The 57,671-nt window shown below is 37.2% G+C and carries 71 protein-coding genes and 2 other annotated features; of the genes, 2 read left to right on the forward strand and 69 right to left on the reverse strand.

Annotation, left to right across the window (positions count from 1 at the left end; translation table 11 throughout):
- Positions 1-312 precede the first annotated feature (312 nt).
- A complete protein-coding gene (locus BUB12_RS08285; RefSeq protein WP_072889939.1) occupies positions 313-534 on the reverse strand; it encodes a hypothetical protein in 222 nt (73 codons plus the stop codon).
- A 224-nt stretch (positions 535-758) separates the two neighbouring features.
- On the opposite strand from BUB12_RS08285, the gene pdaB reads away from it, so the two are divergent.
- Positions 759-1,517: a polysaccharide deacetylase family sporulation protein PdaB gene (pdaB, locus tag BUB12_RS08290; protein ID WP_072889941.1), complete on the forward strand. Its 759-nt coding sequence runs from the start codon at positions 759-761 to the stop codon at positions 1,515-1,517.
- Positions 1,518-1,633: 116 nt separating this feature from the next.
- Here pdaB and BUB12_RS08295 read toward each other — a convergent pair whose 3' ends face one another.
- Positions 1,634-2,221, reverse strand: a complete 588-nt coding sequence (locus tag BUB12_RS08295; RefSeq protein WP_072889943.1) for a KinB-signaling pathway activation protein — start codon at positions 2,219-2,221, stop codon at positions 1,634-1,636.
- 166 nt (positions 2,222-2,387) lie between these two features.
- Between BUB12_RS08295 and gerD the strand changes: the two genes are divergently transcribed.
- Positions 2,388-3,044 (forward strand): spore germination lipoprotein GerD, encoded by a 657-nt coding sequence (gene gerD / locus BUB12_RS08300; protein ID WP_072889945.1) that lies wholly within the window; start codon positions 2,388-2,390, stop codon positions 3,042-3,044.
- Positions 3,045-3,120: 76 nt separating this feature from the next.
- On the opposite strand, the gene BUB12_RS08305 is transcribed toward gerD, so the two are convergent.
- The 67 genes from BUB12_RS08305 to BUB12_RS08635 form a co-directional block, all read right to left on the reverse strand.
- On the reverse strand, positions 3,121-4,179 hold the full coding sequence (locus BUB12_RS08305) for an Mrp/NBP35 family ATP-binding protein (protein WP_072889947.1): 1,059 nt from the start codon (positions 4,177-4,179) through the stop codon (positions 3,121-3,123).
- Between the two features lie 129 nt (positions 4,180-4,308).
- Positions 4,309-5,031 (reverse strand): N-acetylmuramoyl-L-alanine amidase CwlD, encoded by a 723-nt coding sequence (gene cwlD, locus BUB12_RS08310; RefSeq protein ID WP_072889949.1) that lies wholly within the window; start codon positions 5,029-5,031, stop codon positions 4,309-4,311.
- A gap of 78 nt (positions 5,032-5,109) precedes the next feature.
- Positions 5,110-6,258, reverse strand: coding sequence for a GNAT family N-acetyltransferase (locus BUB12_RS08315; protein ID WP_072889951.1), 1,149 nt, complete (start codon positions 6,256-6,258; stop codon positions 5,110-5,112).
- Between the two features lie 104 nt (positions 6,259-6,362).
- Entirely contained in the window at positions 6,363-6,755 is a 393-nt protein-coding gene (rpsI, locus tag BUB12_RS08320) for a 30S ribosomal protein S9 (protein ID WP_072889953.1), read from the reverse strand.
- 19 nt (positions 6,756-6,774) lie between these two features.
- On the reverse strand, positions 6,775-7,212 hold the full coding sequence (gene rplM / locus BUB12_RS08325; protein WP_072889955.1) for a 50S ribosomal protein L13: 438 nt from the start codon (positions 7,210-7,212) through the stop codon (positions 6,775-6,777).
- Between the two features lie 248 nt (positions 7,213-7,460).
- Positions 7,461-8,210 (reverse strand): tRNA pseudouridine(38-40) synthase TruA, encoded by a 750-nt coding sequence (gene truA / locus BUB12_RS08330; RefSeq protein WP_072889957.1) that lies wholly within the window; start codon positions 8,208-8,210, stop codon positions 7,461-7,463.
- A 16-nt stretch (positions 8,211-8,226) separates the two neighbouring features.
- Complete coding sequence (locus BUB12_RS08335; protein WP_072889959.1) at positions 8,227-9,027, reverse strand: energy-coupling factor transporter transmembrane component T family protein; 801 nt, start codon at positions 9,025-9,027, stop codon at positions 8,227-8,229.
- The gene (locus tag BUB12_RS08340; RefSeq protein WP_072889961.1) at positions 9,027-9,893 is read right to left on the reverse strand and encodes an energy-coupling factor ABC transporter ATP-binding protein; all 867 of its coding nucleotides are present in this window, start codon (positions 9,891-9,893) and stop codon (positions 9,027-9,029) included. The genes BUB12_RS08335 and BUB12_RS08340 overlap by 1 nt, the downstream gene beginning before the upstream one ends.
- The gene (locus tag BUB12_RS08345) at positions 9,869-10,708 is read right to left on the reverse strand and encodes an energy-coupling factor ABC transporter ATP-binding protein (protein ID WP_072889963.1); all 840 of its coding nucleotides are present in this window, start codon (positions 10,706-10,708) and stop codon (positions 9,869-9,871) included. Before BUB12_RS08345 ends, BUB12_RS08340 begins: the two co-directional genes overlap by 25 nt.
- Before the next feature lie 539 nt (positions 10,709-11,247).
- A complete protein-coding gene (gene rplQ, locus BUB12_RS08350) occupies positions 11,248-11,598 on the reverse strand; it encodes a 50S ribosomal protein L17 (RefSeq protein WP_072889965.1) in 351 nt (116 codons plus the stop codon).
- Between the two features lie 46 nt (positions 11,599-11,644).
- A complete protein-coding gene (locus BUB12_RS08355; protein ID WP_072889967.1) occupies positions 11,645-12,589 on the reverse strand; it encodes a DNA-directed RNA polymerase subunit alpha in 945 nt (314 codons plus the stop codon).
- A gap of 382 nt (positions 12,590-12,971) precedes the next feature.
- The gene (rpsK, locus tag BUB12_RS08360) at positions 12,972-13,361 is read right to left on the reverse strand and encodes a 30S ribosomal protein S11 (protein WP_072889969.1); all 390 of its coding nucleotides are present in this window, start codon (positions 13,359-13,361) and stop codon (positions 12,972-12,974) included.
- A 22-nt stretch (positions 13,362-13,383) separates the two neighbouring features.
- On the reverse strand, positions 13,384-13,749 hold the full coding sequence (gene rpsM / locus BUB12_RS08365) for a 30S ribosomal protein S13 (RefSeq protein WP_072889971.1): 366 nt from the start codon (positions 13,747-13,749) through the stop codon (positions 13,384-13,386).
- Positions 13,750-13,772: 23 nt separating this feature from the next.
- Complete coding sequence (rpmJ, locus tag BUB12_RS08370) at positions 13,773-13,886, reverse strand: 50S ribosomal protein L36 (RefSeq protein WP_010095733.1); 114 nt, start codon at positions 13,884-13,886, stop codon at positions 13,773-13,775.
- Positions 13,887-13,915: 29 nt separating this feature from the next.
- The gene (gene infA / locus BUB12_RS08375) at positions 13,916-14,134 is read right to left on the reverse strand and encodes a translation initiation factor IF-1 (RefSeq protein ID WP_010095735.1); all 219 of its coding nucleotides are present in this window, start codon (positions 14,132-14,134) and stop codon (positions 13,916-13,918) included.
- Positions 14,112-14,447, reverse strand: coding sequence for a KOW domain-containing RNA-binding protein (locus BUB12_RS08380; protein WP_072889973.1), 336 nt, complete (start codon positions 14,445-14,447; stop codon positions 14,112-14,114). The genes infA and BUB12_RS08380 overlap by 23 nt, the downstream gene beginning before the upstream one ends.
- Before the next feature lie 159 nt (positions 14,448-14,606).
- Positions 14,607-15,251, reverse strand: a complete 645-nt coding sequence (locus tag BUB12_RS08385; protein ID WP_072889975.1) for an adenylate kinase — start codon at positions 15,249-15,251, stop codon at positions 14,607-14,609.
- Positions 15,252-15,284: 33 nt separating this feature from the next.
- Positions 15,285-16,574: a preprotein translocase subunit SecY gene (gene secY / locus BUB12_RS08390; RefSeq protein ID WP_072889977.1), complete on the reverse strand. Its 1,290-nt coding sequence runs from the start codon at positions 16,572-16,574 to the stop codon at positions 15,285-15,287.
- Positions 16,574-17,014, reverse strand: a complete 441-nt coding sequence (rplO, locus tag BUB12_RS08395; RefSeq protein ID WP_072889979.1) for a 50S ribosomal protein L15 — start codon at positions 17,012-17,014, stop codon at positions 16,574-16,576. Before rplO ends, secY begins: the two co-directional genes overlap by 1 nt.
- Before the next feature lie 31 nt (positions 17,015-17,045).
- Complete coding sequence (gene rpmD, locus BUB12_RS08400; RefSeq protein WP_072889981.1) at positions 17,046-17,228, reverse strand: 50S ribosomal protein L30; 183 nt, start codon at positions 17,226-17,228, stop codon at positions 17,046-17,048.
- A gap of 13 nt (positions 17,229-17,241) precedes the next feature.
- The gene (gene rpsE, locus BUB12_RS08405; RefSeq protein WP_072889983.1) at positions 17,242-17,745 is read right to left on the reverse strand and encodes a 30S ribosomal protein S5; all 504 of its coding nucleotides are present in this window, start codon (positions 17,743-17,745) and stop codon (positions 17,242-17,244) included.
- A gap of 25 nt (positions 17,746-17,770) precedes the next feature.
- Complete coding sequence (gene rplR / locus BUB12_RS08410) at positions 17,771-18,133, reverse strand: 50S ribosomal protein L18 (RefSeq protein ID WP_072889985.1); 363 nt, start codon at positions 18,131-18,133, stop codon at positions 17,771-17,773.
- Positions 18,134-18,163: 30 nt separating this feature from the next.
- Positions 18,164-18,700 (reverse strand): 50S ribosomal protein L6, encoded by a 537-nt coding sequence (rplF, locus tag BUB12_RS08415; RefSeq protein ID WP_072889987.1) that lies wholly within the window; start codon positions 18,698-18,700, stop codon positions 18,164-18,166.
- Between the two features lie 30 nt (positions 18,701-18,730).
- Positions 18,731-19,129, reverse strand: coding sequence for a 30S ribosomal protein S8 (gene rpsH / locus BUB12_RS08420; RefSeq protein WP_072889989.1), 399 nt, complete (start codon positions 19,127-19,129; stop codon positions 18,731-18,733).
- 29 nt (positions 19,130-19,158) lie between these two features.
- Positions 19,159-19,344: a type Z 30S ribosomal protein S14 gene (locus tag BUB12_RS08425; RefSeq protein ID WP_072889991.1), complete on the reverse strand. Its 186-nt coding sequence runs from the start codon at positions 19,342-19,344 to the stop codon at positions 19,159-19,161.
- Between the two features lie 29 nt (positions 19,345-19,373).
- Complete coding sequence (rplE, locus tag BUB12_RS08430) at positions 19,374-19,913, reverse strand: 50S ribosomal protein L5 (protein ID WP_072889993.1); 540 nt, start codon at positions 19,911-19,913, stop codon at positions 19,374-19,376.
- 27 nt (positions 19,914-19,940) lie between these two features.
- Positions 19,941-20,252 (reverse strand): 50S ribosomal protein L24, encoded by a 312-nt coding sequence (gene rplX / locus BUB12_RS08435; RefSeq protein WP_072889995.1) that lies wholly within the window; start codon positions 20,250-20,252, stop codon positions 19,941-19,943.
- Positions 20,253-20,289: 37 nt separating this feature from the next.
- Positions 20,290-20,658 (reverse strand): 50S ribosomal protein L14, encoded by a 369-nt coding sequence (rplN, locus tag BUB12_RS08440; protein ID WP_072889997.1) that lies wholly within the window; start codon positions 20,656-20,658, stop codon positions 20,290-20,292.
- Positions 20,659-20,700: 42 nt separating this feature from the next.
- Positions 20,701-20,964 (reverse strand): 30S ribosomal protein S17, encoded by a 264-nt coding sequence (rpsQ, locus tag BUB12_RS08445; protein WP_072889999.1) that lies wholly within the window; start codon positions 20,962-20,964, stop codon positions 20,701-20,703.
- A 24-nt stretch (positions 20,965-20,988) separates the two neighbouring features.
- On the reverse strand, positions 20,989-21,189 hold the full coding sequence (gene rpmC, locus BUB12_RS08450) for a 50S ribosomal protein L29 (protein WP_072890001.1): 201 nt from the start codon (positions 21,187-21,189) through the stop codon (positions 20,989-20,991).
- Positions 21,179-21,613 carry a 50S ribosomal protein L16 gene (gene rplP, locus BUB12_RS08455; RefSeq protein ID WP_072890003.1) on the reverse strand — a complete coding sequence of 145 codons (435 nt, stop codon included), beginning with the start codon at positions 21,611-21,613 and terminating at the stop codon, positions 21,179-21,181. The genes rpmC and rplP overlap by 11 nt, the downstream gene beginning before the upstream one ends.
- 19 nt (positions 21,614-21,632) lie before the next feature.
- On the reverse strand, positions 21,633-22,277 hold the full coding sequence (gene rpsC, locus BUB12_RS08460) for a 30S ribosomal protein S3 (RefSeq protein WP_072890005.1): 645 nt from the start codon (positions 22,275-22,277) through the stop codon (positions 21,633-21,635).
- Positions 22,278-22,280: 3 nt separating this feature from the next.
- Positions 22,281-22,622, reverse strand: a complete 342-nt coding sequence (gene rplV, locus BUB12_RS08465; RefSeq protein WP_072890007.1) for a 50S ribosomal protein L22 — start codon at positions 22,620-22,622, stop codon at positions 22,281-22,283.
- Positions 22,623-22,640: 18 nt separating this feature from the next.
- The gene (gene rpsS / locus BUB12_RS08470; RefSeq protein WP_072890009.1) at positions 22,641-22,919 is read right to left on the reverse strand and encodes a 30S ribosomal protein S19; all 279 of its coding nucleotides are present in this window, start codon (positions 22,917-22,919) and stop codon (positions 22,641-22,643) included.
- Positions 22,920-22,977: 58 nt separating this feature from the next.
- On the reverse strand, positions 22,978-23,808 hold the full coding sequence (gene rplB / locus BUB12_RS08475) for a 50S ribosomal protein L2 (protein ID WP_072890010.1): 831 nt from the start codon (positions 23,806-23,808) through the stop codon (positions 22,978-22,980).
- Positions 23,809-23,838: 30 nt separating this feature from the next.
- Positions 23,839-24,126: a 50S ribosomal protein L23 gene (gene rplW / locus BUB12_RS08480; protein WP_072890011.1), complete on the reverse strand. Its 288-nt coding sequence runs from the start codon at positions 24,124-24,126 to the stop codon at positions 23,839-23,841.
- On the reverse strand, positions 24,126-24,749 hold the full coding sequence (gene rplD, locus BUB12_RS08485) for a 50S ribosomal protein L4 (protein WP_072890012.1): 624 nt from the start codon (positions 24,747-24,749) through the stop codon (positions 24,126-24,128). The genes rplW and rplD overlap by 1 nt, the downstream gene beginning before the upstream one ends.
- A gap of 26 nt (positions 24,750-24,775) precedes the next feature.
- Positions 24,776-25,405 (reverse strand): 50S ribosomal protein L3, encoded by a 630-nt coding sequence (rplC, locus tag BUB12_RS08490; RefSeq protein ID WP_072890014.1) that lies wholly within the window; start codon positions 25,403-25,405, stop codon positions 24,776-24,778.
- A gap of 28 nt (positions 25,406-25,433) precedes the next feature.
- A complete protein-coding gene (gene rpsJ / locus BUB12_RS08495; protein ID WP_072890015.1) occupies positions 25,434-25,742 on the reverse strand; it encodes a 30S ribosomal protein S10 in 309 nt (102 codons plus the stop codon).
- Between the two features lie 451 nt (positions 25,743-26,193).
- Positions 26,194-27,384, reverse strand: coding sequence for an elongation factor Tu (tuf, locus tag BUB12_RS08500; RefSeq protein WP_072890016.1), 1,191 nt, complete (start codon positions 27,382-27,384; stop codon positions 26,194-26,196).
- 123 nt (positions 27,385-27,507) lie between these two features.
- Positions 27,508-29,586: an elongation factor G gene (gene fusA / locus BUB12_RS08505; protein WP_072890018.1), complete on the reverse strand. Its 2,079-nt coding sequence runs from the start codon at positions 29,584-29,586 to the stop codon at positions 27,508-27,510.
- 42 nt (positions 29,587-29,628) lie between these two features.
- Positions 29,629-30,099, reverse strand: coding sequence for a 30S ribosomal protein S7 (gene rpsG, locus BUB12_RS08510; RefSeq protein WP_072890019.1), 471 nt, complete (start codon positions 30,097-30,099; stop codon positions 29,629-29,631).
- 90 nt (positions 30,100-30,189) lie between these two features.
- Positions 30,190-30,603, reverse strand: a complete 414-nt coding sequence (rpsL, locus tag BUB12_RS08515; RefSeq protein ID WP_072890021.1) for a 30S ribosomal protein S12 — start codon at positions 30,601-30,603, stop codon at positions 30,190-30,192.
- A gap of 138 nt (positions 30,604-30,741) precedes the next feature.
- The gene (locus tag BUB12_RS08520; protein WP_072890023.1) at positions 30,742-30,993 is read right to left on the reverse strand and encodes a 50S ribosomal protein L7ae-like protein; all 252 of its coding nucleotides are present in this window, start codon (positions 30,991-30,993) and stop codon (positions 30,742-30,744) included.
- A gap of 158 nt (positions 30,994-31,151) precedes the next feature.
- Entirely contained in the window at positions 31,152-34,775 is a 3,624-nt protein-coding gene (rpoC, locus tag BUB12_RS08525) for a DNA-directed RNA polymerase subunit beta' (protein ID WP_072890025.1), read from the reverse strand.
- A gap of 128 nt (positions 34,776-34,903) precedes the next feature.
- Positions 34,904-38,446: a DNA-directed RNA polymerase subunit beta gene (gene rpoB / locus BUB12_RS08530; protein WP_072890027.1), complete on the reverse strand. Its 3,543-nt coding sequence runs from the start codon at positions 38,444-38,446 to the stop codon at positions 34,904-34,906.
- A 442-nt stretch (positions 38,447-38,888) separates the two neighbouring features.
- On the reverse strand, positions 38,889-39,491 hold the full coding sequence (locus tag BUB12_RS08535; RefSeq protein ID WP_072890029.1) for a class I SAM-dependent methyltransferase: 603 nt from the start codon (positions 39,489-39,491) through the stop codon (positions 38,889-38,891).
- Positions 39,492-39,577: 86 nt separating this feature from the next.
- Positions 39,578-39,943 (reverse strand): 50S ribosomal protein L7/L12, encoded by a 366-nt coding sequence (rplL, locus tag BUB12_RS08540; protein ID WP_072890031.1) that lies wholly within the window; start codon positions 39,941-39,943, stop codon positions 39,578-39,580.
- 61 nt (positions 39,944-40,004) lie between these two features.
- Positions 40,005-40,505 (reverse strand): 50S ribosomal protein L10, encoded by a 501-nt coding sequence (gene rplJ / locus BUB12_RS08545; protein WP_072890033.1) that lies wholly within the window; start codon positions 40,503-40,505, stop codon positions 40,005-40,007.
- A 43-nt stretch (positions 40,506-40,548) separates the two neighbouring features.
- Positions 40,549-40,685: a sequence feature (ribosomal protein L10 leader region), on the reverse strand.
- A gap of 48 nt (positions 40,686-40,733) precedes the next feature.
- Entirely contained in the window at positions 40,734-41,426 is a 693-nt protein-coding gene (gene rplA, locus BUB12_RS08550; RefSeq protein WP_072890035.1) for a 50S ribosomal protein L1, read from the reverse strand.
- A gap of 254 nt (positions 41,427-41,680) precedes the next feature.
- Entirely contained in the window at positions 41,681-42,106 is a 426-nt protein-coding gene (rplK, locus tag BUB12_RS08555; protein WP_143155615.1) for a 50S ribosomal protein L11, read from the reverse strand.
- A gap of 166 nt (positions 42,107-42,272) precedes the next feature.
- A complete protein-coding gene (gene nusG, locus BUB12_RS08560) occupies positions 42,273-42,806 on the reverse strand; it encodes a transcription termination/antitermination protein NusG (protein ID WP_072890037.1) in 534 nt (177 codons plus the stop codon).
- A gap of 228 nt (positions 42,807-43,034) precedes the next feature.
- Positions 43,035-43,208 carry a preprotein translocase subunit SecE gene (gene secE, locus BUB12_RS08565; protein ID WP_072890039.1) on the reverse strand — a complete coding sequence of 58 codons (174 nt, stop codon included), beginning with the start codon at positions 43,206-43,208 and terminating at the stop codon, positions 43,035-43,037.
- Between the two features lie 37 nt (positions 43,209-43,245).
- On the reverse strand, positions 43,246-43,392 hold the full coding sequence (gene rpmG / locus BUB12_RS08570; protein ID WP_072890041.1) for a 50S ribosomal protein L33: 147 nt from the start codon (positions 43,390-43,392) through the stop codon (positions 43,246-43,248).
- Positions 43,393-43,482: 90 nt separating this feature from the next.
- A complete protein-coding gene (gene sigH / locus BUB12_RS08575; RefSeq protein ID WP_407668440.1) occupies positions 43,483-44,127 on the reverse strand; it encodes an RNA polymerase sporulation sigma factor SigH in 645 nt (214 codons plus the stop codon).
- A 203-nt stretch (positions 44,128-44,330) separates the two neighbouring features.
- On the reverse strand, positions 44,331-44,840 hold the full coding sequence (locus BUB12_RS08580; RefSeq protein WP_072890045.1) for an NYN domain-containing protein: 510 nt from the start codon (positions 44,838-44,840) through the stop codon (positions 44,331-44,333).
- A gap of 2 nt (positions 44,841-44,842) precedes the next feature.
- Positions 44,843-45,586, reverse strand: coding sequence for a 23S rRNA (guanosine(2251)-2'-O)-methyltransferase RlmB (gene rlmB, locus BUB12_RS08585; protein WP_072890047.1), 744 nt, complete (start codon positions 45,584-45,586; stop codon positions 44,843-44,845).
- Between the two features lie 36 nt (positions 45,587-45,622).
- A complete protein-coding gene (locus BUB12_RS08590) occupies positions 45,623-46,012 on the reverse strand; it encodes a Mini-ribonuclease 3 (protein ID WP_072890049.1) in 390 nt (129 codons plus the stop codon).
- A gap of 3 nt (positions 46,013-46,015) precedes the next feature.
- Entirely contained in the window at positions 46,016-47,416 is a 1,401-nt protein-coding gene (cysS, locus tag BUB12_RS08595) for a cysteine--tRNA ligase (protein ID WP_072890051.1), read from the reverse strand.
- A complete protein-coding gene (gene epsC, locus BUB12_RS08600; RefSeq protein WP_072890053.1) occupies positions 47,397-48,065 on the reverse strand; it encodes a serine O-acetyltransferase EpsC in 669 nt (222 codons plus the stop codon). The genes cysS and epsC overlap by 20 nt, the downstream gene beginning before the upstream one ends.
- An 85-nt stretch (positions 48,066-48,150) precedes the next feature.
- Positions 48,151-48,391, reverse strand: a binding site (T-box leader).
- A 44-nt stretch (positions 48,392-48,435) separates the two neighbouring features.
- Entirely contained in the window at positions 48,436-49,905 is a 1,470-nt protein-coding gene (gene gltX, locus BUB12_RS08605; protein ID WP_072890055.1) for a glutamate--tRNA ligase, read from the reverse strand.
- Positions 49,906-50,009: 104 nt separating this feature from the next.
- A complete protein-coding gene (locus tag BUB12_RS08610; protein WP_072890057.1) occupies positions 50,010-51,110 on the reverse strand; it encodes a PIN/TRAM domain-containing protein in 1,101 nt (366 codons plus the stop codon).
- Positions 51,111-51,295: 185 nt separating this feature from the next.
- Positions 51,296-52,669, reverse strand: a complete 1,374-nt coding sequence (radA, locus tag BUB12_RS08615) for a DNA repair protein RadA (protein WP_072890059.1) — start codon at positions 52,667-52,669, stop codon at positions 51,296-51,298.
- 263 nt (positions 52,670-52,932) lie between these two features.
- Positions 52,933-55,359 carry an ATP-dependent protease ATP-binding subunit ClpC gene (gene clpC / locus BUB12_RS08620; protein ID WP_072890061.1) on the reverse strand — a complete coding sequence of 809 codons (2,427 nt, stop codon included), beginning with the start codon at positions 55,357-55,359 and terminating at the stop codon, positions 52,933-52,935.
- 16 nt (positions 55,360-55,375) lie between these two features.
- On the reverse strand, positions 55,376-56,440 hold the full coding sequence (locus BUB12_RS08625) for a protein-arginine kinase McsB (protein WP_072890063.1): 1,065 nt from the start codon (positions 56,438-56,440) through the stop codon (positions 55,376-55,378).
- Complete coding sequence (locus tag BUB12_RS08630; protein WP_072890064.1) at positions 56,437-56,988, reverse strand: protein-arginine kinase activator protein McsA; 552 nt, start codon at positions 56,986-56,988, stop codon at positions 56,437-56,439. The genes BUB12_RS08625 and BUB12_RS08630 overlap by 4 nt, the downstream gene beginning before the upstream one ends.
- Positions 56,989-57,040: 52 nt before the next feature.
- Positions 57,041-57,508: a CtsR family transcriptional regulator gene (locus BUB12_RS08635; RefSeq protein ID WP_072890066.1), complete on the reverse strand. Its 468-nt coding sequence runs from the start codon at positions 57,506-57,508 to the stop codon at positions 57,041-57,043.
- Positions 57,509-57,671: the final 163 nt, after the last annotated feature.

Genomic DNA, 57,671 nt, shown 5'->3' on the forward strand with positions numbered 1-57,671 from the left:
TAGCTACTAGAAGCAATGCTTCTAGGTTTTTTATAAAGAAAAACAGGGTTGCTTTTCTTCTTAACATACTGGTTGTTTTGTTCAGTTTTCAAAGATCAATTTTTGTCGTTTTTAGCGACAAGATATAATTTAACATGTTTTCAATTAGATGTCAATAACTTTTTTAAAAATCTATTTTGCCAATTGAATAACTTGTTTCATATCTGACAACAGAAATTAATATACCATACAGGAATTAGAAAATCAATGAAAAACATAAAAAACATTATTGGAATTATTTCCCTTTCTATTATAACCAAAGAATACTTCATATCATTGATTGGTTTTTCTTTTTGGTATATATTTTAAACACTCATGTTCATTACTAACACGCTTTAATAGTTGAAATAAGGTTTTATAACGATCTTTCATTGCACGCTTTACCATTTGGTCTATTCGGTGGTCATCCATATCTAAAAGTAATTCATCCAATTCTCGTTTAACTAAATACTCTAGTTCTTTTTGTTCTATATCATTAATCATTAGCCCTAACATCATAACCCACCTCAATTAGTATTACTAGACATTGTTTATGTAAAACATATTACTGATTTTTTTCCCATTAGAAATAGGTGTTTTTTAGCATATCCGTTATTCTTTTATCTATTCCCTTTCTATTATTTTTTTAACATTATTTTCATCAAAGCTAGTACATATTTTCCTTTATTAAACATAGGTATGTATTAGGACATGCAGTTCTATAGAAGGAGGGTAACGAGGTGGAGCATTTTTATGTCTTACGATTTAACAAATGGAAGCGATGGTTATTAATTGTGGTTTTTGCACTGTTTACAGCTTCATTTTTATGGTTTGAAAGGGATGGGGCATTTTCTATTTTTACTAATGAAGAATCAGTTGCACTTACAAAGGGGAATGCAAATGAACCGGATATTGCCCTGACATTTAATATCAGTTGGGGGGAAGAAAAAGTATTCGATATATTAAAGCAGTTAGAACAAAATCAAGTTCAAGCTACCTTTTTTGTGAGTGGTGAATGGGCAGAACGTCATCCAGATATTTTAAAAGAAATATCAGAAGCGAATCATGAAATTGGCATGTTGGGATATCGTTATAAAAGTTATCTAAATCAAGAAATTGACCAAGTAAGAAAAGATTTAACTTTAGCAAAAGAAACATTTAATAAACTTGGTTACAAAGATTTAGATCTTGTTCGTGCACCTAATGGTCATTTTAATGAAGAAATTATAAAGTTAGCTGAGGAACAAGGTAATACAGTCATTCATTGGAATGTGAATCCAAATGATTGGCAAAATCCTGGAACCCAATTAGTTATTGATCGTGTTATGAATGAAACTACGAATGGGGATATTATATTGTTACACGCTTCAGACTCTGCAAAACAGACAGCAGATGCTCTCAAAACAATATTACCTGGATTAAAAAACAAGGGGTATAATTATGTAACAATTTCAGAGCTCATTAACCAAGCCCATGCCGAGTCAAAAATAGTTGAATAGTTGCTATACTTGGATAGGTGCTGGGCACTGCTATACTTTCATGTATTTTATTCGAAGTAATTTCCTAATGACATAAAAAAGGTGGGAATCTCCCACCTTTTTTAAATGATAAGATACTATGCTTTTTGAAGTCTATGCAATGTTATTAACTGATACGCATTACAAATCAATAAAGGAACGATCATTAGCCAAGCATAGTCGCTCCCTTCTGCTCGTAAAGCAGGAACCCATTCTACAGTTGTTATTACAACCATAAAGAATAGTGCAGGGATAAATGCCGTTTTATTTGTTTCTTTAGCTTTAATTTTTGCTACAATCCAACTAATAATAAATAAACCAGCTGTCATTACTATAAACCAAATAATTGAAACTTCGCCTTCTGAAGCATTATATGGAAAATATACTAGATCAAATAAAATAAATGCGATTAATAAGACTTGTACAGTTGGCCAAAAGGAACGAAACAAACCTAAACCAAATCGATGGATAAATAAATAAGCAAAAAAGCCAGTCTGACTAACAACGCTCGCCAATAAACCAAAACCAAGATAAAACAATACTAATCCTATTAACTCCATTCCATTAAATGGGTTCATGTTTTCTGCATATATACCTGGGTTAACAAAAAAGCTTGTCAATAGTCCTGCTATCCCACCAAGTAATAATGTTCTCCAAAATAATCGTACCACTTTTTGAGTGTTCACTATATTTTCCTCCTAGATGTTCTCTATACCATAAGTTTGCATACTATTTCACGTATTCTTCTATCCATATGTATTTTAACATGTCTACATCCTTTTTTCCTTCATCAAGTGCATAGTTTTGATATTTTTCACTCATATTAACGATAAGTGGAAGGAGGTTGTCACAATGCTACGTATCTTATCGTTCATAACCTTTACCTTCTTAATTGGTATTCTAAGTGCATGTGGTGGTGAAGCTGCCAAAAGTGAAGGTGACTATGATACAACTAAGAAAATGGTTGTCGATATATTACAAACCGAAGACGGAAAAAAGGCACTTCAAGAAATATTAGCTGATGAGAAAATGCAAGAAAAACTCGTAATTGAATCTGAGGTTGTTCGCACATCCATAGAGGAAGCCTTAGCTTCAGACAAAGGGAAAGATATGTGGAAAAAGCTTTTCGAAGACCCCAAATTTGTTGAAAGCTATGTTAAATCCATGGAAGAAGATCAAAAGAAAATGATGAAGGACCTCTTAAAGGATTCAGAATACCAAAAACAAATGCTTGAATTAATGCAGAACCCTGAAATAAAAGACCAAATAGTACAAACATTAAAAGGACAAGAATTTCGCGCACACCTTGAAGAAACCATTCAACAGACATTTGAATCTCCTCTTTTCCAAGCCAAGATACAAGACATACTATTAAAAGCTGCCGAGGAACAAGGACAAGGAAGTGGTGGTTCAGGTGGCAGTGGTGGTAGTGAATCTGGTGGTGAATCCGGGGGCGATTCTGGTAAAGAAGGTGGTGGCGAATCTGGTGGTGGTGGCGGTGGTGGTTAAATACCCTACCAAAATCAGTTATCCTATAGGAAAAGCTAAGGCAACTTTAAAATCTATGCCTTAGCTTTTTTCATTCTTATTCTTCTACTTTAGCTATCACTTTAGCAGCCATCTTATGGTATTCTTTTCCAAGTGGATGATCTTCTTGGTATACAGATGGTGCGAAAACATCCTCGTCTTCATATGGCTGTTGCAAAGGTAGTTGGCCTAATACTTTCGTTTTCAAAACCTCTGCTAATTTTTGACCGCCGCCACGACCGAATACAAATTCTTTTTCTCCAGTAGTTTTACTTTCAAAATATGCCATATTTTCAACAACACCCAAAATTTCATGCTCGGTCTTTATTGCCATTTGTCCTGCACGAGCTGCTACGAAAGCGGCAGTTGGATGTGGCGTTGTTACAATTACTTCTTTACAAGTTGGTAGTAATTCATGAACATCCATAGCAATGTCACCTGTTCCAGGAGGTAAATCGAGCAATAGGTAGTCTAAGTCGCCCCATTCAACTTCCTTAAAGAAGCTATTTAACATTTTACCAAGCATAGGTCCACGCCATATAATTGGTGAATTATCTTCAACAAAGAAGCCCATAGAAATTACTTTTACACCAAAGCGCTCAACAGGGATAATTTTTTCACCACGTACTTGCGGGCGTTCCTCTACCCCCATCATATCAGGAATACTGAAACCATAAATATCAGCATCAATGATTCCTACTTTTTTGCCAAGACGCATTAATGCCATGGCTAAATTAACAGTAACGGTTGATTTCCCAACTCCACCCTTACCACTTGCAACAGCAATAAAGTGTGGATTTTTAGAGCCACCCATAAGTGACTGTTCTTTTGCTTGATCAACGGCTGGTTGGAATTTTTGAATGACTTCATCAGGCAGTTGTTCAAAACGAAGCCCAACAGTAGTCGCTCCATTTTTCTTAAGAACACCAACTAATTCTTGTTGTAACTGCATTTGCTCTGCAGTATTTGTCTTTCCGATGGCAACTTTAACACTAATATGCTTCTTTTCTTCTTTTATGGTTATTTCCTTTATGCCACCAGTTTCCTCAAGCGTTCTATGTAAAAACGGATCTTTTATAGGATTTAATAACTTTATAACATCTTCTTTAGTTAACATCTATGTCACCTTCCTTTTCCTAGCTATGAATTATACACATATACCTAAGTATTAACATGTCCATGGCTAGTATAACATAAATCACAGAAAATCTAAGTGATATGAATCATGGAAGGGGTTACTTTTCTTCTACTCGGAATCTTCTGGTTCCTCTGTAACATACCGAAGAATTCCTTCATAGATGCTAGCTGCCATCTTTAGCTGATATTCATCCTGCTTCAATAGATTTCTTTCCTCCACATTTGAAAGAAACCCTATTTCAACAAGAGCTCCTGGTATTTTTGCATTTTTCAGTAAGTATAAGTTATTCATTGCTAAAGGTGATCGCTTCGTGTTTTCCATATTTCGTATAATTTCTGCTTGGACCATTTTAGCTAAATGCTTACTTTCCTCCGATTTAGGATAGTAAAATGTTTGTGCTCCACGCCATTTTGTTGATGGTGTTGCGTTAAGGTGTAGCGTAATAAATAAGTCTGCATCTTTTTCATGAATAAATTCCATTCGCTTTCGAATATCCTCTACTTTTCGCTTTGAAAGACCTTTTGTTTCTTCAGCCGCTAAATCCTTATCTGTTTCTCTTGTTAAATATACTATTGCTCCAGTTTGCTGCAGATAATTTTGTAACTTTTTTCCCACTTCAAGAGCTATATCTTTTTCCAGTGTATCATCTTTTCCCACAGCTCCACCATCTGCTCCACCATGACCAGGGTCAATTACAATCGTTTTTCCCGATAATGGTAGTGACCATCCCGTTGTCTGTTCATTATCAGACTTCGGTATAGGATACTGAATCATATAAAGTAATAAAATTAGTCCCAATCCCCATAAAAATGCTTTCCCGTATCGCTGCATAATACTCGCCCCTTATTAAAATACTATCTTGCATTTATTTTATGGGACGAGCCTTTAAAGTATGACTGTTTCTCCCCTCTAAAAGAAATCTGGGAAATATGGCTTTTGATCTGATATAGTTGCATCCAACTTTTGAATTTCATCTAAAGAACCTTTTAATTGTCCAATTCGATATAAATCTACTGGCCTTACAAAATTAAGCATCATGGCAGTCAACTGCTGAATTGTGCAATATATCCCCTTACTATGGTCTTGATATGGAAGAACAGTAATATTAGTTGTGGTAAGTTGATACGTCTTTGTATTATCTGGAAAAAAGTCGTCCTTAACATGTAGTGTAATACCATTTGTCGAATTCAAAAATGGGTATTCCTTCAAAAACTGATGCACATCAGTGATTCGCGCCATAAAATATGGTTCTATTTTTTGTTCAAACCTAGGTTCATCAACTAATAATGGTAATAGGTCATTTTCAGGTACCGTCATTTTTACTTCCTTTGCCATTGAATCATGATTCGCTATAAACTCTAGCAAGATGTTCCAACCATTGTTTGAAGTGTAAGCAAAATCGTGAACATGAAATACATTCTCTTTTACTTCATATTGAATGTATCCGACTGGCCGTTTTTCAAGATTATAGGCAACACCTATATAGGATTTATCTTTTATTACTCGCTGATTCCACCAACGTTCATCACGTACGAGTGCCCCATTATATGTTTTAGCATATTCCTCATAAATAGAATTTATCGTTTGATAATCAAATGGTTTTGTACGCACGTAGCCACTTGCATCCCATTTCTTTCTTAATTTATCTACTGGAATGGTATACAACTTTTCATTAAAAGTAATCTCCCAGCCATATTTTCTATAAAATGAAACAGAAAATGGTTGCAAAAAGGATATAATTTGCCCATTGTTTTTCATGTGATGCAATGCATGAGACAAAAGTTCTTTAACCATTCCGCCTCTTCTATATTCCGGCCATGTAGCAACAGAACTTATCCCACCCATATTAATCTTCTTGTCACCTAGATAGATTGAAAGTGGAATAAGGTGCAGTTTAGATGCAATATGATCTCCATCCATGTTCCCCCAGATAATATGTCTCCATGCTTCTGCTTTCTTTTTATGTAACTCTTCATCTGATAAATGATATTGAAAAGCAAATTGAGATAAAGCAAATACTTCCTTATAATCTGTTTCAATATTTAACATTTTGATCATAGATTTCCTCCTAACTCCTTTCCATTTACATTTCATATAAAAATAGTATATACAAAAAGACTCCCAACCATAATGATTGAGAGCCTTTGTAAAGTTTTATAAGATTAACGTTTTGAGAACTGAGGTGCACGACGAGCGCCTTTAAGACCGTATTTCTTACGTTCCTTCATGCGTGCATCACGAGTTAAGAATCCTTCGCGTTTTAGAGAAGAACGATATTCTGGATCTGCTTCTAATAACGCACGAGCAACTCCGTGACGAATTGCACCAGCTTGACCAGTGAATCCTCCACCATGAACATTAACGATAACGTCATATGTTCCTTCAGTTTCTGTAGCCTTTAATGGCTGGTTAAGAATTAGAAGTTGAGTTTCATATGGGAAATAGTCTTTTGCATCGCGACCATTAATTGTAACATTGCCATTGCCTGGTACTAGACGTACACGAGCAGTTGAGCTTTTACGACGACCTGTACCGTAGTATTGTACTTGTGCCAATTGATTAACCTCCTTTTAATTATCCACGAAGTTCGTAAACTTCTGGTTTTTGTGCTTGTTGATTGTGTTCAGAACCTCTATATACGTGCAGTTTCTTACCCATTTTACGGCCTAGTGGACCTTTTGGAAGCATGCCTTTAATTGCAAGCTCTAACATTTGTTCAGGGTATTTTGTACGCATTTCGTCTGCAGTACGTTCTTTTAATCCACCTGGATGTCCTGAGTGACGGTAGTATTTCTTGTCACTTAATTTGTTTCCAGTTAGTTCGATTTTTTCAGCGTTAATAATAATTACATAATCACCAGTATCAGTATGTGGAGTGTAAGTTGGTTTGTGCTTTCCGCGAAGGATCGCAGCAACTTCACTTGCTAGACGACCAAGACGTTGGCCTTCAGCATCCACAACAAGCCATTTGCGTTCAATATTATTTTCATTTGCCATGAAAGTTGTGCGCATGATTGGTTTCCCTCCATTTTTTAAATAAATCAAGTTTCGTATTTCTATATTTCAAACACAATTAGTTCCGGGGCTAATCGCGGTTTTTAGAAATAAAATGCCATAGACCATAATATATCAATTAAGGGATAAAGTCAAGTAACTGAGGAATATTTTCTAGTGAAAATAAAACCTAATAGGCAACTATGAACTCCCCTAATCCATTCTAAAACATTTCAGTGAAAATGTCGATATTACCCGGGAAATGTCTATTCTTGTTTATACTTCACATTCCATAAATGTAAGCCTTGCGGGGGTGCAGTCACTCCCACGAAACGGCGATCTTTCTTCTCCAACAAGAATTTTATATCTTGTGGTGTTAATTTTCCCTGTCCTACATCTAACAAGGCACCAATGATGATTCGAACCATATTATATAAAAATCCGTTTCCTCGAAGAATAAATTCTAGTTCATTTTCTTTTTTACTAAATGAAACTTCATATAAATGGCGTACTTTACTTCCTTTTGCAGTTGATTTGGCAGAAGAAAATGACGTGAAGTCATGTGTACCTTGAAAGTACCGACATGCTTCTTCCATCGCTATTAAATCTAGTTTATAAGGAAAATAGTAAGAATAGTTTCTTTTAAATACGTCCTTCTCTGGTCCATTAATAATATAATAACGATATTCCTTCTCTATAACATCATATCTAGCATGAAAGTCACTTGGAACTTCTTTAATCGCATTAACATAAATATCATTCGGCAAAAGAGCATTTAAAGCCTTTTTCCAACTTTCCGTGGATAACTGGAATTCAGTCTCAAAGTGTAATGACTGAACTTTAGCATGGACTCCAGTATCTGTTCTACCAGATGCATGAACTCTTATAGATTGTCCTTTATGGACTTTTGTTAGTGCTTTTTCAATCTCATCCTGCACTGTACGCTTGCCGGGTTGGACCTGATACCCTGAGAAATTTGTACCGTCATAGCTAATAATGCAATTTATTCTCCTCATGGCCCATCCCCCCTATTTAATAAGTTCTCAATAAAAATAGCCCTATAATGACACAAGTAAATAATAGATATACCCATATATCGATCGATTGAATTTTTAACAGACGTAGTTTTGTACGACCTTCACCACCACGGTACCCTCTTGCTTCCATTGCCATCGCTAATTCCTCAGCACGTTTAAAGGCACTGACAAACAAAGGGACTAAAAGTGGAACTACAGCCTTTATACGCTCCTTAAGAGGCCCTGTACGAAAGTCTACTCCTCTAGAACTCTGCGCCTTGGATATTTTCTCTGTTTCTTGCATCAGTGTTGGTATAAACCTTAAAGAGATTGACATCATTAAGGCTAATTCATGCACAGGAAATTTTATTTTATTTAGTGGTGCCAACATATCCTCAATAGCATCCGTAATTTCAATAGGTGTTGTAGTTAATGTCAATAGAGATGTAAACAAAATCAATAGGAAAAATCGTAGTGAAATTGCAACTCCCTGGATAACACCACCAGAATATATTTCCCATCCAAAAAGATTAAAAAGTACTGTTCCATCTTTCGTTACGATTAAATGTAGCGAAAATGTAAAAATGATTAAAAACCATACTGGAGTTAATCCTTTAAGGATAAACTTTAAAGGAATTCTTGTAATAAAAGTAGTAATAAGAGCAAATGCTGTCAAGATTCCGTAACTGCCAACTGAGTTAGCGAAGAAGACAAATATAACGAAAAAGAAGATTATTGTAATCTTTGTTCTTGGGTCAATACGATGAACAAAAGAATTTCCTGGGACATATTGTCCAATTATCATATATTCGTTCACTAGGACTCAGCCCCCTTAAGCAGGTGCTGCATTTGAACTGCTAGTTTTTGAACACTTTGACGTTCATATGGTATCTTCATTCCGAAACGTTTTTCAAAGGCTAATAGAAACTGTATCATTTCTGGTACGTCCAGATTTACTTTATTTAATGCTTTTTGATCAGAAAGCACTTCCTCTGGTTTTCCTTCCATATACTTGTTCCCTTTATTTAAAATAATGACATGATCAGCATATTTCACAGCGTCTTCCATACTGTGTGTAACCAATACTGTTGTTAAGCCTTGTTTCTGATGTAAGTCATAAAACATATCCATTATTTCTTTTTGACCACGTGGGTCCAGTCCTGCTGTTGGTTCATCTAAGACTAAAACTTTTGGTTTCACCGCTAGTACTCCCGCAATTGCCACCCTTCGCATTTGTCCCCCACTTAAGTCGAAAGGAGAGCGTTCAAGCATCTCTTTTGGAAGTCCAACTGCTGGTAGTATTTCTTGAATTCGACTTTGAATTTCACTCTTTTCTACCCCAAAATTCTCTGGTCCAAATGCAATATCCTTTTCAACGGTTTCCTCAAATAACTGATGCTCCGGATACTGAAAAACAATACCCACTTTACTTCTTAGTTCCTTTATATTTCTTATCTTTTTATCATTTGATAAGTGATAATCGCCAATTGTCACTTCACCTTTAGTCGGCTTCACTAACCCATTAAGATGTTGTAACAAAGTAGATTTTCCTGATCCTGTATGTCCAATGATGGCCACAAATGAACCTGATGTTATATGGAAAGATATATTATCTAAAGCTTTATGAGCAAAGGGAGAGTTTTCTTGATAGATGTAGCTTACATCTTTGAATGTAATGTCCATAAGTCCTCCAATAATTCTTCGTGATTTAATGGTTCATCATGTATAGCTATTCCTGCTTGTACTAATTCATCTGCTAAAATAGCAACAAAAGGAACATCTAAACCAATCTTTCTAAGTTCATCCTTCTTTGTAAAGATCTCCCTAGGTGTAGCTTCATCCCATATAACTCCAGCATTCATAACAATAACTCGTTCTGCTTGAACAACTTCTCTTAAGTCGTGGGTAATTGTAATTAAGGAAAGTTTCTTATTCTCCTGTACCTTTGATACGGTATTCATGATTTCTGTTCTACCTTTAGGATCCAGCATAGCTGTTGCTTCATCTAAGATAAGTACTTTAGGTGCAATTGCTAAGACACTAGCAATTGCAACTCTCTGCTTCTGTCCCCCAGACAATCGGTGTGGTTCTGTTTGTCGATAGGCATGCATTCCAACTGCCTGTAATGAATCCTCAATTTGTTTAACCATTACTTCTCTTGGAAAACCACGGTTCTCCATACCAAAAGCCACATCATCTTGAACGGTAGTTCCGACAAATTGGTTATCAGGATTTTGAAAGACCATCCCTACCTCTTTACGAATATCCCAGATCGATTCTTGATTCACTTGTTCCCCATTAATATAAATTTCTCCTTCTTGAGGAAATAACAATCCATTCATTAATTTTGCAATAGTAGATTTTCCAGAACCATTATGGCCTATTATCGCAACCCATTCATTTTCATAGATTTCGAATGAACAGTTCTTCAAAACCCATGGCCCCTCATCTTCGTATCTAAACGACACTTCTCTAAACTCTATGATCTTTCTTCTCATGTGAACTACCTCCTATACTCACTCGTCTCTTAGCCAAGGTTTTGATTTCTTTCATGTAAATTATTGTACAACTAATTTGTGGGAATGTTAACTCAGTGGAATGATATAAGGGGAAAATTTCTCAAGAAAATGGTTCGAAGCATAGTCAGATTCTATTATCAAGAAACATTGACTATGCTTGTCGCCTTTTCGCGCTCTCCATGAATGGTATCGTACTATACTTGATCCACTCATCTCAAAAAGCACTTATATTTAATTTAGACAGAGATGAAACAAACGATATTACTAGATATAGCTTGAACAGCCACCTACGCATTTCGCCGCTGACCAAGTCCTCTACGCCTTTCTACTGTCTAGCTTCGGCTCCTAGAAGCTACCGTCATAAGCGATGGGCGCTCCAAGCGCGTAAAACCACGCGCTTTCCGACCCCTCACTTATGCGTCCGCTTCTAAGCAGTCGCCTACGCTTTTCGTTTTTATAAAAAAAGGGCAGAGATTCACCTCGGAAGAGATTCTGTCCTGCCCTTACGTATTAGAAGATTAAACTAGTTCTATGATTGCCATTTTGGCTCCGTCACCTTGGCGTTCACCTAGTTTAAGTACTCGTGTATATCCACCCTGACGATCTTCATAACGTTTTGCAACATCATCAAATAACTTTTGAAGAACGCTATCTTCTTCGCTAGCTTCTTTGTTATATAAGAATGCTGCTGCTTGACGGCGTGCGTGAAGGTCTCCACGTTTACCTAATGTAATCATTTTCTCAACAACAGATCTTAATTCTTTTGCTTTAGCTTCTGTTGTTTCGATGCGTTCATGAATGATTAAATCAGATGCTAGATTACGAAGTAAAGCCATACGTTGGTCTGTTGTACGTCCTAATTTTCTCATGGACTTATCCCTCCCTTTCTCGAGAATCTAAAGATGTCTGTACCTGTTAGTCGTCTTTACGTAGCCCTAAGCCTAAATCTTCTAGTTTTACTTTAACTTCTTCTAGTGATTTACGACCTAGATTACGAACTTTCATCATATCTTCTTCAGACTTATTTGAAAGCTCTTGAACTGTATTGATGCCAGCACGTTTTAAGCAATTATAGGAGCGAACAGAGAGATCAAGTTCTTCGATTGTCATTTCCATGACTTTCTCTTTTTGATCTTCCTCTTTTTCTACCATAATCTCTACATTTTGTGCCTCATCGGTTAATCCAACAAAGATATTTAAGTGTTCAGTATATACTTTTGCTCCTAAAGAAACAGCTTCTTCCGGACGTATACTACCGTCAGTCCAAACATCTAATGTCAGTTTATCGTAGTTAGCACTTTGCCCTACACGTGTGTTCTCAACTTGATAAGTTACACGTGTCACAGGTGTGAAGATGGAATCAATCGGAATAACACCAATAGGTTGGTCATCCTTCTTGTTCTCATCAGCTGGGCGATAACCACGACCGCGTTCAGCGGTTAATTTCATATGCAAGTTACCTTTGCTATTAAGAGTAGCTATAGGTAGATCTGGATTTAATACTTCTACGTCACTATCATATGTTAGATCTGCAGCCGTAACTTTTCCTTCTCCCTGCACATCAATTTCTAATGTTTTTGTTTCATCAGAATAGATTTTAAGCGCAAGTTTTTTCAGATTCATAATAATCGTTGTTACATCTTCAACGACACCATCAACTGTAGAAAATTCGTGTAGCGCTCCATCAATTTGTACTGATGTAACAGCAGCACCTGGAAGTGAGGATAGTAGGATACGACGCAAGGAGTTTCCTAGTGTAGTACCATAACCACGTTCTAGCGGCTCAACTACAAATTTCCCAAAAGTAGCGTCCTCGCTAATCTCTACCGTTTCAATTTTTGGCTTTTCAATTTCGATCATTCCACAATACCCTCCTTAAAAACGTCGAAACCCCGGTTAGATGGGGAAATCGGTATTACGTCATCACTAGACGCAAAGCACCAGTTACCCATTTTACAGGAAATGCAATTGCATTGTTCTGCAACAAAATAGTCTAACCGAAATTCCTCAAATAGGCAGTTGGCGTTTCTGCACTATTTCATTTTATCGTACTCTTTTGTCAATGCGATGCTGTATAGTAAGGCCAATACATCCTACACAACGATCTTCAAATATGAGATCCCTTGTTTCCATGTAAAATTGAACCTACGATTTTTACTTTATACGTGTAAAAACTCTCTACATATACTTTTAGCCATCATAACCCATTATAGACAGGGTGACAAATTATATACGCTAAAAATTAAACACGACGACGTTTTGGTGGGCGGCATCCATTATGTGGAACTGGAGTTACATCTTTAATTGCAGTAACTTCAAGGCCAGCTGCTTGTAGAGAACGAATTGCTGCTTCACGTCCAGCTCCAGGGCCTTTAACAGTTACTTCTAAAGTTTTCATACCATTATCTACTGCAGTTTTGGCAGCAGTTTCTGCAGCCATTTGTGCAGCAAATGGAGTTGATTTACGAGATCCTTTAAAACCTAATGCACCTGCTGAACTCCAACCAATAACGTTACCTTGTACGTCAGTGATTGTTACAATTGTATTGTTAAATGTAGAACGGATATGTGCTACACCAGTTTCCACATTCTTTTTCACGCGGCGCTTACGAGTGTTTGTTTTACGTGCCATTAATCAGCTTACCTCCTTCTTATTATTTTTTCTTGTTAGCCATTGTACGACGTGGACCTTTACGAGTACGTGAGTTGTTTTTAGTCTTTTGTCCGCGTACTGGTAAACCACGACGATGACGAAGACCTCTATAAGACCCAATCTCAATCAAACGTTTAATGTTAAGTGAAACTTCACGACGAAGATCACCTTCAGTTGTATATGCGTCAACTACTTGACGAATTTTACCCAATTCATCTTCAGTTAGATCGCGTACACGAGTATCCTCAGAAACTCCTGCTTCTTCAAGGATTTTCTTTGCAGAGCTGTTTCCAATTCCATAAATATATGTTAATGAAATAACTACACGCTTATCACGTGGAATATCTATACCTGCAATACGTGCCATAGAGTGTTGCACCTCCTTATTAATTAGCCTTGTTTTTGCTTGTGTTTAGGGTTTTCGCAAATCACCATTACTTTACCTTTACGCTTGATGACTTTGCATTTTTCACATATTGGTTTAACTGATGCTCTTACCTTCATCATTTTACCTCCTTTTATATTAGGAGCACTTATTTATAACGGTACGTGATTCGTCCTCTTGTTAAATCATACGGAGATAGTTCTACCGTTACCTTATCACCAGGTAAAATACGGATGAAATGCATACGGATTTTACCAGATACGTGTGCTAAGACCGTATGGCCATTTTCAAGCTCTACATTAAACATTGCATTTGGCAATGTTTCCGTTACGGTTCCTTCCACTTCAATTACATCGTCTTTCGCCATCGTGTTGATCTCCCTTCTTCAAATCAGTCACAATCTCACTTACAAATTTGGTTATGGCAAATCGTAATTTTCCATTTGTGACACGACCAGTTTCTAGAAGGCTGTTTTGGACTTCCGGAGACGTATAATCCATAACTTCAATATGATGTAAATTCTTTTTCTTTGGTCGATCATATTTACGTTTTTCCCCATCTGCCAGCAAGACATACCGATCGTCAATAATTTTTATGACAACCATATATTGACCAGCTTCACGCCCTTGCATTATACGAACAACTTGACCTATTCGTGGAATCGAATCATCTTCGCTCAACAACCATCACCTTCACTTAGGCTTATTATTCCTTAAAATATAAGGTTTATTGTTAAAAAACATGTGATGCCACGCGCTTCCGTTCATAAAGTTGCATCTACTCACTGAAGTATTCTATTTATAATCTCTATCTAACATGTCAGCTATACAGTTCACAGCTTATTTTTCGATAGTTAATTGAATATCTTCAAATACTTTATCAATCTCTTGATCGCCATTTACAGTAACAAGGTATCCCTTTTCATCGTAAAAGTCGAGTAACGGTTTAGATTGTTCGATGTTTACAGCTAAACGGTTTTTTACTGTTTCAGCAGTATCATCATCCCGTTGAATTAATTTAGAGCCATCTTTATCACAAATACCTTCTTCTTTAGGAGGATTGTAGATAAGGTGATAGGCCTTACCACATGCTGGACAAATACGACGACCCGTTAAGCGCTCCACTAAGATTTCTTCTGGTACACTAACATGGATTACATGATCAATGGATTGACCCATATCATTTAGAAGTGATTGTAAACTTTCTGCTTGCGCAATTGTTCTTGGGAATCCATCTAACAAGAAACCATTTTTACAATCATCTTTACTTAAACGCTCTTTGACAATTCCAATAGTAACTTCATCCGGAACTAGTTCACCTTGGTCCATAAAGCTTTTTGCCTTATTTCCCAAATCCGTTCCTTCTTTAATTGCTAAACGGAACATATCTCCTGTTGAAATATGAGGGATGTTATATTTCTCGTTTATTTTCTCAGCCTGAGTACCTTTACCAGCACCAGGCAGACCCATTAGAATTAAATTCAACAGTATACCCTCGCTTTCATTGGCAGCAGATTATTACTTAATAAATCCTTTGTAGTGACGTTTCACTAACTGACTTTCTAGTTGTTTCATTGTCTGTAGCGCAACACCTACAACGATTAGTAAACTTGTGCCACCGATTTGTACTGCTTGAGGTAGATTAGCAAGACCACCTAATATAATAGGCAGAACAGAAACTGCTGCTAAGAAAATAGAACCTACAAATGTTAAGCGATACATAACACGAGTTAGGTATGTTTCTGTATTTTTACCAGGTCGGATTCCTGGAATATATCCACCTTGTTTTTGTAGATTTTCAGCCATTTGTTCTGGATTAACTTGAACAAAAGTATAGAAATATGTGAACGCAATAATTAACGCTACATAAATCACCATACCAATAGGCTGCGTATAGTCAAAAATCATTTCAATAGTTGAGGCAACATTACCTTCGAAGAAACTAGCAACAGTTCTTGGTGCAATAATAAATGCAATAGCAAAGATTACTGGAATAACCCCTGCAGCATTAACTTTTAATGGTAAATGTGCAGAATGTCCACCAACCGGGGAACGGTTTACTAATTTTTTCGCATATTGAATTGGAATTTTACGTAATGCTTGTTGAATGAAAATAACACCGACAGTTACCGCAATTACAACTAGTGCAATTAATAGTACGATTACGATGTTAATAAACAGCTCATCACCGGGATCATTGAAGTATTGAACGAATAACTGTTGTACACCATTTGGTACAGCAGCAACAATACCCGCAAAGATTAAGATGGAAATACCATTTCCAACTCCATTCGCTGTAATTTGTTCACCTAACCACATTAAGAAAGTCGTTCCACTCGTTAACACAAGCGCAATAACTAAGAATTTAACGGGATCAGGATCAGCAATTAACATACCGCCTGCCATCGCATTGAATCCGATAGACATAGCAATTGCTTGAACGAATGCAAGAACAACGGTACTGTAACGAGTGACTTGAGCAAGTTTCTTACGACCCATTTCACCTTGTTTTTTCCATTCAGCAAATTTTGGTACAACATCCATTTGCAATAACTGCATGATAATGGATGCCGTAATGTAAGGCATAATTCCCATTGCAAATATGGAGAAGTTTTGCAATGCCCCACCACCAAATGTATTCAAGAATCCAAAAACATTTTGTTGATTCATAAAATCAATAGCATTTTTATCTGTGAAAGGCACTGGAATAAACGTGCCTAGACGGAATACAATTAACATAAGCAATGTAAATATGATCTTCCGTCTAATGTCACCTACGCGCATAAAATTGGAGATTGTACGGAACATTAAATCACCTCTACTTTACCGCCCGCTGCTTCAATAGCTTCCTTCGCTGAAGCAGAGAACTTATGAGCTTTAACTGTTACTTTCTTTTCGACAGAACCATTTCCAAGTACTTTTAGACCTGCTTTTAAGTTCGATACGATACCTTCTTCTAGTAATAGCTCAGGTGTAATTTCTGTGCCTTCTTCAAAACGATTTAGTGCATCTAGATTCACAATTGCATACTCTTTACGGTGGATATTAGTGAAACCACGTTTTGGTAAACGTTGGAATAATGGCATTTGTCCACCTTCAAACCCTGGACGTGTGCCACCACCAGAACGTGCTTTTTGACCTTTATGACCGCGTCCGGAAGTTTTACCGTTTCCAGATGACATACCACGACCGACACGATTACGATTTTTGCGAGTTCCTTCTGATGCCTTCAATTCATGAAGTTTCATGCAAGCACCTCCTCTTTACGCTTAGTATTTATTAAACTTCTTTAACCGTTACAAGATGAGCAACTTTTTCTACCATCCCGCGAATAGCAGGTGTATCCTCATGAACAACGGTTTGACGAATTTTTTTCAAACCTAATGCTTCAACAGTTTTTGTTTGTTTTTCTTTTGAACCAATAACACTGCGCGTGAGGGTGATTTCTAATTTTTTAGACATAGTGTTTCCCTCCTTATCCTAACAGTTCTTCTACAGACTTTCCACGTAGTTTTGCAACGTCTTCTGCGCGCTTAAGGTTTGTTAAGCCATTGATAGTTGCACGAATCATGTTAATTGGTGTGTTAGCACCTAATGATTTCGTCAAGATGTCACCAACACCAGCTAATTCTAGCACCGCACGAACCGGTCCACCAGAGATAACTCCAGTACCTTCTGTAGCTGGTTTCATTAATACGTTACCAGAACCAAAGCGTCCATGAATCTCATGCGGAATAGTAGTCCCTACGATTGGTACTGTAATTAAGTTTTTCTTAGCATCATCTACAGCTTTTTTAATAGCGTCTGGTACTTCTTGTGCTTTACCTGTACCGAAACCTACGTGACCATTTTTATCACCGATAACTACTAATGCAGCAAAGCGGAAACGACGTCCACCTTTTACAACTTTCGCTACACGGTTAACTGCTACTACACGTTCTTCAAGATCTAATTTGTTCGGATCAATTACGTTATTCATGTGTAAGGTTTCCCTCCTTTATCGATTAAAATTCAAGACCTGCCTCACGGGCAGCATCTGCTAAAGCTTTTACACGTCCATGATAAAGGTAGCCTCCGCGATCGAACACAACCGATTTAAAACCTTTATCTTGGGCACGTTTTGCGATTAGTTCTCCGACTTTAGTCGCAGCATCTACGCTTCCAGTAGATTCAACATTAAGTTCTTTATCTACTGTTGATGCACTTACTAATGTAACTCCTGCGTTATCATCAATTAATTGTGCATAAATGTGTTTATTTGAACGGTATACGTTTAAACGAGGACGTTCTTGTGTTCCTACTAAATTCTTACGAACACGCGCGTGTCTTCTTTTACGTGATACATTTTTGTCAGGTTTTGTGATCATTTAGGTCACTCCTTTCTCGCCTAACTAACCTTACTTAGCAGTTTTACCTTCTTTACGACGTACATATTCGTCAACATAACGAATACCTTTTCCTTTATAAGGCTCTGGTGGGCGAATCGCTCTAATGTTCGCTGCAATCGCACCAACTTTTTCTTTGTCAATTCCTTTAACAATTACACTAGTGTTTTTCGGAATATCAATTTCGATACCATCAATCGGATCAATTTCTACTGGATGAGAGTACCCAGCATTGATAACTACTTTGTTACCTTGCTTTTGCGCACGGTAACCAACACCTATAATCTCAAGTTGTTTTTCGTATCCTTTAGATACTCCCTCAACCATGTTAAAGATTAGGCTACGAGTAGTTCCGTGTAGTGAACGATGTTCTTTATTGTCAGATGGACGTTCTACTGTAACTACATTATCTTCTACAACGATTTTCATTTCGCTGTGAAGTTCTCTTGATAGTTCACCTTTAGGTCCTTTTACTGTAACAGTATTTCCGTTAAGTTTCACTTCAACACCACTTGGAATTTCAATTGGTTTTAATCCTATACGAGACATTCCATGCACCTCCTTGAGTTAAAATATTAATTACCAAACATATGCAAGGACTTCTCCACCAACAGCTTGTGCACGTGCTTCTTTATCAGATAGTACACCTTTAGATGTTGATACAATAGCAATACCTAAGCCATTTAGTACACGTGGTACTTCACCAGCTTTAGCATAGACACGTAGTCCTGGTTTACTGATACGTTTGATTCCTGTAATTACTCGTTCTTCGTTTACACCGTACTTAAGGAAAATACGCAGAACACCTTGTTTGTTATCTTCAACTAATTCATAATCACGCACAAAACCTTCACGCTTTAGAATATCAGCAATTTCTTTTTTCATTTTAGATGCTGGAAGTTCCAACTTTTCATGTTTAACCATGTTTGCGTTACGAATACGAGTAAGCATATCTGCGATTGGATCTGTCATAACCATTAAATATTACCTCCTTCCCGAATCGGGGTTTACCAGCTTGCTTTTTTGACACCAGGAATTTGACCTTTATAGGCAAGTTCGCGGAAACAAATACGGCAAAGTTTAAATTTACGAATTACAGAATGCGGACGGCCACAACGTTCACAACGAGTATATTCACGAACTTGATACTTTTGCGTACGTTTTTGCTTCGCAATCATAGATTTTTTAGCCACAATTTTCCCTCCTTGTACTAGCTCTTAGCTTATTTTTGGAAAGGCATGCCTAGCTGAGCTAAAAGTTCACGTGCTTCTTCGTCAGTATTAGAAGTAGTTACAATAACAACATCCATACCACGAACTTTATTTACTTTATCGTAATTAATTTCTGGGAAAATTAGTTGTTCTTTAACACCTAATGTGTAGTTACCACGGCCATCGAAAGCTTTTTTAGAGATTCCACGGAAGTCACGTACACGTGGTAGTGAAACCGCAATTAGCTTTTGAAGGAATTCATACATGCGCTCACCACGAAGGGTAACCTTTGCACCGATAGGCATTCCTTCACGAAGACGGAATCCAGCAATTGATTTTTTAGCGCGTGTAATCATTGGTTTCTGACCAGAAATCAAAGATAGTTCTTCTACTGCGTTATCAAGCGCTTTTGAGTTTTGTACTGCGTCACCAACACCCATGTTGATTACGATTTTCTCAATAGCAGGTACTTGCATAACAGAATCATAGTCAAATTTATTCATTAAAGATGGTACTATTTCATCTTGGTATTTTTGTTTTAATTGGTTCATCTTGTCGCCCTCCTTTCACAGCACAAATTATTTATCTAATGCTTCTCCGGATCTTTTAGCGATACGGACTTTCTTGCCGTCACGCTCTTCATATCCAACACGAGTTGGTTCACCGGATTTAGGGTCTAATGGCATTACATTAGAAACATGGATTGGCGCTTCTTGGTTAAGAATACCGCCTTGTGGATTTTCTTGAGATGGTTTTGCATGTTTTTTAACCATGTTAATACCTTCAACAAGAACACGATCTTTTTTAGGATATGCTTCTAATACAGTACCTTCTTTACCACGGTCTTTACCGGAAATCACTTTAACTTTGTCACCTTTTTTTACGTGCATACTTGGCGCACCTCCTTACAAGGCTTTTCATAAATGCTTATAATACTTCTGGAGCTAGAGATACGATTTTCATGAATTTTGCATCACGTAATTCACGTGCAACAGGACCGAAGATACGAGTACCTCTTGGACCTTTATCATCACGCACGATTACAGCTGCGTTTTCATCAAAACGAATGTATGATCCATCTTTGCGACGTACACCTGATTTTGTGCGTACGATGACAGCTTTAACAACTTCACCTTTTTTAACAACGCCTCCTGGTGTTGCTTGTTTCACAGAACAAACGACAACATCACCAATGTTAGCAGTTTTACGTCCAGAACCACCCAATACTTTGATCGTAAGTAATTCACGAGCACCAGAGTTGTCTGCAACTTTTAAACGAGTTTCTTGTTGAATCAACGTTTGCGACCTCCCTTCGGATACCTTTCCGAGCGAACTTTATTATATAATTACCGCTTCTTCAACGACTTCTACTAGACGGAAACGCTTAGTTGCTGATAGCGGACGAGTTTCCATGATGCGAACGATATCACCAGTTTTTGCTTGGTTATTTTCATCATGAGCTTTGAATTTCTTAGAGTATTTAACACGTTTACCATATAATTTATGGAATTTGTAAGTTTCAACTAAGACAGAAATAGTTTTATCCATTTTATCTGAAACTACACGACCTGTGTATACTTTACGATTATTACGTTCAGTCATTATGAGGCTAACCTCCTCTCATTATCAGTTATTTACGCTTAGTTCACGTTGACGTATAACAGTTTTCATACGAGCAATAGTTTTTCTTACTTCACGGATACGTGCAGTATTTTCTAATTGACCTGTTGCAAGTTGAAAGCGCAAATTAAATAGTTCTTCTTTTAATGATTTAACTTTTTGTTCAATTTCGGCAGTGGTTAGTTCTCTGATTTCATTAGCCTTCATTGATTTCACCACCAATTTCTTCACGTTTTACGAACTTAGTTTTAACCGGAAGTTTATGAGAAGCAAGACGTAATGCTTCACGTGCAACCTCTTCAGGTACACCTGCGATTTCAAACATAATTTTTCCTGGTTTTACAACTGCTACCCATCCTTCAGGAGCACCTTTACCAGATCCCATACGTACTTCTAATGGTTTTGCAGTATAAGGCTTATCAGGAAAGATTTTGATCCAAACTTTACCTCCACGTTTCATATAACGTGTCATAGCGATACGAGCAGCTTCGATTTGACGGCTTGTAATCCAAGAAGCTTCTGTTGCTTGTAAACCATATTCTCCAAATGCAACAGTAGTACCACCTTTTGCACGACCTCTCATTTTTCCACGATGTTGTCTGCGATATTTAACGCGTTTAGGCATTAACATATGAAATGTGCCCCCTTCCTTATTTGTTATCCGTTTTAGTTGGAAGGACTTCTCCACGATAAATCCACACTTTGATACCTAACTTACCATAAGTAGTATCAGCTTCTGCTGTTGCATAGTCAATATCAGCGCGAAGTGTGTGTAATGGAACTGTACCTTCACTATAGTGTTCCGCACGAGCGATATCTGCGCCACCTAGACGACCAGATACTTGAGTTTTAATCCCTTTAGCTCCTGCACGCATAGCACGTTGGATAGCTTGCTTTTGTGCACGACGGAATGAAATACGATTTTCTAATTGACGAGCAATGTTCTCTGCCACTAATGATGCGTCAAGATCAACTTTTTTGATTTCAACAATATTAATGTGAACACGTTTGCCAGTCAATGCGTTTAATGATTTACGTAGAGCTTCTACTTCTGAACCGCCTTTACCAATTACCATACCAGGTTTACCAGTATGAATTGTAATGTTTACACGGTTAGCTGCACGTTCGATTTCAATAGAAGAAACAGCAGCCGTTTTTAGACGGTTTTCAAGATATTCTCTGATTTTAATATCTTCGTGTAGTAAGTCTGCATAGTCTTTGCCTGCATACCATTTAGACTCCCAGTCTTTAATGATACCAACGCGAAGACCTGTTGGATTTACTTTTTGACCCACTGACTATCCCTCCTTCTTTTCTGTTACAACCACTGTAATGTGGCTAGTGCGCTTGTTAATCTTGCTTGCACGTCCTTGTGCGCGTGGACGGAAACGTTTTAAAGTAACACCTTCGTTTACGAATGCTTCAGAAATCACTAGATTGTCTGTGTCCATTTCGTAGTTGTGTTCTGCATTTGCAATAGCAGATTTCAAAACTTTTTCTACGACTGGAGAAGCACCGCGTTGAGTGTGACGTAAAATAGCAATGGCTTCACCAACATCTTTTCCTCGGATTAAATCGACGACTAAACGTACTTTACGAGGAGCAATGCGAACTGATTTCGCTACGGCTTTAGCTTGCATGTGGAGTGCCTCCTCTCATTAGCGTTTTGTTTTCTTGTCATCCGCTGCGTGCCCTTTATACGTACGGGTTGGCGCGAATTCACCTAATTTATGTCCGACCATATCCTCTGTAATATATACAGGTACATGTTTGCGTCCATCATATACAGCAATTGTATGACCTACAAATGTTGGGAAAATCGTTGAACGACGAGACCAAGTTTTAATAACTTGTTTCTTGTCTGATTCATTTAACTCATCAATCTTTTTCAATAGATGATCATCTGCAAAAGGTCCTTTTTTCAAGCTACGACCCATGGATAAACCTCCTTTCAGAGTTCAAAAAATCTAATTATCTAATTCATCCGTTTATCGCTTATTTTTTACGTTTACGAACGATATATTTATCTGAAGCTTTGTTACGTTTACGAGTCTTGTAACCAAGCGTTGGTTTACCCCATGGTGACATTGGTGACTTACGTCCGATTGGTGCGCGTCCTTCACCACCACCGTGTGGGTGATCGTTCGGGTTCATAACAGATCCACGTACAGTTGGGCGTTTACCTAACCAGCGAGAACGACCTGCTTTACCAACACGGATTAGTTCGTGTTCAATATTACCAACTTGACCTACAGTTGCGCGACAAGTAGATAAGATTAATCGAACCTCACCTGATGCTAAACGAACAAGTGTGTATTTTCCTTCACGTCCTAGAATTTGAGCTTCTGCACCAGCAGAACGAGCAAGTTGTGCACCGTTACCTGGTTTTAATTCTACGTTGTGAATAATAGTACCAACTGGAATATTAGCTAATGGAAGTGCATTCCCTAGTTTAATATCCGCATTTTCACCAGATTCAATTTGTTGTCCTACTTTTAATCCTTTAGGAGCAATAATATAACGCTTTTCACCGTCTACATAGTTGATTAATGCAATGTTAGCGGTACGGTTTGGATCATACTCGATTGTAGCAACGCGTCCTGGTATACCATCTTTATCGCGTTTAAAGTCAATAATACGATATTGACGCTTATGACCGCCACCTTGATGACGAACCGTCAATTTCCCTTGGTTGTTACGTCCACCACGTTTAGATAATGGAGCTAATAGGGATTTCTCCGGAGTATCTGTAGTGATTTCAGCAAAATCAGATACAGACATGTTACGTCTACCATTTGAGGTAGGTCTGAATTTTTTAATCGCCATCTTGTTTTCCCTCCTTCTCTTTACTTATTCTTAACCTTCAAAGAAATCTAGGTCTTTACTGTCCTCTGAGAGTTGAACAATTGCTTTTTTGCGATTTGGGCGAAAACCACCGTAACGTCCCATACGCTTAAATTTACCTTTTAGATTCATTGTGTTTACTTTCATTACTTTCACACCGAAGATTTCTTCAACAGCATCTTTGATTTCTGTTTTATTCGCTTTTGTACTTACTTCAAATGTGTACTTTTTCTCTGCCATCAAGTCAGCAGAATGTTCAGTAATGACAGGGCGCTTAATGATATCACGTGCATCTTTCATTATGAAAGCACCTCCCCTGCTTTTTCAGCTGCATCCTTAGTTAAGATCAGCTTGCCATGCGATAGCAAATCTAGTACGTTAACTTCTTCTACTGTAAGAACTTTAACGCCTTGTAAGTTATTTGCTGAACGGATAACATTTTCATCTTTGTCAGTTGTAACGATTAATGCTTTTTCATTAACGTTTAATGCAGCTAGCATTTTAACAACTTCTTTAGTTTTAGGACCATCGAATGATAAGCTCTCTAATACTACAATATTTTCTTCTTGTGTTTTAGAAGATAAAGCAGATTTAAGTGCCAAACGGCGAACTTTTTTAGGTAATTTATAGCTATAGGTACGTGGTGTTGGACCGAATACAGTTCCTCCACCTACCCATTGTGGTGAGCGAATAGACCCTTGACGCGCACGTCCAGTACCTTTTTGACGCCACGGTTTACGTCCTCCACCTCGTACTTCAGAACGGTTTTTAACAGCATGTGTTCCTTGACGTAAAGACGCACGTTGCATAACTACTGCTTCATGTAATACATGTGTATTTGGTTCAATGCCGAATACCGCATCGTTTAATACAACATCACCAGCTTGTGAACCATCTTGTTTAAATAGTGCTACTTTAGGCATGACATATCCTCCCTTCGTGTATATGATTATTTAGCCTTGATTGCACCCGTAATTTTTACGAATGATTTTTTCGCACCAGGTACATTACCTTTGATTAGTAGAAGATTGCGCTCAGTGTCAACACTTACTACTTCAAGGTTTTGAATTGTAACTTGCTCAGAACCCATGTGTCCTGGAAGTTTCTTACCTGGGAATACGCGCATTGGGTCAATAACACCCATAGAACCAGGACCTCTATGATAATGAGAACCATGAGACATTGGCCCGCGTTGTTGATTGTGACGTTTGATAGAACCCTGGAATCCTTTACCTTTTGAAGTTCCAGTTACATCAACCATTTCACCTGTTTCGAAAACATTAACGCTAACTTCTTGACCTACTTCGTAATCGTCAAGGTTAACGTCACGGATTTCACGAACGTAGCGCTTAGGGGCTGTGTTTGCTTTTTCAGCATGGCCTTTTTCCGCTTTGTTAGTACGTGATTGTTTTTCATCAGCAAATCCAATTTGGATCGCTTCATATCCATCATTTTCTAAAGTCTTTTTCTGTAACACAACATTTGGTTCTGCTTGAATTACTGTTACAGGAACTAATTCTCCATTTTCAGAGAAAAGCTGTGTCATGCCGATTTTACGACCTAAGATTCCTTTCGTCATCCGTTACACCTCCTATTAAAAACATTTATTATAGTTTAATTTCAATGTCAACACCTGATGGTAAGTCAAGACGCATTAACGAATCAACTGTTTGTGGTGTTGGATTAACAATGTCGATTAAGCGTTTATGAGTACGCATTTCAAATTGTTCACGTGAATCTTTGTACTTGTGTACTGCACGTAGAACTGTATAAACAGCTTTTTCTGTAGGTAGTGGAATCGGACCAGATACGTTTGCACCAGAACGTTTCGCAGTATCTACGATTTTTTCAGCTGATTGATCTAAAATACGGTGATCATAAGCTTTTAAACGAATTCTTATCTTCTCTTTTGCCATTATTTTCCCTCCTTTGCGCCCATATTATTATAGACATTCTCCGTGGAAATTCCTTAGCACCTCGCCATGGCAAAGGGGCCGGGTGTGCCAACAACCTTCCACATCATCGCCTTTAACGGCCAACATTATTATTATAATAAAAACTATTGGCCAATGCAACCTTTTTTTTATGGGGAATCTTGTTTGTTGCACATTTATGTATTATACGTGTTAAGAACAATGATTGCAAGGTTTCTTATAAATTTTTTCTTGGGAAAGTTTGGTTGACAAATTCTCTGTAGATTCAAAGGGAAAGATTCAATACTAGAATTAAATTTGAAGGAATAATAATGCATTTTATAACATTACTTTATATAGATATATAATTAACATCAAACAAATAGTGTTTTGTAACATGTAAAAAGACAGATAACGATTATTCGTTATCTGTCTTTGATTGAGATGAATTAGATTAAGCTTCGATTGTAGTAACAACGCCTGATCCAACAGTACGTCCACCCTCACGGATAGAGAAACGAGTACCATCTTCAATAGCGATTGGAGAAATAAGTTCAACGTTCATTTCAATATTATCTCCAGGCATAACCATTTCAACTCCGTCTGGAAGGTTGATTACTCCAGTTACGTCAGTTGTACGGAAGTAGAACTGTGGACGATAATTTTCGAAGAATGGAGTGTGACGTCCACCTTCTTCTTTTGATAGAACATAAACTTCTGCTTTAAACTTTGTATGTGGTGTAATAGTACCAGGCTTTGCCAATACTTGACCACGGTTAATTTCTTCACGAGAAACCCCACGAAGAAGTGCACCAATGTTGTCTCCAGCTTCAGCATAATCTAGAAGCTTACGGAACATTTCAACACCAGTTACAGTTGTTTTTGAAGACTCTTCTTGAAGACCAATGATTTCAACTTCGTCACCAACGCTAACTTGACCACGTTCAACACGGCCAGTTGCAACAGTACCACGACCAGTGATTGAGAATACATCCTCAACTGGCATCATGAATGGTTTATCAGTGTCACGTTCTGGAGTTGGAACGTACTCATCAACAGCAGCCATTAGATCAAAGATAGCTTGTTCGTATTTTTCTTCACCTTCAAGAGCTTTAAGTGCAGAACCACTGATTACTGGTACATCATCACCAGGGAAGTCATACTCAGATAGTAAGTCACGAACTTCCATTTCAACTAGTTCTAGTAATTCTTCATCATCAACCATGTCAACTTTGTTCAAGAAAACAACGATTGAAGGAACACCTACGTTACGAGAAAGTAGGATGTGCTCACGAGTTTGTGGCATTGGACCGTCAGCAGCAGATACTACTAAGATAGCTCCGTCCATTTGTGCAGCACCAGTGATCATGTTTTTAACATAGTCAGCGTGACCTGGGCAGTCAACGTGTGCATAGTGACGAGTATCAGTTTCATATTCTACGTGTGAAGTCGCAATAGTGATTCCACGTTCTTTTTCTTCTGGTGCACCGTCGATTTGGTCATAAGCCATTGCAGTACCTTTACCAGATTTTTTGTGCAATGTAGTAGTGATTGCAGCAGTTAATGTAGTTTTACCATGGTCAACGTGTCCAATTGTTCCAATGTTAACGTGACTTTTCGAGCGATCGAACTTTTCTTTAGCCATTTATAGTTCCTCCTTAAATAAATGAATGATTATTTTTAAGTATATTTACAGCCAAGAAATAACAACTTGTGTTATTTCTTAGCTTACAATAAAAGTTATACTTGAGAATCAAGAAAAAATCAATTATTCTCCAGCATTTTTCTTAATAATTTCTTCAGAAATACTTTTTGGTACTTCTTCATAATGGTCAAAGAACATTGTATATGTTCCGCGACCTTGTGTGTTAGAACGTAATGCAGTCGCATAACCGAACATTTCAGCAAGTGGTACAAATGCTTTAACTACTTGTGCAGGTCCACGTGTCTCCATACCCTCAACACGACCACGACGTGATGTTACATCACCCATGATATCTCCCATGTATTCTTCTGGGATTACAACCTCAACTTTCATCATAGGTTCTAAGATAGCAGGGTTACATTTATTTTTAGCAGCTTTTAATGCCATTGATGCAGCTACTTTAAATGCCATCTCGTTTGAGTCGACATCATGGTAACTACCATCATATAAAGTTGCTTTAAAGTCGATTAATGGGTAACCTGCTAGAACACCATTTTCTGCAGATTCTTTAATACCTGCTTCAACAGATGGAATGTATTCACGAGGTACTACACCACCAACGATGTTATTAACAAATTCAAAACCAGCGCCTTCTTCGTTTGGTTCAAATTTAACCCAAACGTGACCGTATTGTCCACGTCCACCAGACTGACGTACGAATTTACCTTCAACTTCAGCAGCGGCACGTAATGTCTCACGGTAAGCTACTTGTGGAGCACCAACATTTGCTTCAACCTTGAATTCACGTTTTAGACGATCAACGATGATATCTAAGTGTAATTCACCCATTCCAGAAATGATTGTTTGACCAGTTTCTGGATTAGTTTCAGTTTTGAAAGTTGGATCCTCTTCAGCAAGTTTTCCTAAAGCGATTGCCATTTTATCTTGGTCAGCTTTTGTTTTAGGTTCAATCGCAACCGAGATAACAGGTTCTGGGAATTCCATTGACTCTAGGATAACTAGATTTTTCTCGTCGCAAAGTGTGTCACCCGTTGAAGTATCTTTCAACCCAACAGCAGCGGCAATCTCACCAGAGTAAACTGTAGCGATTTCTTCACGAGAGTTTGCGTGCATTTGTAGGATACGACCTACACGCTCACGCTTATCCTTTACAGAGTTTTTAACATATGAACCAGAATCTAAAGTTCCAGAGTATACGCGGAAGAATGTTAACTTCCCAACGAATGGATCTGTCATTACTTTAAATGCTAGTGCAGAGAATGGTGCATCATCTGTTGATGGACGAGTAGTTTTTTCTTCTGTTCCAGGCACAATACCTTCAATTGCAGGTACATCTGTTGGAGCAGGAAGATAATCTAATACACCATCAAGCATTAATTGAACACCTTTGTTTTTGAACGCAGAACCACAGAACACTGGGTAAAATTCTACAGCTAGTGTAGCTGTACGAATCGCAGTTTTAAGTTCCTCATTGGAGATTTCTTCTCCTTCTAGGTACTTCATCATTAATTCTTCGTCTAATTCTGATACAGCTTCAATTAAACCTGCACGTAATTCTTCTGCTTTTTCCTTATACTCTTCAGGAATCTCACGAGCATCAGCACGTGTACCTAAATCATCTTCATAGAAGTAAGCAACCATGTCGATTAAATCGATGATTCCATCAAAGTTATCTTCAGCACCAATTGGTAACTGTACTGGGTGTGCGTTAGCACCTAAGCGATCTTTTAACGTGTTAGTTGAGTATAAGAAGTCTGCACCTATTTTATCCATTTTATTAATGAAAACAATACGTGGTACCCCATAAGTTGTCGCTTGACGCCACACTGTTTCTGTTTGTGGTTCTACACCTGATTGTGCATCAAGAACTGTAACCGCACCATCAAGTACACGTAATGAACGTTCAACTTCTACTGTGAAGTCTACGTGTCCAGGTGTATCGATGATGTTGATTCGATGGTTTTTCCATTGAGCAGTTGTTGCGGCAGACGTAATAGTAATACCACGTTCTTGCTCTTGTTCCATCCAGTCCATTTGTGAAGCACCTTCATGTGTTTCACCAATTTTGTGAATACGTCCTGTATAGAAAAGAATACGCTCGGTAGTAGTGGTTTTACCTGCATCGATATGAGCCATAATACCAATATTGCGCGTCTTTTCCAAGGAGAACTCTCTAGCCATGTATTCTTCTCCTTCCTGTTATAAACTTTAGTTTGTTTTTTTCTACCAGCGATAGTGAGCGAATGCTTTGTTCGCTTCTGCCATTTTGTGCATTTCTTCGCGTTTTTTAACGGATGCACCTGTGTTATTTGAAGCGTCTAGAATCTCGTTCGCTAGACGTTCTTCCATCGTTTTTTCTCCGCGTAAACGTGAGTAATTAACGATATAACGTAGTCCTAATGCTTGACGGCGTTCAGGGCGAACCTCAACTGGTACTTGGTAGTTTGAACCACCAACACGTCTTGCGCGAACTTCAAGTACAGGCATAACATTTTTCATTGCTTGTTCGAATACGTCCATTGGATTTTGTCCGCTTCTTTCACCAACAAGTTCAAATGCTTTATAAAGAATCTTTTGTGCCTTTCCACGTTTACCATCAATCATGATTTGGTTGATTAAACGTGTTACTAATTTTGAATTATAAAGTGGATCTGGTAAGACATCGCGTTTAGGTACTGGTCCTTTACGTGGCATATGTCCCCCTCCTTTCTATCATTGCTGTCTAAGAAGATTTCATTCTTACTAGTTGCTAAATACTCGTTCTATTATTAAACACTAGAAGTGTTATTTTTTAGGTCTCTTAGTACCGTATTTAGAACGACCTTGTGCGCGACCTTCAACTCCTGCAGTATCAAGTGCACCACGTACGATATGGTAACGTACACCCGGTAAGTCTTTAACACGACCACCACGGATTAATACTACACTGTGCTCTTGAAGGTTGTGACCGATACCTGGGATGTATGCAGTAACCTCCATGTTGTTAGACAAACGCACACGAGCGTATTTACGTAATGCTGAGTTAGGTTTTTTAGGTGTTAGTGTACCAACACGAGTACATACGCCACGTTTTTGTGGTGAATTCTCGTTTGTTAGTGATTTTTTGAAGCTATTGTACCCTCTGTTAAGTGCTGGTGAGTTTGATTTTTGAGCTTTGCTCACACGACCTTTACGGACTAGTTGGTTAATTGTTGGCATTGTTGTTTTCCTCCCTTCTCATTAGTACATTTAATTAAATTATTAAAAACTAGAGATCCTGTTGTGTAATTCCACACATCCAGGTGGTTCATCTTTAGGCAAAAACAAAGCTTTCGCGAACAAATTTCGCCAAAACCATTATTTTTTTATTGCAACTGTAGATGCGCTAACGTCTATTCCGCAAGCTTTTCCTAGTTTTTTCTTGGAGTCTACTCCTAGACAGGGTATGTCTAGTTGATTAGCTAGATCTAATACTTTTTGGGTTACATGCCTATCAGCATCTTCGGCAATGTAAACTTCACTTATTTCACCATTTTTCATGGCTTTAAGTGTTTGTTTTGTTCCGATAATCAATCTCGATTGATTTTGAGTCACTTTCTCATAAGACATTTCTCATATCCTCCAAAGTAACAAGAATAAATCGGAAGCACCTTGAATATATTATCAAAATCACATTTTAATGTCAACTGTATTTCGATATTTTTTTGGTGCTTCCAATACTTACTTGTTTGGATTGAAATATTTAGGTTTTAATCTTATTCCAAAGTCTATTGTACGGTTTGCTCAGAATGTTCTAGTTCTTCAGTAGTTTCTTCAGTTTCAACTGTTTCATCAACCGGAACTTCTATTTTTCTATATCGTTGCATACCAGTACCAGCTGGAACGAGTTTACCAATAATAACATTTTCCTTCAATCCTAATAACTCATCACGTTTTCCTTTTATTGCAGCATCTGTTAATACTCTTGTAGTTTCTTGGAACGATGCAGCAGATAAGAACGAATCTGTCTCTAGTGATGCTTTTGTAATACCTAGTATTACCGGCTTACCTACAGCTGGTTGGTTGCCTTCTTTTAATACTGGGTGGTTTGCATCTTTAAATTGGTGAATTTCTAATAGTGATCCAGGTAATACATCTGTATCTCCTGCATCAACAACACGTACTTTACGTAACATTTGACGTACCATAACTTCTACGTGCTTATCCCCAATTTCTACACCTTGCATACGGTATACGCGTTGTACTTCACGTAATAGATAATCTTGAACTCCCTGTACTCCTTGAACACGAAGCAATGCTTTAGGATCAACAGAACCTTCCGTGAGTTCTTGACCTGCAACAACTTCATCACCTACAGAGACTTTTAATCGTGCGTTGTAAGGTACTGCGTAAGATTTAGACTCGACATCTCCCTGTACAACGATTTCTTGTTTATCTTTTACTTCATGAATTTCATGTACTGTTCCGTGAATTTCACTAATTACAGCTTGCCCTTTAGGGTTTCGTGCTTCAAACAACTCTTGAATACGAGGAAGACCTTGTGTAATATCATCCCCTGCAACACCACCTGTGTGGAATGTACGCATAGTAAGCTGTGTACCAGGCTCTCCAATAGATTGTGCAGCGATAATACCTACTGCTTCACCTACTTCAACTTCAGAACCGGTAGCTAGGTTACGGCCATAACATTTTTTACATACGCCATGTTTGGTATTACATGTGAACACAGTTCGAATTTTGACTTCTTCAATTCCTGCATCTTCAATATGTTTTGCTTGGTCTTCTGAAATAACCTCATCAAACTCAACAATAACTTCATTGGTTTCAGGATGACGAACAGTTTCAAATGCAGTACGTCCGATTAAACGGTCGATTAATGGTTCTATCATTTCTGATCCATCAGTTAATGCTGCTACTGTTAGACCACGGTCTGTTCCACAATCTGTTTCACGTACGATAACATCTTGAGCAACATCAACAAGTCTACGCGTTAGATAACCAGAGTCAGCAGTTTTAAGTGCTGTATCTGCAAGTCCTTTACGAGCACCGTGAGTGGAGATAAAGTACTCTAATACTGTTAGACCTTCACGGAAACTTGATTTGATCGGTAATTCAATAATACGCCCAGCCGGGTTGGCCATTAGACCACGCATACCAGCTAACTGAGTGAAGTTTGATGCGTTACCCCTTGCACCAGAATCACTCATCATAAAGATAGGATTTCGGTTATCTAATGATTGCATTAGTTTATCTTGAATCGTATCTTTAGCTTGAGACCAGATTGCAATAACTCGATCATAACGCTCTTCTTCTGTTATCAAACCACGACGGAACTGTTTTAATACCTTATCAACCTTTTCCTGTGCTTCTTCAAGTATTTTCTCTTTCTCAGCTAAAACAACGATATCTGATACACCAACAGTCATACCTGCTTTAGTTGAATAACTAAAACCTAAATCTTTCATACGGTCAAGCATTTTGGAAGTTTCACTAATTTTAAAACGCTTGAATACTTCAGCGATAATATCGCCCAAGAACCCTTTTTTAAATGGCTTAATTATCTCACGAGTTGCTAATTCTTCTTTAACGTCTGTACCTCTAGGGACAAAGTATTCCTCAGGAGTTCTCACTTCAAGATTCGTCTTTGTCGGCTCATTTATATAAGGGAATGACTCCGGTAAGATTTCATTAAAGATTAATTTACCAACTGTAGTTAATAGTAATTGATTTTGTTGCTCTTCGGTAAATGTTCTATTATTCACACTAGATGCCTGAACAGCAATTCTTGTATGCAAATGGGTATACCCATTTTGATAAGATATTAACGCTTCGTTAATATCAGTGAAAATTTTACCTTCGCCAACAGCACCTTCGCGTTCCATTGTAAGGTAATAGTTACCTAAAACCATATCCTGTGAAGGTGTAACAACCGGTTTACCATCTTTTGGATTCAAAATATTTTGTGCTGCTAACATAAGAATACGAGCTTCTGCTTGCGCTTCAGCAGATAAAGGAACGTGGACAGCCATTTGGTCACCATCGAAGTCAGCGTTATACGCAGTACACACTAATGGGTGTAGACGAATTGCACGACCTTCAACTAATGTTGGTTCAAATGCCTGGATTCCCAATCTGTGTAATGTAGGTGCACGGTTAAGTAATACAGGGTGCTCTTTAATCACATCTTCTAATACTCCCCAAACATCTGGGTGCACTCGCTCAATTTTTCTTTTTGCTGATTTAATATTATGCGCAATACCTCGTTCAACTAATTCTTTCATAATAAACGGTTTAAATAATTCTAATGCCATCTCTTTCGGTAGTCCACATTGATACATTTTAAGGTTTGGACCTACCACGATAACAGAACGACCAGAATAATCTACACGTTTACCTAATAAGTTTTGACGGAAACGACCTTGTTTCCCTTTTAACATGTGAGAAAGTGATTTTAACGGACGGTTTCCTGGTCCAGTAACCGGACGGCCACGACGACCATTATCAATCAATGCATCCACAGCTTCTTGTAGCATACGTTTTTCATTTTGAACGATAATACTTGGTGCACCAAGGTCTAATAAACGTTTCAAACGATTGTTACGGTTAATTACACGACGATACAAGTCATTTAAATCTGAAGTCGCAAAACGGCCACCATCCAATTGCACCATCGGTCTGATTTCAGGTGGTATAACTGGTAAAACGTCTAAAATCATCCATGACGTTTCATTACCAGAATTACGGAATGATTCAAGAACTTCTAGACGTTTAATCGCTCTAGTTCTACGTTGTCCTTGCGCTGTTTTTAATTCTTCTTTTAAAGCATCAACTTCACCGTCTAAATCGACATCTTGTAAAAGTTTACGGATGGCTTCAGCACCCATTTGAGCTTTAAAAGTTGCACCGTATTTATCATAATAAGCACGATATTCTTTCTCAGATAATAATTGTTTTTTCTCTAAAGGAGTACTTCCTGGATCAGTCACAACATAAGCTGCAAAGTAAATTACTTCCTCTAACGCACGTGGTGACATATCCAAGACTAATCCCATACGACTTGGAATCCCTTTAAAATACCAAATATGAGATACAGGGGCTGCTAATTCAATATGACCCATACGTTCTCTACGTACTTTTGCTTTTGTAACTTCTACACCACAACGGTCACAAACAACACCTTTATATCGTACGCGTTTGTATTTACCACAGTGGCATTCCCAATCTTTTTGTGGGCCAAAAATCCGTTCACAAAATAACCCGTCTTTTTCAGGTTTTAGTGTACGGTAGTTAATTGTTTCTGGTTTTTTTACCTCGCCATATGACCAAGAACGAATCTTTTCTGGTGAAGCTAAGCCGATCTTCATAAACTCAAAATTATTAACATCTAGCAAGGGTATACCTCCCTTTAATGTACGTTATTGTTATACCTTAGCCGATTATGTGAACTTGTTTCTATATTAACTATGGTGACGGAATTAGCTAGTCTAGTTCACTAGCCAATTCCTCCATAGTTTATTGGTTATTGTTGTTTTTCTTCAACTTCAATGTTTAATTTACTTGCCGCTTGTGTTTCTTCTTCTTCTAAGTCACGCATTTCAATTTCAGACTCATCACTAGATAAGATCTTCACATCCATACCAAGACTTTGCAGCTCCTTGATAAGAACTTTAAATGACTCAGGCACACCCGCTTCTGGTACATTTTCACCTTTAACAATAGCTTCGTATGTTTTCACACGACCAACCACATCATCTGATTTAACGGTTAGTATTTCTTGTAAGGTGTATGCTGCACCATATGCTTCAAGTGCCCAAACCTCCATCTCACCAAAACGCTGTCCACCGAACTGCGCTTTACCACCAAGTGGTTGTTGAGTTACTAATGAGTATGGTCCAGTAGAACGAGCGTGAAGTTTGTCATCAACCATGTGCGCTAGTTTAATCATATACATAACACCAACAGAAACACGGTTATCAAACGGTTCTCCTGTTCTTCCATCGTAAAGAACCGTTTTAGCATCACGTGCCATTCCCGCTTCTTCCAATGTATCCCATACATCTTCTTCTCTTGCACCATCAAATACCGGTGTTGCGATATGAATACCTAACTGTCTAGCAGCCATACCTAGGTGCAACTCAAACACCTGTCCGATATTCATACGAGATGGTACCCCTAATGGGTTAAGCATGATATCGATTGGAGTGCCATCAGGAAGGAAAGGCATATCTTCTTCAGGTAAAATTCTTGAAATTACCCCTTTATTCCCGTGACGTCCTGCCATTTTATCCCCTTCGTGTATTTTACGTTTTTGAACGATATAAACACGAACAAGTTCATTAACACCAGGAGGTAATTCATCTCCGTCTTCTCTGTTAAATACTTTTACATCTAACACAATACCACCAGCACCATGTGGAACACGTAATGACGTATCCCTTACTTCACGTGCCTTTTCACCAAAAATAGCGTGTAAAAGTCTTTCTTCTGCAGATAGTTCTGTAACACCTTTTGGAGTAACTTTACCCACAAGGATATCCCCATCTGTTACTTCTGCACCGACGCGAATAATACCTTGCTCATTTAGATTTTTCAGTGCGTCTTCTCCAACATTCGGAATGTCACGAGTGATTTCTTCAGGTCCTAATTTAGTATCCCTTGCTTCCGACTCATATTCTTCAATGTGAATGGATGTATATACATCATCTTTAACAAGTCTTTCACTCATAATGATCGCATCCTCGTAGTTATAACCTTCCCAGGTCATGAAACCAACAAGAACATTACGACCAAGAGCAAGTTCACCTTTTTCCATTGAAGGACCATCAGCTAGAATTTCACCTTTTGTAACACGGTCACCCTCGCTAACAATCGGACGTTGGTTATAGCAAGTCCCTTGGTTCGAACGGATAAATTTCTGCAATTTATAACGGTCCAAGTCACCTTTTACTTCTTTTCCGTCAACTTCTGTAATGCGACGAACATGAACTTCTTTTGCTTCTACACGTTCCACAACACCAGGGTTGCGGCAAATAACAGCAGCACCTGAATCCTTACCAGAAACATACTCCATTCCAGTTCCAACAATTGGAGATTCTGGATTCATAAGAGGAACAGCCTGACGTTGCATATTCGCACCCATTAACGCACGGTTTGAGTCATCGTTTTCCAAGAACGGTATACATGCTGTTGCAGCAGAAACAACCTGTTTAGGTGAAACATCCATGTAGTCAATTCGATCACGTGATACAACAATGTTCTCCTCACGAAAACGTGCTACAACTTCTTCATTTGTAAAACTACCATCTTCGTTTAATTCAGAGTTTGCCTGAGCAACTACATAATTATCTTGTTCGTCTGCTGTTAAGTAATCAATCTGAGCGGTTACTTTTCCTGTTTCAGGATCAACACGACGGTATGGTGATTCGATAAAACCAAATTTATTCACTTTAGCATAACTAGATAACGAGTTAATCAGACCAATGTTTGGCCCCTCAGGTGTTTCAATAGGACACATACGACCATAGTGTGAATAGTGAACATCACGCACTTCGAAACCAGCACGTTCACGTGTTAACCCACCAGGACCTAATGCTGATAGACGTCGCTTATGAGTTAACTCTGCTAACGGATTGGTCTGATCCATAAACTGAGATAACTGTGAACTCCCAAAGAATTCTTTAATGGATGCAATTACCGGACGTATATTAATCAATTGTTGAGGTGTAACACTTGATGTGTCTTGAATAGACATGCGTTCACGTACCACACGTTCCATACGAGATAGACCAATACGGAATTGGTTCTGCAATAATTCACCAACAGAACGAAGTCTACGATTTCCTAAGTGATCGATATCATCTGTGTTTCCTACTTTATGAAGAAGGTTAAAGAAATAGCTAATTGAAGAAAGGATATCTGCAGGTGTAATGTTTTTAACACCTGTTTCAATATTTGCATTACCTATTACATTTAGTTCTCTTTCTCCACTTGGGTCAGTTGGATCTACGATCTTAATAGACTGCAGCGTAATTAAGTCCTCTAACACACCCTCGTGTGGTTCGATTGTTTTCTCTCCAACCATATCTTCTTTATTTTCTAGATACGGAATAATTTTGTCTAATAATTTCCGTTCTAACTTATCGCCTTTTTCTGCCAAAACTTCACCAGTTTCAGGGTCCACAATCGGTTCAGCTAACACTTGGTTAAATAGGCGGTTTTTTATGTGTAATTTTTTATTCATTTTGTAACGACCCACATGTGCTAGGTCATAACGTTTTGGATCAAAAAAGCGTGAAATCAACAGGCTTTTGGCATTTTCCACTGTTGGTGGTTCACCAGGACGCAAACGCTCGTATATTTCTAACAATGCTTTTTCTGTTGTTTCTGTATTATCTTTTTCTAATGTATTAATGAGGTATTCATTATCACCAATTAGGTCGATAATTTCTTGATCAGTTCCAAATCCTAGTGCACGTAAAAGAACCGTAATTGGTAACTTACGCGTTCGATCAATTCGAACATAGGCAACATCTTTTGCATCTGTCTCAAATTCTAACCAAGCACCTCGGTTGGGAATTACAGTCGCAGCTACTCCACGTTTACCATTTTTATCAATTTTTTCATTGAAGTAAACACTTGGAGAACGAACTAACTGGGAAACAATGACGCGTTCTGCACCATTGATGACAAATGTACCTGTATCTGTCATTAAAGGGAAGTCTCCCATAAACACTTCCTGTTCTTTTACTTCTCCGGTTTCGTTGTTAATTAAACGAACCTTTACACGAAGTGGAGCGTTATAAGTTACATCTCTTTCTTTAGACTCATCTACAGGGTACTTAGGTTCACCTAAACTGTAATCAACAAACTCGAGTGACAAGTTTCCTGTAAAGTCTTCAATCGGTGAAATGTCTTGGAACATTTCACGCAAACCTTCTTCTAAGAACCATTCATAAGAAGCGGTTTGGATTTCAATTAAGTTAGGTAATTCTAATACTTCACTGATGCGCGCATAACTTCTACGCTGCCGGTGCCGTCCATACTGAACTAGTTGACCTGTCAACTGCTTCACCTCTCAAATCCATGCATTTTTTGTTGTGAATAGTAGTTAATTTCACATGAAAAATTGCTATTATATTTTTAGAAAAACAACGGCATTACCAGATAGCAACACCTTTTTTTGTTTTTCTTATAATCTTCTTTTGGTAGACCAAAGAATAGAACCTCTGATCCAAGGACAAGATATAGTTTTAAGTTTTCTCTTGCCAACCCTAAAATTATGGGGTATCATTTTTACATAGAAATAGACAATTCAAATCTTTTCCATGTATTTTACCTAGTAAAACATGGTATAATGAAGTAACAATACTTAACGAATCGCGCAAAACTCGATTCTATAAGTATTCCCACATTCTAAACTTATATACATAATATATAAAAAATCTTCTTGACAGAGATTTCGTATATTGGCATTTTATTATGTTATCATAGTTACAGAGACTGAGTCAAACATTAATAGCGCGTAAAATAATATATCCTTTATCACGCGCGACTGTTTTAACCTCTTCAAACAACTCTTCTAATTTCGCTTTTGCTGAAGGAGCCCCTTGTTTCTTTTGAATTACAACCCATAGTTCGCCACCATTATGTAATGCAGCTCTACTATCTTGAAAAATCTCATGCACTACTTTCTTTCCAGCCCTTATCGGTGGATTGGTTACAATTGCAGCAAAAGTTCTATTTTCTAAGTTAGTAAATCGATCACTAATAATAAACTCTGTATTTTTAACATCGTTGTTTTTTGCGTTCTTTTCAGCTAGTTGTAAGGCACGTTCATTAACATCAGCCATAACAATATTTCTATCCGCAAAGTCACTTGCTAAAGCAATGCCAATCGGGCCATACCCACAACCCATATCCAGGATGTCTCCTGTGGTAGTTGGTAAACGAAATTCTTCAATTAGCAGTCTGGAGCCAAAGTCTACTTCATTTTTCGAAAACACACCAACATCACTTGTGAATATAAAGTTTTTGCCTCTTAATGTATAATTCCATGTCTTGGGTGAACTTTTTGATTGGGGTTTATGTGAAAAGTAATGCTCAGACATTTGGGCACCTACTTTGTATAGTATTGAGAAGAAAGGATATATATTGAGCTCGTCGAAATATACGACGAGCTCCTATTTAATGATTATTACTTAACTTCTACAGCTGCTCCAGCTTCTTCAAGTTTAGCTTTAACTTCTTCAGCTTCTTCTTTAGCAACGCCTTCTTTGATAGCTTTAGGTGCGTTATCTACTAATTCTTTAGCATCTTTCAAGCCAAGACCAGTGATTTCACGGACTGCTTTAACAACTTTAATTTTAGATGAACCTGCGTTTTCAAGTACAACGTCAAATTCAGTTTTCTCAGCAGCAGCTTCTCCACCAGCAGCTCCACCAGCAACAGCAACAGGTGCTGCAGCAGTTACTCCGAATTCTTCTTCAATTGCTTTTACTAAATCATTTAAATCTAATACAGACATTTCTTTAATAGCATCGATAATTTGCTCTTTAGTCATGTTTATTTCCTCCTAATTTTAATTGTAATTTATATTTTCGAAACGTTTTTGACTTATTAACTTATGCATCTTGTTCTTCTTTTTGTTCTGATACAGCTTTTGCTGCATAAGCAAAGTTGCGGATTGGTGCTTGAAGTACGCTTAGTAACATAGAAACCATACCTTCGTAATTTGGTAAATCTGCAAGTTCTTTAATCTGATCAAGAGTTGCAATTTTCCCTTCAATTACACCAGCTTTGATTTCTAAAGCTTCATGTTCTTTAGCAAAGTTATTAAGAATTTTAGCCGGAGCAACTACATCTTCATTACTGAAAGCAATAGCTGTTGGTCCTACTAACATTTCATTTAACTCCGATAAATTAGCATCGTCAGTTGCACGGCGAGCCATAGTGTTTTTGTACACTTTGAATTCAACGCCTGCATCACGTAGTTCTTTACGTAGTTGTGTTACTTCTGCAACATCTAGTCCACGGTAGTCAACTAATAGTGTTGATTGACTTTCACGTAATTTATCAGCAATTTCTTGAACAACTTGTTTTTTCTGTTCGATCACTTTAGACATCTTTCCACCTCCTGTGAGATTTTCCATCATACCGTTCATTCGAGTTTATATAAGAAAACCCTCCATGTAGACATGGAGGGTTAAATAAACAAACATTATCATTTGTTATTATTAAACACCTCGGCAGGATATTAAGCTTTAGTAAGCACCTACTGTCTACGGTACAACGTATTTAATTTGACAACAAAACTTAGTATAGCGAATCTAATCGATTAAGTCAACTACCAATTAACGGTAATTTGATGTGTCGATTTTGATTCCAGGTCCCATTGTTGAAGTAACAGATACATTACGTAGGTAAGTACCTTTCGCAGCTTGTGGTTTTGCTTTCACAAGTGTTTCAATAAGAGCCTCGAAGTTTTCAACTAGTTTTTGATTGTCGAATGAAATTTTACCGATTGGTACATGAACGTTAGAAGATTTATCAACACGGTATTCTACTTTACCAGCTTTGATTTCTTTAACTGCTTTTTCAACATCGAAAGTCACAGTACCGGTTTTAGGGTTAGGCATTAAGCCTTTCGGTCCTAGAACACGTCCAAGTTTACCAACTTCAGCCATCATGTCAGGAGTTGCAACGATCACATCAAAATCAAACCATCCTTGGTTAATTTTATTGATTAAATCTTGATCTCCAACATAATCTGCTCCAGCAGCTTCTGCTTCTTTAAGTTTTTCACCTTTAGCAAACACTAATACACGTTGTGTTTTACCAGTACCATGCGGCAATACCATCGCCCCACGAATTTGTTGGTCTGCTTTCTTAGGGTCAACACCTAAACGAAAAGCTACTTCTACTGTTTCATCAAATTTTGCTTTTGCTGTTTCTTGCAATAAGTTAACAGCTTCATTTATATCATAAGTCTTAGAACGATCAATTAGCTTCGCAGCTTCTTGATATCTTTTACCTCTTTTAGCCATTTTAAATTTCCTCCTCTATTGTGGTTATAACGGTAATACCTCCCACTTATAAAAGCTTAGCAAACAGCTAAATACTGTCGCAGTCAATAGCTTTTATAAAGCACGCGATTATCCATAGAATAGACTCTACGAAGAATCCTATTCATTAATAAAAGCGCAAGTCATTAAGTAATGACTTGTGCTATTCTTCTTTGAAAAAGGTTGCGCGAAATGTTTCCATTACCGCAACCTTCATTATTTTACCTTCATGAGTATTAGTCTTCGATTGTAATACCCATACTTCTTGCTGTACCTTCAACCATGCGCATCGCTGCTTCTACGTCAGCGGCGTTTAAGTCTTGCATTTTAGTTTCTGCAATTTCTTTTACTTTGTCACGCTTAACAGTCGCAACTTTATTACGGTTAGGCTCACCTGAAGCAGTTTCAATTCCTGCTGCTTTTTTAAGCAATACAGCTGCAGGTGGAGTTTTTGTAATAAACGTAAATGAACGGTCTTCAAATACAGTAATTTCAACCGGAATGATCATACCCGCTTGATCTTGAGTACGTGCATTGAATTCTTTACAGAACCCCATGATATTTACACCTGCTTGACCTAGTGCTGGTCCTACCGGTGGTGCTGGATTTGCTTTACCTGCTGGGATTTGTAATTTAACTAATTTAATAACTTTTTTAGCCACGAGACACACCTCCTTAAAGTCCGTGATGTGGTAATAGGGATCTTTCGCAGATTCCCTCCCACTCATATTTGTCAAACTCCCTGTTATTAGGGAGCATGAATAACAAAAGAATTTTAGCATGTATCAAAAAAAAATGCAAGTTGTTATTTATAAATGATTGATTAGATTAAAGTTTTTCTACTTGTGCAAAGTCTAGTTCAACTGGAGTATCTCGTCCAAACATATTCACATGAACTTTAATTTTTTGTTTATCTATATCAATGTGCTCTATTGTACCTGTAAAGTTTGCAAACGGACCATCTGTAACACGTACATTCTCTTTTAATTCAAAATCAATATGAACAATTGGTTCATCCATACCCATGCGTTTCAGAATGGTGTCTACTTCGTCTGGTAATAATGGAGTAGGTTTTGTTCCTCCACCACTAGAACCAATAAACCCAGTAACTCCTGGAGTATTACGAACAACATACCATGAATCATCTGTCATGATCATTTCTGCTAGAACATATCCAGGAAACACTTTCTTTTTTACTACTTTTTTCTTGCCATTTTTAATTTCTGTTTCTTCATCTTCTGGAACAATGACACGAAAGATCTTATCTTCCATCCCCATTGTCTCTACACGTTTCTCTAAGTTTGTTTTTACTTTGTTCTCATACCCTGAATACGTATGAACCACATACCAGTTTTTTTCCATTTAAACAGGACAAATAATATGCCCTTCCCTCCCTTTAGGTAGTACCTTAATATTATAATGTGCCGTTTCGATACTCTTAACAACAGCAAAACCATTCTAGTAACGTACTATAATACTTAGACTGCACAGCTTAGCACACAAAAAATCAATACTAAAAAAACCCGTAATCCGGGTTTTTTAGATGAATTTTATTTATTCATTTTTCATTATAGCATAATTGATGGTAATTTATTCAAAGAATACATTTAAAAATTGTGTAATACCTAGATCAATAACAAAGAAAAAGATAGCAACAAATGCAACAGTTGAGATAACTGTTATTGTATAACTTGTTAACTCTTTCCCTTTCGGCCAACTAACCTTTTTCATCTCTCTAGATACATTTTTTAAAAAACTAAACATGATTGTACCCTCCCCCAACTGTGCCCGAAGAATGCGTTTATTTCGTTTCGCGATGCACCGTATGTTTACCACAAGTTTTACAGTATTTCCGCACTTCCAAGCGTGTTTGTGTGGATACGTTTTTGTTGGTAGTATAATTACGACTGGAACATACTGCACACGCTAAAGTAACTTTTTTACTCATAAGTTCTCACCCCTACTTTAGGGTTTCCTCATATAAATGTAGCATGGTTGTCCTTTAGTGTCAATAAGTGAATGGACATGCTACTAGCTCTTACAGGCTAATTTCATTTGTCTCTATTAATTGTTCTAATTTACGTTTAACACGTTGTAAAGCATTATCTATAGACTTCACATGCCGCTTTAGTTCTTCCGACATTTCTTGGTAAGTACGTCCATCTAAATATAAATGCAATACTTTCCTTTCAAATTCACTTAATAATTCAGATAACTTAACTTCCATATCACCGAAATTCTCTTGATTCACTAACAATTCCTGAGGGTCAATAGCTTTCGAACCAGCAATAACATCTAATAATGTACGATCTGACTCTTCATCATAGATTGGCTTGTCCAATGAAACGTAAGAATTTAATGGAATATGTTTCTGTCTAGTTGCTGTTTTAATTGCAGTAATAATCTGTCTGGTTATACACAATTCAGCAAAGGCTTTAAAAGATGATAACTTATCACCATTATAATCTCGAATTGCTTTATATAATCCGATCATTCCTTCTTGTATAATATCTTCTTTATCTGCCCCAATCAGAAAGTATGTTCTCGCTTTCGCACGGACGAAGTTTTTATATTTATCTATCAAAAAATCCAACGCCTCGCCGTTACCTTGATGAACCAATTCTATGATTTCATCGTCATCAAGCGTTTTAATATCTAATTTTTCTTCCCCAACTTGCTTGATGTTCACCTTATTGCCTCCCTGACCCACTGTTGTGTATATAGATATAGTCAATATTATACATGAACTAAAATGATAACTCAATAACTTACAGAATATTCATATCAAAATAAACAACTATGTAGCAAATTGTAAATGTATAGCAATTTCTGAAGTACATATCACAATACGAGTCTTTATTATAAAAATAGCGAAGGGGGGCTCGTTTACATTTCCCCTCTTCGCCATTTTTCGAATTTCTCAAGTACATCTTTATCCAAAGGTATTTTAGCTGTTGGTTGGCTTTTCTTATGTAGTTCAACACTTTCTTTAATTTCTCTTTTTGCATTTTCTAATTCTATTAATAACTCACGCGCTGATTTTCTTAATGCACCTTGGCCAAAAATAGTACGTTGTTCAGCATAATCTGATGTTGCAACATATACTTGTGTTTTTATGTTTTTTACCTTTTTCACAAGACGTTCAATACATTCATCAGCCGTTTCCTTTTCTCTTGTATAAATAATTTCCACTTTATATTGCTTTAGCTTACTTTCAATACCACGAACATAGTAAGCATCAAACACAATAATAACTCGCTGTCCTGAGAATGACTGATATTCGGCCATCATTTCAATGAGACGATCTCTTGCCTGACCGATGTCTTTTTCCTTAAGGTACTTTAGTTCTTCCCAGTCACCAATAATGTTATAACCATCTACAATTAAGACTACCATCGTTACTCACCGAGCGGATACCTTTTACGATAAACCTCATATAACAAGAGGCTACAGGCAACCGATGCGTTTAAAGATGATACCTTTCCTTTCATTGGAAGACTAACCGTCCAATCACATTTTTCGCGTACTAATCGACTCATACCTTTTCCTTCATTACCTATTACTAATGCAATTGATATAGCTCCATCTAACTTTCGATAGTCTTCTGTTGCATCCGCTTCCGTTCCAACTACCCAAACATTTCGTTGTTTTAATTCATCAATCGTAGTCCCTATATTTGTCACTCTTGCAACTGGTATGTGTTCTAATGCCCCGACTGCTGTTTTAGCTACTGTTGCCGTTAAGCCAACTGATCGCCGTTTTGGAATAATCACACCGTGCGCACCTGTAGCATCTGCCGTTCGAAGAATAGACCCTAAATTATGCGGGTCTTCTAATTCATCTAAAATAATAAAAAATGGTTCCTCTTCATTCAAAGCAGCTTTAGCAAATAAGTCATCAATAGTTGCGTATTGATAAGATGCAACGTAAGCAACTACACCTTGATGATTTCCATCACTCAATCGATCAATTTTTGTCTTGGGTACTTTTTGCACAATTGTACCTGCGGATTTCCCTAGTTGTACAAGCTTTCGTTGAACATTCGGATTTAACTGTTCTGATAATAGTACCTTGTTAACCGATCTACCAGATTTCAATGCTTCAATTACTGGATTTTTCCCTATGATGATTTCTTGTTCCACTAGATTTCCCCTCCTTACTTAAACTTTTGTTGCCTTTTATGCCGTAAGAAATTCAATAGCCCAATTCATTAGGTCTGTCAGTCTTTCTTCATTTTTAGATAAATAATGAAAACCGATGAGCGCTTCAAACGCCGTACTATAACGATAGGTTTGTACACTTGTATTTTTAGGGACGGAGCCGGATTTTGCATTTCGCCCTCTAGCAACAATCCGCTCCTCCTCTTCAGAAAGCAACTCTTGTTCTAACCAATATAAAATCACTTTTGCTTGAGCTTTTGCAGACACAAATGTAATGGCATGACGATGTAATTGATTTGGTTTTACCTGTCCTGTTTTTAGTAAGTGCTCTCGTACAAACACCTCATAGACAGCATCGCCCATATAGGCAAGTGCTAAACTTTTCATCTGTTTAACGTCTGAATCCATCCGTCAACCTCTTTTCCAACGCACGCCTTGTGGAGTATCTTCTAAAATAATATTTTGATCTTTCAGCATATCTCGAATCTCATCTGCACGTGCAAAGTTGCGATTTTTCCTAGCTTCATTACGTTCTTCAATTAAAGCCTCGATATCATCGTCTAGTAATTCATTTTCATGTTCAATCGTTATACCTAGAATTCCTAGTAATTTAATAATTGCCTCTTGAAATTTATCTATTACCTCTGTTGATGTATGATTGGATTGTAAATACAGATTAGCTTCTTTAGCAAGGTCAAATAAAACCGAGATTGAATTTGCAGTATTAAAATCATCATCCATTTCTTCTTGAAATCGTTGTAGATAATATTCAATAGATTTCAACCATTCGTCATTATCATTTGATAAATTGGTACTAGCATTTTTTCGATGTTCCAAGTTAAAGTATGCCGTCTTTATACGCTCCAAGCTATTTTGAGTAGATTGCAATAGTTCTTCTGTAAAATTTATGGGATGACGATACTGAACACTGAGCATAAAGAAACGAATTACTTGAGGGTCATGTTTTTTTAATAGATCTCTTGTTAAAACAAAATTACCAAGGGATTTGGACATTTTTTCATTATCAATATTAATATACCCATTATGCATCCAATAGTTTGCAAAAGTCTTGCCATTATTTGCTTCTGATTGAGCAATTTCATTTTCATGATGTGGGAATGTTAAATCCTGTCCACCGGCATGAATATCTATTGTCTCTCCTAAATATTTTTTAGCCATTGCAGAGCATTCAATATGCCAACCTGGGCGTCCTTGTCCCCACGGTGCATCCCACGCAATTTCTCCCTCTTTTGCCGCTTTCCATAATGCAAAATCTAATGGGTCATCTTTCTTTTCTCCGATTTGGATGCGTGCACCTGAACGTAATTCATCGATTGATTGGTGTGATAACTTTCCATATCCGTCAAAGGCACGAGGTCTAAAGTAAACATCACCATCTGCTTCATAAGCAAATCCTTTTTCTATAAGTTCTTGAATAAATGCAATAATTTCATCCATCGTATTAGTTACACGAGGATTAAATGTTGCCTTTTTAACACCTAAAGCACTAACATCTTCTAAATACGCATCGATGAAACGGTTAGCTACTTCAGAAACGTCTTCTCCTAATTCATTAGCTGCCTTAATAATCTTATCATCCACATCTGTAAAATTAAGAACATAATCTACCGTATACCCTTTATATTCGAAGTATCTTCTTACTGTATCAAATACAATAGCAGGTCTAGCATTCCCAATATGAATAAAGTTATAAACAGTTGGGCCACACACATACATCCTTACCTTACCATCTTCTATTGGTTTAAACGTTTCTTTTTCACGAGTTAATGTATTATAAATGGTTATCGACATTTTGTTCCCCTTCCTTTAAACGTTGAATTTCTTTTCTTAGTTCATCAATTTCTTTTTGTAATTTAGAACATCTATCATCAATAGGATCAGGTATCTTATGATGATCAAGGTCCCTTCTTACCTTTTCTCCATTTTGCACAACTACTTTCCCCGGTATTCCAACAACTGTTGAATTATCAGGAACATCTTTTAATACTACAGAACCTGCACCAACCTTTGCATTTTTCCCTATAGTAATAGAGCCAAGAACCTTTGCTCCTGAGGCAATAAGTGCATTATCTTCAACCGTAGGATGTCGCTTTCCTTTTTCTTTTCCTGTACCACCTAAAGTTACTCCTTGAAAGATCGTAACATTATCACCAATCTCACAAGTTTCTCCTATTACGACCCCCATACCATGGTCTATAAATAGTCGATTTCCAATCTTGGCACCAGGATGAATCTCAATTCCTGTAAAAAAGCGACTAATTTGTGAAATGGAACGAGCTAAGAAAAATAACTTGCGCTTATAAAATGCGTGTGCCATTCGATGTGCCCAAACTGCGTGCAAACCCGAATATGTTAAAAACACTTCAAAATAAGTACGAGCAGCAGGATCCTGTTCAAAAACAACATCCATATCCTCTTTCATACGTTTAAAAACTCCCATATTATTACCTCCTTTTGCTGAAAAGCACGGTGTTTTTGGCAAAGAAATTTCACTAGAGACAAAAAAAGTCTCTGTGTAATATATACACAGAGACGCTAGTGCGCGGTTCCACTCTGTTTGAAGCCCATAATGATAATAGACTTCCAACTCTTGTTCTGATAACGGCAGAACTTAACCGCTGTTATGTACTAATTAAAATCAATCATGTTCCATAACAGACTCCAAGGGGCACTTCAAAATAGGGTCCTCAAAATCACTTTCAGCCGGTGGTGATTCTCTCTGTCTGAGCATAGCCTATTTTTACTTTCCCTTTTCAACGATCCCATATTGATACTATTACTATATTATATTTTTACCCCAATGTGAATTATTAGGCATCTAGTTCTTTTAAAACTTTATCTAAACGTTTTAAGATGATTTCCTTCCCTAACAACTCAATGGCAAAAGGAAGTTCTGGCCCATGCGTTTGTCCAGTTGTAGCTACACGTATTGGCATAAACAATTTCTTTCCACGATGACCTGTTTCCTTTTGTGTTGCTTTTATCTGGGCTTTGATGGTGTCTTTATTATAGTCATCTAAGTGAATTAGTCTATCGGTAAATACTTGTAATACTTCCGGAACTTGCTCACCTTCTAATACTTCTTTAGCTGCTTCATCATAATGAATGTCTTCATTGAAGAATAAATCTGTTAACTCAACAATTTCCTGACCATAACGCAATTGTTCATGGTAAAGAGCAATAACATTCTCAGCCCACTGTCTTGTTTCATCATCCATATTTTGAGATAGTCGACCAGCTTCAATTAAATGTGGTAATGCAAGGTCAATTACTTTTTCTAAATTAGAAGACTTGATATATGCATTGTTCATCCACTTTAGCTTTTGTGCATCAAAAATCGCTGGTGACGTAGAAAGACGTTCAGGATCAAAGATTTTAATCAATGTTTCTTGATCAAAAATCTCTTCTTCCCCAACCGGAGACCAACCGAGCAACGTAATAAAGTTAAATAACGCCTCTGGTAAATATCCTAAATTATGATACTGCTCAATAAATTGTAAAATATGTTGATCTCGTTTACTTAGCTTTTTACGTTCTTCATTTAAAATTAATGTCATATGACCGAATGTTGGTGGTGTCCAATCAAATGCATCATAAATCATCATCTGCTTTGGTGTATTAGATATATGTTCTTCTCCACGCAATACATGGGAAATTTTCATCAGATGGTCATCAATAGCTACCGCAAAATTATAAGTTGGAATCCCGTTTTGCTTAACAATTACCCAATCTCCAAAATCACTCGATTCAAATGTAATATCTCCACGAACAATATCATTAAAGACATAGGTAATATTATCAGGAACACGAAAACGAATACTTGGTTTACGTCCTTCTACCTCAAAAGCAGCTATTTGATCCTCTGTTAAATCACGATGTGCTCCAGAATATCGAGGAGTTTGTCCATTTGCCAATTGCTCTTCACGTTCTTTTTCCAATTCTTCCGATGTCATATAACATTTATAAGCTAAACCACGTTCAAGTAGCTCATCTATGTATTTTTGATAAATATCTAACCGTTCCATTTGACGATATGGACCAAAATCTCCTCCGACATCAGCACCTTCATCCCAATCGATTCCTAGCCATTTTAGAAATTTCAACTGGCTTTCTTCTCCACCTTCAACATTTCGCTTATCATCTGTATCCTCAATACGAATAATAAACTTTCCATCAAAGTGCTTTGCATATAAATAATTAAAAAGTGCCGTACGCGCATTACCAATATGTAAATGACCTGTTGGACTTGGTGCATAACGAACACGAACATCATTACTCATTTTAATCCTTCCTTTCAAGAAGATCTTCTAGTACTTTTCACGTAAAGTAAAAAGCGATAACATCATATGTTATCACTTTTATATCATCTTTAGTTATACCCTTTTTATAATGCTTTTTCAAGTAATTTTGGTTTTGCAAAAATCATACGTCCAGCAGAAGTTTGTAAGACACTAGTTATAAGTACTTCAATCGTTTTACCAATATAATTTCTGCCTTCTTCTACAACAATCATTGTACCGTCATCCAAATAAGCAATACCCTGATTCTGCTCTTTACCATCTTTAATGACTTGCACCATTAATTCTTCACCTGGCAACACAACAGGTTTTACAGCATTTGCTAAATCATTAATATTTAATACTGGTACCCCTTGTAAATCACAAACTTTATTTAAGTTAAAATCATTTGTGACAACAATCCCATCAATTACTTTCGCTAGTTTAATTAACTTACTATCAACTTCAGAGATTTCCTCAAAATCGCCTTCGTAAATTTCTACTTTAACTGGAAGTTCCTTTTGAATGCGATTCAAAACGTCTAAACCTCTTCGCCCTCTATTTCTTTTGAGCACGTCAGAGGAATCTGCAATATGCTGTAATTCCCCAAGCACAAACTGTGGAATAATGATTGTACCTTCTAAAAAATTAGTTTGACATATATCAGCAATTCTACCATCTATTATCACACTTGTATCTAAGATTTTTGCCTTTGGAGTTTCGCGATCAGCTACTGTATTTTCTTCTGCAGATACCCGTTTTTTCTCACTCTTTTTATTGATATTTAAGAGGCTAACGAATTCTTCACGGCGTCTAAAACCAACCTGAAATCCTAGATATCCTAATAAAATAGTAACGAATAAAGGAATTACCTGTGAAACTAGTTCAATATTAATGTATTGCAAAGGAATGTTAGCAAAATAAGCAATAACTAACCCAATAATTAGTCCTAAACTACCAAAAAACAAATCACCTACCGGAACTTTAACAAGTCCCTCTTCAATCCACCTTAGAAAATCAACTATATAATCTACTATCAAATACGAAATTAAAAATAATATAATTGCACCCAAAACCAACCCTAAATATGGTGATGCCACCCAATCTGCATCAGTAAAGTCTAAAAATCGTATTATACTTGGTATATATAAATACCCAATGGTACCTCCTGAAATGATAAAAAATAGATGTACAATCTTTTTTAGCACCACTGTCACCTCCTATCCATTATTATTACCTATTACCATGAATAATAACCATTATTTTCAAATTAAACTATAATACATTCTAAATGATAGCATAGCAAAAGAAAACATTCAAATAAGCAAAAGAAAAATTTTATCATAACGGATATCATAAGTCAAACTAAATCCCTTAGGTTTCGACAATTATTTTACCGAGCAAGTCCAACTTCTAATGCTTCTTGTACTGAATTTACTCCAATAACTTCTATGTTCTTTGGATAAGTCCATCCATCTAGATTTTTTTGTGGACAGATTACTCGTTTAAATCCTAATTTCGCAGCTTCTTGTACTCGTTGTTCAATTCTTGAAACCCTTCTTATTTCACCAGTTAGTCCAACCTCTCCAATAAATATATCTTCAGGTCTTGTTGGTTGGTCACGAAAGCTTGATGTAATACTTATAGCAATTGCTAGGTCAATTGCAGGTTCATCCAATTTGACACCACCAGCTACTTTAATATATGCATCTTGGTTTTGGAGCATTAGCCCAACCCTTTTTTCAAGAACAGCCATTAATAATGGAACACGGTTATGATCAATGCCTGTAGCCATTCTTCTCGGATTTCCAAATGCTGAAGGTGATATTAATGCTTGTATTTCTACTAATACAGGTCTTGTCCCTTCCATTGAAGCAACTATAGTTGACCCAGCGGCACCTTGTGAACGCTCTTCCAAAAATATCTCAGAAGGATTTAATACTTCTCTTAACCCCTCTTCTTTCATTTCGAATATTCCCATTTCATTCGTACTTCCAAAACGGTTTTTCACACTACGAAGTATTCGAAACGTATGATGCCTTTCCCCTTCAAAGTAGAGTACGGCATCTACCATATGTTCTAATAAACGCGGACCAGCAATCGCCCCTTCTTTTGTCACATGACCAACGATAAATATAGGAACACCACTTGTTTTCGCAATTCGCATTAATTCACTAGTAGATTCACGCACTTGAGATACACTTCCAGGTGCACTTGTTACTTCCTCACGATATATAGTTTGAATAGAGTCAATAACAACAAAAGCAGGTTTAATTTGATCAATTTGACTAGCTATATTTAATAGATTTGTTTCGGATAATACATATAATAAGTCAGCAGTAATTCCTAAACGATCCGCACGTAATTTGGTTTGCCTTGTTGATTCTTCTCCAGAAATATATAATACAGGCATTTCTTTATCAGCTAGTTGTGCCGAAACTTGTAGTAGTAAGGTAGACTTACCAATCCCAGGATCTCCACCAATTAAGACAAGGGACCCTGCAACAATTCCCCCTCCAAGTACACGATTAAATTCTTTCAAGTTTGTTGTCACGCGTGGTTCTTTTTGTGATTTTATTGATGATATTTTTTCTGGCTTTCCATTTGAGGAACTTACACCACTAAAGGTATGCCTGTTTTTAGTACTTGTAGCTTCTATTTCTTCTACTAATGTATTCCAATTATTGCAACCAGGACATTTTCCCATCCATTTAGCGGATTCATAGCCACAGTCCTGACAGACAAACTTTGTCTTTCTTTTTGCCAAAATTAATCGATCCCTTCTTATATTTATTATATACGTTTGTTATAACACAAAGGTTACAAAACTCTATCATTTAATAAAAGATTTTCCTAATTTATGCCACAGAAAATTCCTAGAAAAGTTTAAAAATAGAATAAAGAGGATATAGAGGGTAACTTAGAGGGTAATCCATTCTCATTTTATCATGAATTAAGGTGGTTAACTATTAGAACGTATAAAAATAAAGCAGCTAGATATCATCATCCAGCTGCTTACGTGCTATATTCTTACGGTAGAATAATAAACTCACCTTTATTGTTGAGACCTATTTTAACCTTCTCACCAGTTTTAATAGAGCCTTTTAATAGTTCTTCAGAAAGTAAATCTTCTATATTTTTTTGGATAGAGCGACGTAATGGTCTAGCACCATATTCAGGATCAAAACCTTCTTTTGCTATTTTCTCTACTGCTTTATCCGTAAGTGTAAAATCAATTTCTTGTTCTTTCAATCGCTTCTGTAACTGTTTAATAAGTAGCACTACAATATCTTTCATATGCTCTCTCTCTAATGAATGGAAGACAATTGTTTCATCAATACGATTCAAGAACTCTGGTCGAAAAGCTTTCTTTAATTCATCCATAACCTTAGACTTCATATCATTATATTCTCTGCCTTCTTCTTCTAAATTAAAGCCAACATATTTATTACGTTTCAATTCACTAGCTCCAACATTAGAAGTCATAATAAGCACGGTGTTGCGGAAATCAACCACTCTACCTTTAGAATCGGTTAGACGACCATCTTCTAACACTTGTAGTAAAATATTGAATACTTCAGGGTGAGCTTTTTCCACTTCATCTAATAACACAACAGAATATGGTTTTCTACGTACTTTTTCCGTTAATTGACCGCCCTCTTCATACCCAACGTAACCTGGAGGAGAACCAACAAGTCGAGATGTCGCATGTTTTTCCATGTATTCAGACATGTCAATTCGAATCATTGCATCTTCATCAGCAAACATAGCCTCTGCAAGAGCTCTAGCTAACTCTGTTTTTCCGACCCCTGTTGGTCCAAGGAAAATAAATGAACCAATTGGACGTTTTGGATCTTTTAACCCTGCTCTTGCACGTCTTATTGCTTTTGAAACGGCTTTAACAGCTTCTGCCTGGCCAATTACTCGATTATGGAGAACTTCTTCCATATTTAATAAACGATCGCTTTCGTCTTTAGTTAGTTTAGCTACAGGAACACCAGTCCAAGTTGAAACAACTTCTGCAATGTCTTCCACAGTTACTTGTGAATCTTCTTGACCCTGTTTTTCTTTCCACTCTTTTTTCGTTGTTTCTAGTTCTTCTCTTAGGCGTTGTTCTGAATCTCTTAAGGATGCCGCTTTTTCAAATTCCTGACTTTGAACGGCTGCATCTTTTTCTTTTCTAACTTCTTCTAACTTTTGCTCAAGTTCTTTTAAGTTAGGTGGAACAGTGTACGAACGGAGACGTACTTTAGAACCAGCTTCATCAATTAGGTCAATTGCTTTATCCGGTAAGAATCGGTCGGTAATATAACGATCGGATAAATTCGCAGCGGCCTCTATTGCTTCATCCGTAATAGTTACTCGATGGTGTGCTTCATAGCGATCTCTTAATCCAGCTAAAATCTGCATGGTTTCGTCAACAGATGGTTCATCTACCTGAATAGGTTGGAACCGTCTCTCTAGAGCTGCATCTTTTTCTATATATTTTCTATATTCATCGAGAGTTGTTGCACCAATACATTGTAATTCTCCTCTTGCTAAGGAAGGTTTTAAAATATTGGAAGCATCTATTGCACCTTCAGCTCCACCTGCACCAATTAAGGTGTGTAATTCATCGATGAATAAAATTATATTTCCCGCTTGTCGTATTTCTTCCATAACCTTTTTTAAACGGTCTTCAAATTCACCACGATATTTAGTTCCAGCCACAACCGTTCCCATATCAAGGGTCATGACACGTTTATCACGCAACGTTTCTGGCACTTCGTTATTTACAACCTGTTGTGCTAAACCTTCTGCAACTGCAGTTTTACCTACACCAGGCTCACCTATGAGCACTGGGTTATTTTTCGTACGACGGCTCAGAACTTGAATGACACGCTCAATCTCTTTGCTACGGCCTATTACTGGGTCCACATTTCCATCTTTAGCACTTGCTGTTAAGTCACGAGCTAATGAATCAAGGGTTGGAGTGTTTGCATTTGATGCTTGACCTCGACCTTGTCTACCCGCCTGCGATTCATTGCTACCTAATAGCTGTAATACTTGTTGTCTTGCTTTATTTAAACTAACACCAAGATTATTTAAAACACGTGCGGCAACTCCTTCTCCTTCTCGAATGAGACCTAGGAGAATATGTTCTGTACCTACATAAGAATGACCTAATTTTCTAGCCTCATCTTGAGAAAGTTCTACCACCTTTTTAGCACGAGGTGTGTAATGAATCGTTTGCATTGGTTGCTTACCAACACCAATTAGTTTTTCAACTTCTTCCTGAATTTTTTCAACTTCTAACCCTAGGGATTCTAATGCTTTTGCAGCAATACCTCCCCCTTCTCGTACTAATCCTAATAGGATATGTTCTGTACCAATATTGTTATGTCCTAATCTGACGGCTTCTTCCTGAGAAAGTGCCAATACTTTTTGTGCTCTTTCGGTAAAACGTCCAAACATCATATTCGTTTCCTCCTACCTATTCCTCTAATTGCAACCTCTCCCTAATAAGGGTAGCTCGTAGAACATCACGTTCACTCGCTGTTAAAGTTTTCTTTGCATAATGTTGTAAGAATCCTGGTTGAGTTAACACCGTTAATTCATTAAGTATATTACGAGATAGATCTTTTATGATACCTAAATCAATACCTAATCGAACATTTGATAAACACATGGCAGCCTCTTTGGATTCGATAATTCTACTATATTTTAATGAACCTAAAGAACGATAAATTCGATCCTCTAATTCAGTTCCAGATTGCTCCATTAACCGTGTTCTTGCTCTTCGCTCATGTTCAATTAATTGTTGAACAACACTTTGTAAGTCTTCAATGATATCTTCTTCTGTTTTTCCTAATGTAATTTGATTTGAAATTTGAAAAAGATTCCCTACTGCTTCACTACCTTCCCCATAAATCCCTCTAACTACCAATCCAAGCTGATTAATGGCAGGCATCATGCGATTAATTTGCTTTGTCATCGCCAATGCTGGGAGATGCATCATAACAGATGCTCTCATACCTGTTCCTACGTTTGTAGGACAACTCGTTAAAAATCCTCTTGTTTCATCAAATGCATAGTTCACCTTTTCTTCTAACCAATCATCTAACTCAAATGCTTTATTTAATGCTTTAGTTAGTTGTAGGCCTGGAAAATAAAGCTGTATACGTATATGGTCTTCTTCATTAATCATGACAGAGACTTGTTCATTATTGGATATCATGGATGCAGAGGTTCCGTCATTTTGAGCCAGTAATGGGCTGATTAAATGTTTTTCAACCAATACTCTTTTTTCGATTGAAGATAAATCTCTAATGGAGATAAACTCAAAATTTTTATAGTCTTGAAAAGAAAGATGTTCAAACTCTTGTTGTAGGAATTCCCTTATCTTTTCTAGGTCATGCTGGTTTGCGATTATTGGGAATGGTATATCAGCAAAATTACGTGCAAGTCGAATGCGACTACTTAAAACAATATCGCTATCTGGACCATTCTCTCGCATCCAGGGACTAATTGCTTCATTCATAAAATGTTCTAGTGTCATGACTGATCACCATCCTGCTTGTTTCGAATATCCATCTCCAATTCCCTTATTTTATCTCTGACCGTTGCTGCCTTTTCAAATTCTTCATTTACAATTAATTCTTGTAGTTCAGATTTATAGCTCTCAATCTGCTTCTTTATATGCAAATCCCCACCTTTTCGTTTGGGAATTTTGCCTCGGTGTTTCGTATTACCACTATGAACACGACGAAATATAGGGTCTAAATGAGATGAAAAAGTATGATAACATTCCGCACAACCAAATTTACCTACTCGTTTAAATTCAGAAAAAGTCATTTCACATCTAGCGCATTGTAATTCTTTAACTTGTTGGAATTGCGAATCCTTTTTTTGAGTACCAATATGATTTGAATCAAAATTAAACAATCCAGAGAGTAAATTGTGTAGAGAATATCCATCTTCCGGATACGTCATATATCCTTTTTCTTTGGCACATACCTCACAAAGTTGAATTTCTGTTTTGTTTCCATTAATGACTTGTGTGAAGTGAAGTGTTGCAGGGCGTTTATGGCATTCCTGACATTCCACGGTTTTTCCCCCTTCTTCCATAAGTTAAACATTTATTTGTGCAAAAAAATTACTATTTATTAATATATTTTAACGTAGTAAGCATTGTAGTTAAAATTCGAGCACGTATTTCATCTCTTATAGGTAAGTTTAAGGCTAATATCTCTCTATTCATTGCACTAGCCATAATTTTTGCTTCTCTTTCAGTAATGATATCTTCCTCCAGCAGTCTTTCTAGAATATCAATTGCTGCTTGTTGAGTAACCGTAGGATTGATAAGTTTTATAATATCATCTATTAGATCAGATCGGTCCTGATGCTCAATACGAATAATTCGGATATATCCTCCACCACCACGTTTACTTTCAACAATATACCCTTTTTCCATCGTAAATCGTGTATTAATTACATAATTAATCTGCGAAGGTACACACTGAAATCTATTTGCAATTTCACTTCTCTTTATTTCTATTGCGTTTTGTCCTTTTGAACTCAAAATACTTTTTAGATATTGTTCTATAACATCGGATATATTGCTCATTGTATTCCCTCCCTCTTTAAACAAATAATTTAAGTTGGGTTATATTAGTCGTTATTGACTTTGACTATCTTTGACTTTATTAATATTATACTGCAATTAATTTCAGATGCAACTAATATCCTGTCCCTTTTATTTTAGACAAAAATATCTAAATCAAAACTTA

It is taken from the genome of Ornithinibacillus halophilus, assembly GCF_900129485.1.
GTDB lineage: Bacteria > Bacillota > Bacilli > Bacillales > Amphibacillaceae > Ornithinibacillus > Ornithinibacillus halophilus.

Excerpts from the sequence above, each read along its gene's own strand:
- rplJ (WP_072890033.1), bottom strand. The coding sequence starts at position 40,505 with ATGTCTAAAGTGATCGAACAGAAAAAACAAGTTGTTCAAGAAATTGCT.
- BUB12_RS08580 (WP_072890045.1), bottom strand. The coding sequence starts at position 44,840 with ATGGTAGTCTTAATTGTAGATGGTTATAACATTATTGGTGACTGGGAA.
- secE (WP_072890039.1), bottom strand. The coding sequence starts at position 43,208 with ATGTTTAGTTTTTTAAAAAATGTATCTAGAGAGATGAAAAAGGTTAGT.
- rplQ (WP_072889965.1), bottom strand. The coding sequence starts at position 11,598 with ATGAGAAAATTAGGACGTACAACAGACCAACGTATGGCTTTACTTCGT.
- rpsE (WP_072889983.1), bottom strand. The coding sequence starts at position 17,745 with ATGAATAACGTAATTGATCCGAACAAATTAGATCTTGAAGAACGTGTA.
- infA (WP_010095735.1), bottom strand. The coding sequence starts at position 14,134 with ATGGCGAAAGACGATGTAATTGAAGTGGAAGGAACCGTAACGGAAACA.
- rpsH (WP_072889989.1), bottom strand. The coding sequence starts at position 19,129 with ATGGTTATGACAGATCCAATCGCAGATATGCTTACTCGTATTCGTAAC.
- cysS (WP_072890051.1), bottom strand. The coding sequence starts at position 47,416 with ATGTCGATAACCATTTATAATACATTAACTCGTGAAAAAGAAACGTTT.
- BUB12_RS08590 (WP_072890049.1), bottom strand. The coding sequence starts at position 46,012 with ATGGATTCAGACGTTAAACAGATGAAAAGTTTAGCACTTGCCTATATG.
- rplB (WP_072890010.1), bottom strand. The coding sequence starts at position 23,808 with ATGGCGATTAAAAAATTCAGACCTACCTCAAATGGTAGACGTAACATG.
- BUB12_RS08340 (WP_072889961.1), bottom strand. The coding sequence starts at position 9,893 with ATGGACATTACATTCAAAGATGTAAGCTACATCTATCAAGAAAACTCT.
- rpsG (WP_072890019.1), bottom strand. The coding sequence starts at position 30,099 with ATGCCACGTAAAGGACCAGTACCTAAACGCGATGTCTTACCAGATCCA.
- rplF (WP_072889987.1), bottom strand. The coding sequence starts at position 18,700 with ATGTCTCGTATAGGATTAAAACCAATTGAAATTCCAAGTGGTGTTGAA.
- truA (WP_072889957.1), bottom strand. The coding sequence starts at position 8,210 with ATGAGGAGAATAAATTGCATTATTAGCTATGACGGTACAAATTTCTCA.
- rpsK (WP_072889969.1), bottom strand. The coding sequence starts at position 13,361 with ATGGCACGTAAAACAAACACTCGTAAGCGCCGCGTGAAAAAGAATGTG.
- epsC (WP_072890053.1), bottom strand. The coding sequence starts at position 48,065 with ATGGGAGTTTTTAAACGTATGAAAGAGGATATGGATGTTGTTTTTGAA.
- BUB12_RS08355 (WP_072889967.1), bottom strand. The coding sequence starts at position 12,589 with ATGATCGAAATTGAAAAGCCAAAAATTGAAACGGTAGAGATTAGCGAG.
- rpmC (WP_072890001.1), bottom strand. The coding sequence starts at position 21,189 with ATGAAGGCTAATGAAATCAGAGAACTAACCACTGCCGAAATTGAACAA.
- BUB12_RS08635 (WP_072890066.1), bottom strand. The coding sequence starts at position 57,508 with ATGAGCAATATATCCGATGTTATAGAACAATATCTAAAAAGTATTTTG.
- rpmJ (WP_010095733.1), bottom strand. The coding sequence starts at position 13,886 with ATGAAGGTAAGAGCATCAGTTAAACCAATATGTGAAAAATGCAAAGTC.
- rpmG (WP_072890041.1), bottom strand. The coding sequence starts at position 43,392 with ATGAGTAAAAAAGTTACTTTAGCGTGTGCAGTATGTTCCAGTCGTAAT.
- secY (WP_072889977.1), bottom strand. The coding sequence starts at position 16,574 with ATGTTCCGTACAATCTCCAATTTTATGCGCGTAGGTGACATTAGACGG.
- cwlD (WP_072889949.1), bottom strand. The coding sequence starts at position 5,031 with ATGCAGCGATACGGGAAAGCATTTTTATGGGGATTGGGACTAATTTTA.
- rpsQ (WP_072889999.1), bottom strand. The coding sequence starts at position 20,964 with ATGACTGAACGTAATAATCGTAAAGTATACACAGGTCGTGTAGTTTCA.
- rpsM (WP_072889971.1), bottom strand. The coding sequence starts at position 13,749 with ATGGCACGTATTGCAGGTATAGATATTCCACGTGATAAGCGTGTAGTT.
- gerD (WP_072889945.1), top strand. The coding sequence starts at position 2,388 with ATGCTACGTATCTTATCGTTCATAACCTTTACCTTCTTAATTGGTATT.
- rplE (WP_072889993.1), bottom strand. The coding sequence starts at position 19,913 with ATGAACCAATTAAAACAAAAATACCAAGATGAAATAGTACCATCTTTA.
- BUB12_RS08315 (WP_072889951.1), bottom strand. The coding sequence starts at position 6,258 with ATGATCAAAATGTTAAATATTGAAACAGATTATAAGGAAGTATTTGCT.
- tuf (WP_072890016.1), bottom strand. The coding sequence starts at position 27,384 with ATGGCTAAAGAAAAGTTCGATCGCTCGAAAAGTCACGTTAACATTGGA.
- rpmD (WP_072889981.1), bottom strand. The coding sequence starts at position 17,228 with ATGTCTAAAAAATTAGAAATCACCCTCACGCGCAGTGTTATTGGTTCA.
- rplA (WP_072890035.1), bottom strand. The coding sequence starts at position 41,426 with ATGGCTAAAAGAGGTAAAAGATATCAAGAAGCTGCGAAGCTAATTGAT.
- rplL (WP_072890031.1), bottom strand. The coding sequence starts at position 39,943 with ATGACTAAAGAGCAAATTATCGATGCTATTAAAGAAATGTCTGTATTA.
- rplX (WP_072889995.1), bottom strand. The coding sequence starts at position 20,252 with ATGCACGTAAAAAAAGGTGACAAAGTTAAAGTGATTTCCGGTAAAGAC.
- BUB12_RS08625 (WP_072890063.1), bottom strand. The coding sequence starts at position 56,440 with ATGACACTAGAACATTTTATGAATGAAGCAATTAGTCCCTGGATGCGA.
- rplP (WP_072890003.1), bottom strand. The coding sequence starts at position 21,613 with ATGTTAATGCCTAAACGCGTTAAATATCGCAGACAACATCGTGGAAAA.
- rplD (WP_072890012.1), bottom strand. The coding sequence starts at position 24,749 with ATGCCTAAAGTAGCACTATTTAAACAAGATGGTTCACAAGCTGGTGAT.
- rplR (WP_072889985.1), bottom strand. The coding sequence starts at position 18,133 with ATGATCACAAAACCTGACAAAAATGTATCACGTAAAAGAAGACACGCG.
- rplC (WP_072890014.1), bottom strand. The coding sequence starts at position 25,405 with ATGACGAAAGGAATCTTAGGTCGTAAAATCGGCATGACACAGCTTTTC.
- fusA (WP_072890018.1), bottom strand. The coding sequence starts at position 29,586 with ATGGCTAGAGAGTTCTCCTTGGAAAAGACGCGCAATATTGGTATTATG.
- rplV (WP_072890007.1), bottom strand. The coding sequence starts at position 22,622 with ATGCAAGCTAAAGCCGTAGCGAAATCAGTTCGCATTGCTCCTCGTAAA.
- clpC (WP_072890061.1), bottom strand. The coding sequence starts at position 55,359 with ATGATGTTTGGACGTTTTACCGAAAGAGCACAAAAAGTATTGGCACTT.
- nusG (WP_072890037.1), bottom strand. The coding sequence starts at position 42,806 with ATGGAAAAAAACTGGTATGTGGTTCATACGTATTCAGGGTATGAGAAC.
- rpsS (WP_072890009.1), bottom strand. The coding sequence starts at position 22,919 with ATGGGTCGTAGCTTGAAAAAAGGACCTTTTGCAGATGATCATCTATTG.
- rplO (WP_072889979.1), bottom strand. The coding sequence starts at position 17,014 with ATGAAACTTCATGAATTGAAGGCATCAGAAGGAACTCGCAAAAATCGT.
- rpsL (WP_072890021.1), bottom strand. The coding sequence starts at position 30,603 with ATGCCAACAATTAACCAACTAGTCCGTAAAGGTCGTGTGAGCAAAGCT.
- BUB12_RS08345 (WP_072889963.1), bottom strand. The coding sequence starts at position 10,708 with ATGAGAAGAAAGATCATAGAGTTTAGAGAAGTGTCGTTTAGATACGAA.
- BUB12_RS08305 (WP_072889947.1), bottom strand. The coding sequence starts at position 4,179 with ATGTTAACTAAAGAAGATGTTATAAAGTTATTAAATCCTATAAAAGAT.
- rplM (WP_072889955.1), bottom strand. The coding sequence starts at position 7,212 with ATGCGCACAACTTTCATGGCAAATGAAAATAATATTGAACGCAAATGG.
- BUB12_RS08535 (WP_072890029.1), bottom strand. The coding sequence starts at position 39,491 with ATGTCTGAGCATTACTTTTCACATAAACCCCAATCAAAAAGTTCACCC.
- gltX (WP_072890055.1), bottom strand. The coding sequence starts at position 49,905 with ATGAGTAATGATGTTCGTGTTCGTTATGCACCAAGTCCAACAGGTCAT.
- rplW (WP_072890011.1), bottom strand. The coding sequence starts at position 24,126 with ATGAAAGATGCACGTGATATCATTAAGCGCCCTGTCATTACTGAACAT.
- BUB12_RS08285 (WP_072889939.1), bottom strand. The coding sequence starts at position 534 with ATGTTAGGGCTAATGATTAATGATATAGAACAAAAAGAACTAGAGTAT.
- rpsJ (WP_072890015.1), bottom strand. The coding sequence starts at position 25,742 with ATGGCAAAAGAGAAGATAAGAATTCGTTTAAAAGCTTATGATCACCGT.
- BUB12_RS08520 (WP_072890023.1), bottom strand. The coding sequence starts at position 30,993 with ATGTCTTATGAGAAAGTGACTCAAAATCAATCGAGATTGATTATCGGA.